This is a genomic window from Halomonas sp. ATBC28, assembly GCF_005937175.1.
Classification (GTDB): domain Bacteria; phylum Pseudomonadota; class Gammaproteobacteria; order Pseudomonadales; family Halomonadaceae; genus Vreelandella; species Vreelandella titanicae.
Genome location: NZ_VCQL01000003.1, coordinates 171,613 through 229,283, shown reverse-complemented (window position 1 = coordinate 229,283; position 57,671 = coordinate 171,613). Strand labels below are relative to the sequence as shown.

The 57,671-nt window shown below is 53.9% G+C and carries 42 protein-coding genes (1 of these 42 running past the window's edge); 16 read left to right on the top strand and 26 right to left on the bottom strand.

What is annotated here, in order from left to right; translation table 11 throughout:
• Positions 1-406: 406 nt before the first annotated feature.
• Complete coding sequence (locus tag E0L35_RS04625) at positions 407-1,168, top strand: M48 family metalloprotease (RefSeq protein ID WP_138799765.1); 762 nt, start codon at positions 407-409, stop codon at positions 1,166-1,168.
• A 97-nt stretch (positions 1,169-1,265) separates the two neighbouring features.
• Here E0L35_RS04625 and speG read toward each other — a convergent pair whose 3' ends face one another.
• Both speG and E0L35_RS04615 read right to left on the bottom strand, forming a co-directional pair.
• A complete protein-coding gene (gene speG / locus E0L35_RS04620; protein ID WP_138799764.1) occupies positions 1,266-1,817 on the bottom strand; it encodes a spermidine N1-acetyltransferase in 552 nt (183 codons plus the stop codon).
• 75 nt (positions 1,818-1,892) lie between these two features.
• Positions 1,893-3,113 carry an FAD-dependent oxidoreductase gene (locus E0L35_RS04615; protein ID WP_138799763.1) on the bottom strand — a complete coding sequence of 407 codons (1,221 nt, stop codon included), beginning with the start codon at positions 3,111-3,113 and terminating at the stop codon, positions 1,893-1,895.
• 114 nt (positions 3,114-3,227) lie between these two features.
• On the opposite strand from E0L35_RS04615, the gene ltaE reads away from it, so the two are divergent.
• Positions 3,228-4,235 carry a low-specificity L-threonine aldolase gene (gene ltaE / locus E0L35_RS04610; protein WP_138799762.1) on the top strand — a complete coding sequence of 336 codons (1,008 nt, stop codon included), beginning with the start codon at positions 3,228-3,230 and terminating at the stop codon, positions 4,233-4,235.
• Between the two features lie 29 nt (positions 4,236-4,264).
• Here the strand turns inward: ltaE and E0L35_RS04605 are convergent, their stop codons facing one another.
• The 5 genes from E0L35_RS04605 to E0L35_RS04585 form a co-directional block, all read right to left on the bottom strand.
• Positions 4,265-4,879, bottom strand: a complete 615-nt coding sequence (locus E0L35_RS04605; protein WP_138799761.1) for a LysE family transporter — start codon at positions 4,877-4,879, stop codon at positions 4,265-4,267.
• A 155-nt stretch (positions 4,880-5,034) separates the two neighbouring features.
• Positions 5,035-6,207 (bottom strand): mannonate dehydratase, encoded by a 1,173-nt coding sequence (gene uxuA, locus E0L35_RS04600; RefSeq protein WP_171051116.1) that lies wholly within the window; start codon positions 6,205-6,207, stop codon positions 5,035-5,037.
• Positions 6,208-6,249: 42 nt separating this feature from the next.
• A complete protein-coding gene (locus tag E0L35_RS04595) occupies positions 6,250-6,978 on the bottom strand; it encodes an FCD domain-containing protein (RefSeq protein ID WP_027959959.1) in 729 nt (242 codons plus the stop codon).
• Between the two features lie 18 nt (positions 6,979-6,996).
• Positions 6,997-8,826 (bottom strand): glycoside hydrolase family 2, encoded by a 1,830-nt coding sequence (locus E0L35_RS04590; protein WP_009287130.1) that lies wholly within the window; start codon positions 8,824-8,826, stop codon positions 6,997-6,999.
• Positions 8,827-8,851: 25 nt separating this feature from the next.
• Complete coding sequence (locus tag E0L35_RS04585) at positions 8,852-9,886, bottom strand: TRAP transporter substrate-binding protein (protein ID WP_212751659.1); 1,035 nt, start codon at positions 9,884-9,886, stop codon at positions 8,852-8,854.
• A 172-nt stretch (positions 9,887-10,058) separates the two neighbouring features.
• Between E0L35_RS04585 and E0L35_RS04580 the strand changes: the two genes are divergently transcribed.
• The 4 genes from E0L35_RS04580 to uxaC all read left to right on the top strand — a co-directional run bounded on the left by E0L35_RS04580 (position 10,059) and on the right by uxaC (position 15,804).
• A complete protein-coding gene (locus E0L35_RS04580) occupies positions 10,059-10,583 on the top strand; it encodes a TRAP transporter small permease (protein ID WP_009287128.1) in 525 nt (174 codons plus the stop codon).
• 1 nt (position 10,584) lies between these two features.
• The gene (locus E0L35_RS04575) at positions 10,585-11,883 is read left to right on the top strand and encodes a TRAP transporter large permease (protein WP_138799759.1); all 1,299 of its coding nucleotides are present in this window, start codon (positions 10,585-10,587) and stop codon (positions 11,881-11,883) included.
• Positions 11,884-11,944: 61 nt separating this feature from the next.
• Complete coding sequence (locus E0L35_RS04570; RefSeq protein WP_138799758.1) at positions 11,945-14,320, top strand: TIM-barrel domain-containing protein; 2,376 nt, start codon at positions 11,945-11,947, stop codon at positions 14,318-14,320.
• Positions 14,321-14,394: 74 nt separating this feature from the next.
• Entirely contained in the window at positions 14,395-15,804 is a 1,410-nt protein-coding gene (gene uxaC / locus E0L35_RS04565) for a glucuronate isomerase (protein ID WP_138799757.1), read from the top strand.
• 51 nt (positions 15,805-15,855) lie between these two features.
• Here the strand turns inward: uxaC and fhuF (E0L35_RS04560) are convergent, their stop codons facing one another.
• From fhuF (E0L35_RS04560) to E0L35_RS04505, 12 genes are all read right to left on the bottom strand, one after another.
• Positions 15,856-16,650, bottom strand: coding sequence for a siderophore-iron reductase FhuF (gene fhuF, locus E0L35_RS04560; protein ID WP_138799756.1), 795 nt, complete (start codon positions 16,648-16,650; stop codon positions 15,856-15,858).
• Positions 16,651-16,755: 105 nt separating this feature from the next.
• Positions 16,756-17,658, bottom strand: a complete 903-nt coding sequence (locus E0L35_RS04555; protein ID WP_138799755.1) for an ABC transporter substrate-binding protein — start codon at positions 17,656-17,658, stop codon at positions 16,756-16,758.
• A gap of 110 nt (positions 17,659-17,768) precedes the next feature.
• Complete coding sequence (locus E0L35_RS04550) at positions 17,769-20,249, bottom strand: TonB-dependent receptor (protein ID WP_138799754.1); 2,481 nt, start codon at positions 20,247-20,249, stop codon at positions 17,769-17,771.
• Between the two features lie 93 nt (positions 20,250-20,342).
• Positions 20,343-21,332 carry a FecR family protein gene (locus tag E0L35_RS04545; RefSeq protein ID WP_249362087.1) on the bottom strand — a complete coding sequence of 330 codons (990 nt, stop codon included), beginning with the start codon at positions 21,330-21,332 and terminating at the stop codon, positions 20,343-20,345.
• A gap of 9 nt (positions 21,333-21,341) precedes the next feature.
• The gene (locus E0L35_RS04540; RefSeq protein WP_249362086.1) at positions 21,342-21,896 is read right to left on the bottom strand and encodes a sigma-70 family RNA polymerase sigma factor; all 555 of its coding nucleotides are present in this window, start codon (positions 21,894-21,896) and stop codon (positions 21,342-21,344) included.
• A gap of 103 nt (positions 21,897-21,999) precedes the next feature.
• Positions 22,000-22,869 carry an ABC transporter substrate-binding protein gene (locus E0L35_RS04535; RefSeq protein ID WP_022521806.1) on the bottom strand — a complete coding sequence of 290 codons (870 nt, stop codon included), beginning with the start codon at positions 22,867-22,869 and terminating at the stop codon, positions 22,000-22,002.
• A gap of 181 nt (positions 22,870-23,050) precedes the next feature.
• A complete protein-coding gene (locus E0L35_RS04530; protein WP_138799751.1) occupies positions 23,051-25,483 on the bottom strand; it encodes a TonB-dependent receptor in 2,433 nt (810 codons plus the stop codon).
• A gap of 95 nt (positions 25,484-25,578) precedes the next feature.
• Positions 25,579-26,604, bottom strand: coding sequence for a FecR domain-containing protein (locus E0L35_RS04525; RefSeq protein ID WP_022521809.1), 1,026 nt, complete (start codon positions 26,602-26,604; stop codon positions 25,579-25,581).
• Positions 26,605-27,159 (bottom strand): sigma-70 family RNA polymerase sigma factor, encoded by a 555-nt coding sequence (locus E0L35_RS04520; RefSeq protein WP_022521810.1) that lies wholly within the window; start codon positions 27,157-27,159, stop codon positions 26,605-26,607.
• A 74-nt stretch (positions 27,160-27,233) separates the two neighbouring features.
• Positions 27,234-28,478 carry an MFS transporter gene (locus E0L35_RS04515; RefSeq protein WP_138799750.1) on the bottom strand — a complete coding sequence of 415 codons (1,245 nt, stop codon included), beginning with the start codon at positions 28,476-28,478 and terminating at the stop codon, positions 27,234-27,236.
• Entirely contained in the window at positions 28,475-29,506 is a 1,032-nt protein-coding gene (locus E0L35_RS04510) for a methyltransferase (RefSeq protein ID WP_138799749.1), read from the bottom strand. Before E0L35_RS04510 ends, E0L35_RS04515 begins: the two co-directional genes overlap by 4 nt.
• A complete protein-coding gene (locus E0L35_RS04505) occupies positions 29,503-31,506 on the bottom strand; it encodes a TonB-dependent receptor (RefSeq protein ID WP_138799748.1) in 2,004 nt (667 codons plus the stop codon). Before E0L35_RS04505 ends, E0L35_RS04510 begins: the two co-directional genes overlap by 4 nt.
• Before the next feature lie 121 nt (positions 31,507-31,627).
• On the opposite strand from E0L35_RS04505, the gene E0L35_RS04500 reads away from it, so the two are divergent.
• From E0L35_RS04500 to E0L35_RS04490, 3 genes are all read left to right on the top strand, one after another.
• A complete protein-coding gene (locus tag E0L35_RS04500; protein WP_171051115.1) occupies positions 31,628-32,509 on the top strand; it encodes an AraC family transcriptional regulator in 882 nt (293 codons plus the stop codon).
• Positions 32,510-32,625: 116 nt separating this feature from the next.
• Positions 32,626-32,904 carry a type II toxin-antitoxin system RelE/ParE family toxin gene (locus E0L35_RS04495; protein WP_138799746.1) on the top strand — a complete coding sequence of 93 codons (279 nt, stop codon included), beginning with the start codon at positions 32,626-32,628 and terminating at the stop codon, positions 32,902-32,904.
• Positions 32,904-33,194, top strand: a complete 291-nt coding sequence (locus tag E0L35_RS04490; protein ID WP_201764715.1) for a HigA family addiction module antitoxin — start codon at positions 32,904-32,906, stop codon at positions 33,192-33,194. The genes E0L35_RS04495 and E0L35_RS04490 overlap by 1 nt, the downstream gene beginning before the upstream one ends.
• Before the next feature lie 22 nt (positions 33,195-33,216).
• On the opposite strand, the gene E0L35_RS04485 is transcribed toward E0L35_RS04490, so the two are convergent.
• From E0L35_RS04485 to fhuB, 5 genes are all read right to left on the bottom strand, one after another.
• The gene (locus tag E0L35_RS04485) at positions 33,217-33,609 is read right to left on the bottom strand and encodes a type II toxin-antitoxin system VapC family toxin (RefSeq protein ID WP_201304187.1); all 393 of its coding nucleotides are present in this window, start codon (positions 33,607-33,609) and stop codon (positions 33,217-33,219) included.
• Entirely contained in the window at positions 33,609-33,839 is a 231-nt protein-coding gene (locus E0L35_RS04480; RefSeq protein WP_138799744.1) for a CopG family transcriptional regulator, read from the bottom strand. Before E0L35_RS04480 ends, E0L35_RS04485 begins: the two co-directional genes overlap by 1 nt.
• A 198-nt stretch (positions 33,840-34,037) precedes the next feature.
• Complete coding sequence (locus E0L35_RS04475) at positions 34,038-35,696, bottom strand: multidrug ABC transporter permease/ATP-binding protein (protein ID WP_138799743.1); 1,659 nt, start codon at positions 35,694-35,696, stop codon at positions 34,038-34,040.
• A gap of 61 nt (positions 35,697-35,757) precedes the next feature.
• The gene (fhuF, locus tag E0L35_RS04470; protein WP_138799742.1) at positions 35,758-36,546 is read right to left on the bottom strand and encodes a siderophore-iron reductase FhuF; all 789 of its coding nucleotides are present in this window, start codon (positions 36,544-36,546) and stop codon (positions 35,758-35,760) included.
• Positions 36,543-38,543, bottom strand: coding sequence for a Fe(3+)-hydroxamate ABC transporter permease FhuB (gene fhuB, locus E0L35_RS04465; protein ID WP_138799741.1), 2,001 nt, complete (start codon positions 38,541-38,543; stop codon positions 36,543-36,545). The genes fhuF (E0L35_RS04470) and fhuB overlap by 4 nt, the downstream gene beginning before the upstream one ends.
• 183 nt (positions 38,544-38,726) lie before the next feature.
• On the opposite strand from fhuB, the gene E0L35_RS04460 reads away from it, so the two are divergent.
• Positions 38,727-39,659 (top strand): siderophore-interacting protein, encoded by a 933-nt coding sequence (locus tag E0L35_RS04460; protein ID WP_138799740.1) that lies wholly within the window; start codon positions 38,727-38,729, stop codon positions 39,657-39,659.
• Between the two features lie 4 nt (positions 39,660-39,663).
• A complete protein-coding gene (locus tag E0L35_RS04455) occupies positions 39,664-40,272 on the top strand; it encodes a cytochrome b (RefSeq protein ID WP_249362085.1) in 609 nt (202 codons plus the stop codon).
• Here the strand turns inward: E0L35_RS04455 and E0L35_RS04450 are convergent.
• The gene (locus E0L35_RS04450) at positions 40,258-41,904 is read right to left on the bottom strand and encodes a cyclic peptide export ABC transporter (RefSeq protein WP_171051114.1); all 1,647 of its coding nucleotides are present in this window, start codon (positions 41,902-41,904) and stop codon (positions 40,258-40,260) included. The two genes, E0L35_RS04455 and E0L35_RS04450, sit on opposite strands and share 15 nt — an antisense overlap.
• Before the next feature lie 221 nt (positions 41,905-42,125).
• Here E0L35_RS04450 and E0L35_RS04445 point away from each other — a divergent pair, with 221 nt between their 5' ends.
• The 5 genes from E0L35_RS04445 (at position 42,126) to E0L35_RS04425 (ending at position 49,061) form a co-directional block, all read left to right on the top strand.
• Positions 42,126-43,238: a GNAT family N-acetyltransferase gene (locus E0L35_RS04445; RefSeq protein ID WP_249362084.1), complete on the top strand. Its 1,113-nt coding sequence runs from the start codon at positions 42,126-42,128 to the stop codon at positions 43,236-43,238.
• Between the two features lie 23 nt (positions 43,239-43,261).
• Positions 43,262-44,554 (top strand): lysine N(6)-hydroxylase/L-ornithine N(5)-oxygenase family protein, encoded by a 1,293-nt coding sequence (locus E0L35_RS04440; RefSeq protein WP_138799738.1) that lies wholly within the window; start codon positions 43,262-43,264, stop codon positions 44,552-44,554.
• A 174-nt stretch (positions 44,555-44,728) separates the two neighbouring features.
• A complete protein-coding gene (locus E0L35_RS04435) occupies positions 44,729-45,574 on the top strand; it encodes a formyltransferase family protein (protein WP_138799737.1) in 846 nt (281 codons plus the stop codon).
• Positions 45,575-45,813: 239 nt separating this feature from the next.
• The gene (locus E0L35_RS04430) at positions 45,814-48,015 is read left to right on the top strand and encodes a TonB-dependent siderophore receptor (RefSeq protein WP_138799736.1); all 2,202 of its coding nucleotides are present in this window, start codon (positions 45,814-45,816) and stop codon (positions 48,013-48,015) included.
• Between the two features lie 173 nt (positions 48,016-48,188).
• A complete protein-coding gene (locus E0L35_RS04425) occupies positions 48,189-49,061 on the top strand; it encodes an ABC transporter substrate-binding protein (protein WP_138799735.1) in 873 nt (290 codons plus the stop codon).
• Positions 49,062-49,135: 74 nt separating this feature from the next.
• Here the strand turns inward: E0L35_RS04425 and E0L35_RS04420 are convergent, their stop codons facing one another.
• Positions 49,136-57,671: the 3' portion of a non-ribosomal peptide synthetase gene (locus E0L35_RS04420; RefSeq protein WP_138799734.1), read on the bottom strand. Its footprint extends 3,365 nt past the window's final position; only the last 8,536 of its 11,901 coding nucleotides appear in the window; its start codon lies beyond the right edge, outside the window; the stop codon is at positions 49,136-49,138.

Sequence of the window (57,671 nt, the reverse complement as noted above, 5' to 3'; positions counted from 1 at the left end):
AAGCATCACTATCAGGTCTAAATATACGACCTCCAGGCTATAACTATGCTTTACGCAGCCATGCATTACCCTGCAACATAGTCTCTTGACACAAGACGTCTGTATAAGATAACGCTCTTCTGCTTACCCGCGCCCCTTACCAGATGAACCGCTTTAATGCTCGCTACCATTAGGCTTAATTATATTTGTCACCTCTTTAAAAAAACGAATAGTATTGCAATACCTAGTGGATTAATGATAACCACCTCGACGCTTCAGTATACATAGTCACTCCAAATCATTTACTTCACGGCTGGGTGTGGAGTTATATAAAGAAATAGTCTAATATTAATTCGGCTGATAAAGGCGCAATACTCAACGTGCAGACTCTTCTTGTTATGCACGCACATTGACGAAGGAACGGACGATGCAAACACCTTTTTTGGTTCGCAAAACATCTTATGCTTTAGGTTTAGTGGCGACACTCGCCCTTAGCGGCTGTCAATCAGGCGCTGATCTCGGAGGCTTAATGTCTGCGGGCTCCAGCTTAGCCGGCGCTGCCACGATGTCAGATCAGCAAATGCAGCAACTAGGCGATCAAACCATTGCCCAGCTTGACTCCCAGAACCACCTTGTTGCAGAAGACAGCCAGTATGCACAACGTTTAGCGAAGCTGACCCAAGGCTGGGAAACAGTCGACGGCCATACGCTTGACTATAACGTTTATCGAATAGAAGAAATGAATGCTTTTGCGGTACCCAACGGATCCATCCGACTGCATAGCGGGCTGATGGATGAGATGACCGACGATGAAGTGCGTTACGTTATCGCCCACGAGATCGGCCACGTCTCGTTAGGACACTCCAAGCGTGCATTCCAGGTTGCCTATGCTGCTTCCGCTGCACGTGAAGCAGCTGCGGCCAGCGGCAGTACGACCGCCGCCGCACTATCAAGCTCTGAGCTTGGTGACCTGGGCGAAAAACTGATCAATGCTCAGTTCTCTCAAAGCCAAGAGAGTGCAGCTGATGACTATGCCATTGAGCTAATGCAGCGCCACGACATGAATGCAGAGGCTTCAGTTGCAGCTCTACGCAAAATGGAAGCCAAATACGGCAACAACAGCAGCGTCTTCTCCAGCCACCCAGCAGCGGGTGATCGTGCAGAGCGCCTAGAAGCTTCGTTCCAGTAAAGCTCAGACACTGGTACTGGTACTCCTGCCAAGTTAGTCTTGATAATGAATGGCAGGAGTATCGGTTGCTTAGGTTTACCGATTTTTCTTACCCCCACTAAGCCCACTCGCCACCCACTTCTTGCTGTTCGGACAGTTGCGTCAGGTACGTGTCCTGCAAGATATACATTCGCTTTACATCGCGGTACTTGCCATTGATAAAGAACTCCTGCACCAAGTGGCCCTCTTCTATAAAGCCACTCTCCTCGTAAAGATGAATCGCTTTGACATTATCCACCGCCACAATGAGATATACCTTGTGCAGGTTTAGAATGGTGAACGAGTAATGCAGCGCTTGGCGAATTAACGTGCGCGCAAACCCTTTGCCCTGATGCTCCGGGGTAATAATGATTTGAAACTCGCCGCTGCGATGGATGTAGTCGATCTCGATCAGTTCCACCAGACCGATAGCATTTCCATGGCTATCTTCCGCGACAAAGCGCCGTTCGGCGTTGTCATGGATATGCTTGTTATACAGCTCCTCCAGCTCATCAAATGACTCGTAAGGCTCTTCAAACCAGTACGACATAATGCTCTGGTTATTATTTAGCTCATGAACAAAGCGCAGGTCGTTGCGCTCCAGTGCACGCAAATAAAGTGTATGGCCCATTGCCCGCTTTCCTTATGAATATCCGTTAAGAATACTCGTTTTAAACTTGCCCGCCACTCGGTTCTTGCCTTTAGGTTAGGCCATCTTGGCCAGGCGTCTAAATGAAAACAGCTCCGCCAAAGGGTGTTCTCTACCCTCTATAAGCGCGCGCAGCAGTTTGGCGCCTATCATGCTATAGCTAATGCCGTTGCCGCCGTAGGCCATGGCAAAATGAACGCGTGGGCCTAGGGCGTCATGCGGGCCGAAAAAAGGTAGACCGTCGTCGGTTTCAGCAAAGGTGCCACCCCAAGAGAATGTAGGATTAATCTCGAGTTTAGGCCATAGCGTTTCTATTTTAGCTGTTAGCCCTTCGGCCTTTTCTTCTACCCTCGCATCGCGGCGCTTGGGAATATCTTCATCGTCGTCGTCTCCCCCTACGAGAAGTCGTCCATCGCAGGTAGTGCGCATATACAGGTAGGGGCGCGATGATTCCCACATCATGGTGTGGCGCAGTTTGCCCAATGCCTCTGGCGGTAGTGGGTCGGTAATCAGCGCATAGCTACTGCGATTGACGGCCACCTTTTCTGGCAGCCAGGCTTGAGACTCATACCCTGCGGCCATCACTACGTACTGGCAACGCAGCTTGGCGCCATTGGCCAGAGTGAGCGTGACGCCTTGATCATCCGGCGTCATCGTCTCCATCTGTGTGCGGTCATATACTTCTCCCCCACGCTCGACCACCCTGGAAAACAGCTGATATGCCATGCGATAAGGATCAATAGTGGCGGCTAGCTGAGTAAGAATAGCGCCGGGTGCCTCAAAGCCGTACTCCGCCAAAATAGCCTCGCGTTCAAGCCACTCGGCTTCAAAACCGTGTTTTTGACGCAGCGCCAATTCCTCCTGAAGCGATGCGACATCCTCTTCGCTACTGGCATAGTAAAGGCTTTGCTGACGCTCAAAGTCCACATCGCCCAGCCCTGCCGCCAGGGACTCAAGCTCGCCAATGGCTTCTGCACAGGCGCGGTAAGCACGCACTGCATCGGCTTCGCCATAGCACTCGGCTAGCTCTGTCATATGGGTGTCAATTTCGTACTGCAGCAAAGCCGTACTGGCGGCTGAACTGCCCCACCCAACATCCCGGCGTTCAAGCACCACCACATGGTGGCCACTGCGGCTTAGCTCATCAGCAATCAACGCCCCCGTAATACCGCCACCAATCACAACAACCTCGCATTGGTGATCGCGAGTCAATTGAGGAAAGGTTTTCAACAGGCCATTTTTGACTGCCCAAAAGGGATAACCACTTTTCAGATCCATCTGTTTGCCTTTGCTTGAGAGACTTGCAGTATGCTGTTAACCATAGATGGTTCCCCAGAACTTGCTTGAGAAAACGCTTCCGAGTGATTGCTCCACACAACAAAGGAGATGCGCATGATTGATTTACGCAGTGATACGGTGACCCGCCCGACCTCTGCCATGAAAGACGCCATGATGGCCGCCCCGGTTGGCGATGATGTGTGGGGCGATGACCCAACGGTCAACGCGTTTCAAGCCAACCTGGCCGAACAGGCAGGTAAAGAAGCGGCACTGCTGTTTCCTAGTGGGACTCAAAGCAACCTAGTGGCACTAATGTCCCATTGCGAGCGCGGCGATGAGTACATTGTTGGGCAGTCCGCGCACGCCTATCGTTGGGAAGGCGGTGGCGCCGCGGTGCTGGGCAGTATCCAGCCCCAGCCCATTGAAAACGCCGCTGACGGTAGCCTGCCACTGGAAAAAATCAGTGCCGCGATTAAAGCCGACGATTTTCACTTTGCGCGTACTAAGCTGCTGGCATTAGAAAACACCATTGGCGGCAAAGTGCTGCCCGTAGACTACGTATTAAAAGCCACAGAGCTTGCTCGCGAGCGTGGCCTGGCAACGCATTTAGACGGGGCGCGCTTATTCAATGCCGCTGTCGCAACCGACACCTCGCTCAAGCAGCTCTGCCTGCCGTTCGATAGCGTGTCGCTGTGCTTCTCAAAAGGCCTGGGTACGCCAATAGGGTCGGCGCTGGTGGGCTCACAAGCATTGATCGACCACGCTCGGCGCTGGCGTAAAGTGGTGGGTGGTGGCATGCGCCAATCAGGTATTATCGCCGCCGCCTGCCAGTATGCGTTAGATCACCACGTGGCAGACTTAGCCGACGATCACCGCCGTGCAGAGCGCCTTGCAGCGGGCATAGCAAAGCTGCCAGGAGTCGAGATCAGCGCTCAGACAACCAATATGGTATTCGCGCATTTTCCCGACGAGCATGTAAAGCCACTCTCCGCCTGGCTAAAAGAGCACGGCATTTTGATTGAGCTGCTTTACGCCACGCGTTTCGTTACCCATCGTGATCTTGATGACGCAGATATCGACAAAGTCATCGCGGTGATGGAGGCCTATTTTAGTCGCCATTAAAAACGAGTCGTCATTAACCAATAAATGGCTTAGCTAAGCGATGTCGCCCCTAGAGCAAGATGCACGGCGATACCCGCCATCATCAAGCCAATCAGGCCATCGATAATGCGCCATGCGATGGGTTTTGAAAGCCAAGGCGAAAGCGCAGCGCCGCCCCAGGCCAGAAGGCTGAACCAAAGGATGGACGCAGTAGATGCCCCCGCCACAAACACACCGGCGCTCTCCTGCTGGGCGCCAATGGCGGGTATTAGCAGCAGCGTATCCAGATACACCTGGGGGTTAAGCACGGTGACGGCAAGAGTGGCGAAAATCACTTTGGTTAAGCTGCGCGCTTTGCCCGCTTCGGCACTTGACCCTTGCCGCCCGCTAAAGGCTCTAAACAGCGCCTGAGCCGCCAGCCAGCTTAAAAACACTACGCCCACCCAGCGCATTGCCTCCAATGCGTTGGGCATCGTTAGCAGAAAAGCACTCACCCCAAACATGCCCGCCGTGAGCAGGATAATATCCGCGCTGATGCACAACCCTGCCGACCACCAGTGGTACTCACGACGAATAGCCAGCCCAAGGATGTAGGCGTTTTGCGCCCCAATCGCCATGATAATCCCGCCGCACACCACCAGCCCGGTGATATAACTTTCCCACATTGCCCTGCCCCCATTGCCGGAATTAGCGTCGCGTTAATTAATCTGGCAATAAAGTAACTGGGAATGCTGATTGCTAAAAATCATCCTGCTAATGGGGTATTAGTTTTTCTTATACTCACCCTCTTACACACAACCTATCTATTTTGATTCCAAGGCTATGGTTTGTTGGAACGTGTGAACTGAAGCGCACGCTCAACACCACGAATTTCCGCCATGCCGCGCAAACGCCCGATTGCCGGGTAGCCAGGCTTAAAGTCGCTGCGCAAATCACTCAACATCGCATGACCATGGTCTGGACGGAAGGGAAGTTGTTCGCCCCTTTTTGCTTCAATGTCCAGAATGATATCGATTAGGCGAACCATATCGGTATCACCCTCTAAATGGGCATCTTCGTGGAAACTGGCCCCATCTGCTTCCAAGGTAGTATTTCGTAAGTGCAAAAAATGCACTCTATCCGCCTGTTCTTGCAATATTGCAGGCACATCGTTATCAGCTCGTACGCCCAGTGATCCAGAGCAGAGCGTGAAACCATTTACCGGCGAATCGACCATATTCGCAATATCTCTTAAGTCCTGGGCGGTTGAGACCACTCTCGGCAGCCCGAACAGAGAATACGGTGGATCGTCTGGATGAATCGCTAATCGAACGCCTGTATGCGCTATCTTTGGAATGACTCTTGAGAGAAACGAAGCGAGGTTTTCTCTCAAAACCTCGGCGGTAATGTCTTTGTAGGCAGCGAGCCGCTCGCTGAAGCTATCGAGACTGTAGCTTTCTTCAGCGCCTGGTAGGCCAGCAATAATAGTATTCGTTAATTCCTCAACCTGATCTGCGTTCATTTCAGATAGGCGAGCCCGGGCTGATTCCTGCGTTTTCTCGTCATAATCTGACGCTGCGCCGGGGCGCTGCAATATAAGCAAATCAAAAACGACGACGCTAAGCGCGTCATACCTTAAGCATAAGGCCCCATCAGGTAACTCATGGCGCAAGGACGTCCGGGTCCAATCAAGAACCGGCATAAAGTTGTAACAGATGGTTTTTATGCCAGCCTCGGCAAGGTTAATGGTACTTTCTGCCCAGGCATCGGCCAGTGTTTCCCAACCATGGGCGTGAGTCTTTATATCCTCATGAATTGGAATGCTTTCTGCCACTGTCCACTCAAGCCCAGCAGCTTCGATAATAGCTTTACGCTCCATGATTTCACTCAAGGGCCACACACAACCGTTCGGTAAGTGATGCAGAGCCGTCACAACACCAGTCGAGCCAGCTTGTCGTACATCCGACAAGCTGATTGGATCGTCCGGCCCAAACCAGCGCCATGTATGTTTCATCAACCTTCTCCCCCGTATTATTAGTGTTAAATAATGCTCTTATTAAATCGTGCTCTTGTTAAACAGATAACCGTCAAAATTCGGGTCTTCCACGTCGGAAAGCTCCATTAGGGTGTCTCGGACGTTATCTAAATGAACCCACATCGCCTTACGCGCCCCTTCGGCATCTTTTAGCTGCAGTGCAGAGAGAATATCCTGATGATCCTTTAGCCATTTTTCTCGGTAGTTGGTATCAAATATCCGCTCATGCAGTCTGGCCCACATCAAGCTCTGGTCTCTTTTGGCCCACAGTTCAGAAACCATATCGACCAGTACACTGTTTTGCGTGGCCTCTGCTATCAGGCGATGGAATAGTTCATCACTGGAGTAGTCGTTATTCTTTTCTTCAATGCCCTTGCGCTCCATATCAAGCGCTTCCCGCATGCGTACAATATCGTTTTTGGTGACTGACACCGCGGCAAAGCCGGCGATGCTGCTTTCCAAAAGCTGCCTTGCCTGTAACAGTTCAAACGGTCCTATATCATCCACAACAGGCTGTGCTACCGAGCGACTGTCGGAAAGCAAATAGATGCCAGACCCTTTTCTCACTTCAACCAGCTCTTCAATTTCAAGCATGAGTATGGCTTCGCGTGCGGCAGACCTGCCCACGTTCAAAGCCTCTGAAATCTGACGCTCAGTCATAATACGATCGCCGACTTTATACCCTTTCTGCTGAATCAAAATCTTTAAGTCGCGAGCCAGCTCTTGGTAACGCCGTAAACCTTTATGCATTAGATTTCATTTCCATTTTTAATCTTTTATAGAGTGGTAAAAAGAAGCTAGAACATTAAATGCTTCTTTTTTTGTAGATTTATCAGCAGCAATTAACCCTTTTCGATTAAATCCTCTCTGGAAGATATTTTGTCTTCGCTCAACTCTAAAATCGTATAAAATCCAAGGAGAAATGCCTTTGATATACGCTAATTTTTGCAGCGTATCGATCTGCCGCCGATAAACATCCGCCATATACTTTTCGCTGAACAGGCCTTCAGATGGGCCTTGAGACGAGTTATCGCCATCCGCCCCTGTTTCAGAAATGACGACGGGGCGATCAGGATCGGAATTTTTTCCGATGGCGTACAGGTCGTCGAAGTTTTCATCGTACCAACCGTAGTACTCATTAATGCCTATAACGTCTAAATGGTCGACTAACCGATCCTCAATTTTCAATTTTGCATGATTAATTAGGCACGCTGCGGCGACTAAGCGCGTGGGGTCATATAGGCGTGCAGTTTCAGCCAGGTCACGCATAAAAGAGAGACGACTATCCGTATCTGGATTCTCGTTGCCAATCGACCAAATAATGACGCTAGCTCTATTGCGATCACGCTTTATTAACTCAATGAGTTGGTTTTTAGCGTCTTTAAGCGTGTTGTGATTATCAAAGTCAATGGCCCAGTAAACGGGAATTTCTTGCCACAATAAAAAGCCCATCTCATCGGCTAGTTCAGCTGCGCGTTCATGATGGGGGTAGTGCGCGAGGCGAAGAAAATTGCACCCAAGCTCTTTCGCATGAGCGAGCCGTCTGCGAATGTCTTCGTCGGACGTCACTTTCCCTAGGATGTCGTCGTCTTCATGGACAGAAATGCCGCGTAGCCAGATAGGCTCGCCGTTTAGGAGAATATCTACCCCTTGGCGAACGATGGAGCGGAATCCGACATTGTCAGTGATACGGTCTTCACCAGCCGTCAGCACCACTTTATATAGGCGTGGGTTTTCAGGCGACCATCGCTCTGGCTCTGCTGCTATTCGGCAAGTACCTTTGCCATGTTCAATGTTAATCTTTTGAGCAATTCCTAATTCAGGTATCTCAAGGTGAGCATGGTGAATGCTGGGGCCATCAACAGCGCTATCAACAGCTCTATCAACAACTACATCAACCTCTATCGCCCTTCCATCCTGAGAAAGGCGAATGAACATATCGCGAATGAATTCTCTGGGTAAGCTAAAGAGCTCGACCTCGCGGTAAACGCCACCGTAATTAAACCAGTCTGTATTGCGCATCGGTACGCGATCCAGCGTACGGGTATTATTGACACACAGCATCAGCCAATTGGTTTCTTCGGCAAGGTCATCCGTCAACTCAACGTAGAAGGGCGTCGAGCCGCCATAGTGATTGCCTAGGAATTTTCCGTTAAGAAATACTTTACAGTCGTACTGAGCCGCACCGACCCTAAGGATGTAGCGTTGGTCTGATTCCGCGTCACTCTCTCGCTTTTTAAAAAGCTCTGGGGGCAGCTTTTTGGTGTACCAAGCACTGCCCTCAAAGAAGTACCATTTTTCCTTTAACATGGCCCAGTTTGAGGGCACCGGGATGGACTCACCCATAAATGGGTCGTAGTCCCAGGGTTCAATGCGATCAACAGGGTTGGCCGGCTGCATTTCATACCATTTTTGACGCAGACCTGTATCAAGCAAATCCACGCAAAAATTCCAACTGCCGTTAAGCGACGTTGACGTGCGACCTTTCGTGAACACCATGGTGGAGTGGTTCAGATTTTGCAGATTCAACGGCACGTCGTACTCTTCGTCATGTAACGACGTGAGGGCATTCTCAGCCAAGGATGATCGCTCTAGCATCTCTCCCACCTCCCCTGCAGCGGTTTTAGTTAGCCTCTGCCTTGATTCGACTGATTAGGTCGGCCAATTCAGCAGATTGGTTGGCCACTTCATCGTGCATAGGCATGACCGCTTCAATAAAGGGCGCTTTATCTACTTCATTAATCTCAACCCCCATCTCAGTCTCTGCGGTTTCCAATGCTGCCATTGCCGCTTTATTCCAGGAATCGGAATGGAATGCCTGAGCTTCTGATGCCGCCTGTCTCATCGCCGCTTGCTGATCCTCCGACATACGATCCCAGGCGCAGCTGGAGATGACGACCACGGATGGGATGATGGTATGTTCATCAAGCGAAAAATGGCTTGCTACCTCGCCATGACGCGCGTTCGTCAGGGCCGTTGGGTTATTTTCTGCCATCTCGACCACCCCTTGCTGCAGCGCACTGTAAAGCTCGCCCCAATCAATAGGTGTCGGATTACCTCCCAACAGCTCAACCATTCTTACCGCTGATGGGCTTGGTTGTACTCTTACATTCAGACCCTCTAGGTCTGCTGGCGATTGAATGGCCCGGTCACCATAAAAGGAGCGAGCCCCCTCGGTTAAAAAGGCAACCCCTATGAATCCTTTATCACGTGACGCGTTAAGAATATCTTGGCCAATATCTCCGTTAATGACCCGCTCAAAATGCTCTTCGCTTTCAAAAATGAAAGGTAAATTCATGGCGCTGTACATTGGCTCGAACGCTTCCAGTTCGGCCGTATTGCTGCGCGCCATATCCAATGTACAGTTTTGTACCAACTCCATGGATTCACGCTGCGAGCCAAGCTGTGCGTTGGCATAAATGCGGATATCCAGTTCACCATCGGTGAGCTCTGAAAGACGTTCACTCATGTACTGCATGCTGACATGAGTAGGATGGTCTTCAGGATTATTGTGGTTCAGCCGCAGTGTCTGGGCTTGAGCTGAGGCCGCTGACATGAACAGCGCCGCACTGATTAGAGCCGTATGTCGCAAGGCTTTTGTTGTCATCAGCTGTTTCTCCTGCTTGTTATGCTTGTTGTTGTGAAAGCCGACTGTCATTGAGGCACTCACTTTCTAAGTTACAGATGCAAGATGGCTTACCGACTATATCATGTCAACCAATAAAACAAATTGGTTGACATCTTTTAGAGTAGAAGCGACTCTCTGCACAATGACTAGGGAGTAAGAAGCTAGTCACCCATACACAAAAATAAAACCAGAGGTCTTACGTATGAAACGCACAATGGACTATGTGCTTGGCACGTCTGTGTTTTTAATACTGTTGATCATCGTCGTCAGTGTGACGTGGCAAGTATTATCCCGGTACGTACTAGGCACCCCAAGCACAGCGACAAGTGAAATCGCTCGCTTGTTGTTCATGTGGTTAGCGCTACTTGGAGGTGCTTACACCTTTGGCCAAGCTCGACATCTCGCCATTGATATATTGCCTCTTGCCTTAAACGGCCGCTCACGTCAGTTACTTAATACACTCATACTGTTAATCGTGGCTGGCTTTGCCTTCTTTGTAATGGTTTGGGGTGGTTGGCAAATGGTCTCCCGAACGCTGGCATCGGGCCAAATCACCCCCACGTTGAGACTCCCCATGGGCTATGTATATGGTCCCATTCCAGCTTCCGGGCTAATCATCATTTTTTACTGTTTTATCTTTTTAGGGCGGGTTTGGCTTAACCCTAAGTCGGAGGGCGGCTTCACTATCGATCCGCAACAAGCACCTGCTCCACAAGAGAGAGATTAATATGAATATAACCGTCCTGGTGCTTTTTGGGTCGTTCGCGCTTTTAATGGTCTTAGGCATACCCATTGCGTTCGCGATTGGCGTATCTGCGACACTCACCTTCCTGCTATTCATGAGCGTCGACCAATCCCTCAGCATTGTTGCCCAACAAATAGCGTCGGGGCTTGATAGCTTTACGTTAATAGCCATCCCCTTCTTCATTTTGGCTGGCAACATTATGAATCGAGGCGGCATCGCACTTCGCCTTATCGATTTAGCGAAAGTGCTTGCCGGAAGGCTTCCCGGCTCGCTTGCCCACGTCAATATCATTTCCAATATGCTGTTCGGCGCTTTATCCGGCTCAGCCGTTGCGTCAGCGGCGGCCGTTGGGGGCGTAATGGCTCCTATCCAGAAGCGGGAGGGTTATGATCCTGCTTTTTCGACAGCCATTAACGTCACCTCTTGTCCTACGGGCCTGTTGATTCCTCCCAGCACAACACTCATTGTTTACTCGCTGATTACTGGCGGCACGTCGATAGCCGCGCTTTTTTTGGCGGGTTATATCCCCGGTATCATCATGGGCTTATCCCTGATGGTGGTGGCAGGGATCATATCTAAAAGAAAGGGCTACCCCGTCGCGGAGAAACCCTCCCTTGCTGAAGTTAAATCAGCAGTACGCCGGGCGATATTACCTTTAGGCCTTATTGTAGTGGTGATTGGCGGTATTATTAGTGGCGTATTTACGGCGACCGAAGCCTCAGCGATCGCAGTTGCTTATTCACTGTTCCTGTCTTTATGTTGGTACAGAGAAATAGGGGTAACGGATCTTCCCAAGATCTTTATCGACTCGGTCGTCACAACGTCTATCGTATTATTTTTAATCGGCTGCTCCATTGCCATGTCCCGCGCCATGGCGTTCGGCGACATACCTTTAACGATCTCTTCTTTTATGATCGGTATATCTGATAATCCGATCATCATTCTACTGTGCATTACCGCCGTACTGCTGGTGATTGGTACTTTTATGGATATGACACCAGCACTGCTTATCTTCACCCCTATCCTTATGCCAGTGATGCAGGATATCGGTATAGACCCGGTTCACTTCGGCATCATCATGACGATCAATCTCTGCGTCGGCATTTGTACCCCGCCAGTGGGCTCAGCACTGTTTGTCGGCTGCTCCATCAGTGGCGTGAGCATTGGTCAAGTGATGAAACCCATCCTGCCATTTTATTTAGTCTTGATAGCCATTGTTCTACTGGTGACCTTCGTTCCACAAATCAGCTTATTTTTGCCCCAGCTTATTTTAGGTTATTAACGAGTTGGTTCCAGGTGATGACCACCGTTAAATCCTGAATTCAGGAATCAAAGGATAAACAATGAAAACCTTAAAAAACTGGCGCCTGGAGCACCACGACGACACGACAGTGCAACTGAGAGTGCACGATAGACATTTAATCTCCATCAACATTCTCGACAACCAATTGTTCCGAGTGCGGCTGCTAAAAGATGGTGCATGGCGCCTTAACCGCTCATGGACGGTAAACCCGGATGGCCACACCTTACCAAAGGGCCGCTCTCGTGATTCGGTGACGGGGTTCAGTTGTCCCCAGTACAAGCTTGGGTGGTCGGATGGGCAGTTGCAGATCGAGACCGATGCCTTACGGCTCATCGTCTCTCAGCCACTGCATTTTAGGTGGGAAGCCTTCGTGGGTGAGGGCTGGAAGTATTTAACTGAAGACAGACCCACCGGCGCTTATATGCTGGGCGTTAAGAACCATGCCCACGCCCACTATTTACGTCGGCACCCCGATGAGCGGGTTTATGGCTTGGGCGAAAAAGCCGGGCTGTTGGAGCGGACGGGGCGGCGTTTCGAAATGCGCAGTTTAGACGCCATGGGATATGACGCAGAGCGCACCGACCCGTTGTATAAACACCTGCCGTTCACCCTTACCCAAACCGCGTCCACCGGTAGTTTTAGTATCTTCTACGACACTTTGAACACCTGTGTATTGAACATAGGGCAGGAGCTTGATAACTACCACGCCCCTTATCGCTCCTTTACGGCCGATGATGGCGACCTGGATTACTATTTCCGCTGGTCTCCACAGCTTCTAGACCTGGTGAAGAGCCAGTTGGCCTTAACCGGGGGGATGGCATTTCCGCCACGCTGGTCGCTGGGCTATTCCGGGTCAACCATGGCCTATACCGATGCACCCGACGCTCAGGATCAGCTCATCGGCTTTTTGCGAAAGCTGGAGAACGAGGCTATCCCCTGCGACAGCTTTCATCTTTCTTCGGGTTACACCTCCATTGAAGATAAGCGTTATGTGTTTCATTGGAATAACGACAAGGTGCCCAATCCAACCACGTTGACGAAAGCCTTTAATGATTCCGGGGTGCGATTGATCGCCAACATCAAGCCCTGCTTGTTAAGGAACCACCCGCGCTACGCAGAAGGGGCAAACAATAAATTATTTATCCAAGACAGTGAATCTGACACACCGGAGCTTTCAAGCTTCTGGGACGATGAAGGCTCTCATCTCGACTTCACCAATCCCGATACGCTCAGTTGGTGGAAAGAGAACGTCACTCAACAACTGCTGAACCTCGGCATCACTTCCACTTGGAATGATAACAACGAATTTGAAGTGTGGGATCATGGCGCTCGCTGCGTTGGCTTTGGTGAAGAGGTCGAGGTGGGGCTGATACGGCCCTTGCATTCGCTGTTGATGGTTCATGCTTCATGGGAGGCGCAGTCACAACATGCGCCCCAACATCGCCCATACGTGGTGACCCGCTCAGGCTGTGCTGGCCTACAACAGTTTGCCCAGACCTGGACGGGAGACAACAAAACCAGTTGGGAGAGCCTGCGTTGGAATATCCGCATGGGGCTGGGCCTGTCGCTTTCGGGAATCTACAACATTGGGCATGACGTCGGCGGGTTTGCTGGCCCCCAGCCTGGGCCAGAGCTTTTACTCCGTTGGGTTCAGAACGGCATTTTTCACCCCCGGTTCTCCATTCACAGTTGGAATAACGATGGCTCTGTGACCGAGCCTTGGACGCACCCCAGCGTTGCCGACGGCATCCGTGCCGCTATCCAATTCCGCTACCGCTTGCTGCCTTATTTTTATACCTGTCTTTGGCAGGCAGTAAACAACCACGAACCCATGATAAGGCCCACTTTTCTCGACCATGAGCATGACGCGCAAGCCTATGCAGACACCGATGACTTCCTGCTAGGGCGAGATCTACTCGTGGCGTCTGTGGTGGAGCAAGGCGCAGATAAGCGGCGCATCTATTTGCCCGACAACCATGCAGGGTGGTGGGACTACTGGACAGGCCAACTGCATGCCCCTGGAACGTGGTTCGAGAAGCCGGTTTCATTGGCGGATATGCCGCTGTTTGTTAAGGCTGGATCAATACTACCGCTTGCTAATGAAGCCATAAAAGCAACGCCGGAGGCGCAAGTTGGCCGAACGTTGGCACTGTTTCCACAGCCTGGATCGTTTTCCTGCACCTCACTGATTTACGATGATGACGGCGAGTCCAAAGATGGCCCGCACTGCATCACCACTCTGCTGCTTACCGGCGATGAGCATAGTTTGGAACTGCAAATCAGCCAGGCTGGGGATATGCCTTTTCCATTTAAACAGCTCAATATAGTGCTACCAGCAGGTGAAAATCGCCCCTTGCACTACGGTGGTCGCGTCATAGAGCATGGCGGGCTAATCACCGTGGGAGAAGCGTCGTGAGCAGCGATAACACATTACTTTGGCGCTTTTGCACGAGCCGCTATCGCTGAAATGGTAAACCAGAAGGCTTTTCTATGAATAATTACCTACACACTGATTTCTTGCTGGATACAGAAACAGCACGCCGCCTCTACCATGATGTAGCTGCGGACTTGCCGATTATTGACTACCACAACCATCTTCCGCCCGAAGAAGTGGCTCACAATCGCAGCTGGGACAACCTGGGCGATCTATGGCTGAGCCATGACCATTACAAGTGGCGTGTCATGCGCTGGGCGGGCGTCCCTGAATCTCACATTACCGGTAGCGCAACAGATAAAGAGAAGTTTCTGGCGTTTGCCCAGATTCTGCCTAAGGCAATTGGCAACCCCATGCACCACTGGAGCCATCTCGAACTGTGGCGCTACTTTGGTGATGAAGGCAAGTTGATCAACGGCGATACCGCAGAGGAGATTTGGCAAAGCACGCAAGCAATGCTGAGCCAGCCTGAGTTCCGCGCCCAGGGTTTGCTAAAAAAGATGAAGGTCGAACTCATTGGCACCACCGATGACCCGCTCGACCGCCTTGAGCACCACCAAGCATTTGCTGCCTCGCCACACAAAGGTGAGCTTTCCATGGTGCCTACCTTTCGCCCGGATCGCGCGCTGGCAATCGAAGGCGCAGGTTTCAATAACTACCTTGAAAAACTGGAGACCCTGACCGGACAGCCCATCAGCACCTTCGAGCATCTGGTAAGCGCACTCACGGATCGCCTGGAGTACTTCATTGCCAACGGCTGCCGTGCCGCCGACCACGGTATTGGCCAGCTAGAGCAGGCCGATGAGCTAAGCGCAAGCCAACTTGATGCCATTCTGAAAAAAGGCCGCCAGGGCAAAGCCTTAGCGCCAAAGGAAGCAGAGAGCTTCCGTATGGCCGTATTGGTAGAGCTTGGCCGTGGGTACGCGCGGGCTGATTTGGTGATGCAACTTCACATAGGGCCACTGCGTAATAACAGTACGCAAATATTAACGGCGGCGGGCAGCGACTCAGGTGCTGATTCCATTCAAGATAAGCCCATTGCCGAGCCGTTAAACAAATTGCTGAATCGCATGGATAGCACCAATGAGCTGCCGCGCACCATTCTTTATGCGCTGGATCCCAGTAAAAACCCCATCATCGTCACCACGGCGGGTAACTTTCAAAGCGGTGGCATAGCAGGCAAGGTACAGGCGGGGACTGCATGGTGGTTCAATGACCAACTTGACGGCATGGAAAACCAGATGAGCCACCTGGCGCAAATGGGCCTGTTGTCTACCTTCACCGGCATGCTAACGGACAGTCGCTCCTTCTTGTCCTTTCCCCGACATGAGTATTTCAGAAGGTTGCTTTGCCGTATCGTCGGGCGTTGGGTTTCTGAGGGGCTGGCACCGAATGATCACAAGCTGCTTGATGAGATCATTGCGGATATCTGTTACCACAACGCCCGCCGCTGGTTCATTGAATGAACTCATTGCAAATCTTTTTAACACTTATGGATCCCTTGACCGAACAGTGATCTAGCTTAGTGGTGTGCTTTTTGACACAGGCAGACGCTCCTTTCGCTTGCGAAATTCAGGGGAAAGTGGACAGAGCCCGCAGTAACTGCCTCCTGGCAAAAGATAGTCAAGGCAGCAGTGCCGATGGAGCCGCACCGGCACTTCTCCCTCCTCTGTTATCCGCATCGTTTGCCGTTTAGTGCCGAACATCGGGTTGCGTTTGTTACCGGGCCAGGTGCGATGCTCCAGCAGGTACGTTTTATCGTTAGCAGCCCGTTGGGCAGTGCCGGGAGAAAATGAATCTAACTGTTGTGCGAGCGTAAGAAGTGTCTCTAAGCGCCGCGCAACATTTCCCCACAATATCTTGGTCGGCACTTGAGTGCGCGAGGAAAGGTAGGTAATGAGCGGCTCCAAATGCTCTTTTATTAGAGGAACATAGCGTCGCTGAGCGTCGAGCCCAGCAATGCTTTCGCCAAGATGAGGAATTACGAAAGCGACTGGTGCTGCATTTTCATCCAATATTACCGAAATATACTCCGGTTTAACGGGGAATCCATGCTGCAGTACTGTTGCGGCGGCGGCGATAGGCGGAATTAGTAGAGTGGCGTATTTTAGCAGCCAGACAGATGCCACTGGCCGCAAGTCGTTAAAATCGTAAAAGCGAGCGCGCTGTACCAAAATGTCGTCGATCTTCTCTGGCTCATTTAGCAGGTCGGCAAGAAGGTATGCATGGCTTTCCGCCGCCTCGCTACAGATCAGACCTTGACCGTAGTGTGCCCAATCACCTTGAAAGATGGGAGACAATAGTTTGATCATTAGATGGCGTCAGAATCCTAGGTTGATTGAAAGCTGTCTAGAGTGATCTATCACTCGTAGAGTCCGAAATACGAAGAAGTGCAATATTGCGGGAAATAAATGGCATCAAAGACCATTTTGCGCTTCCAGGGCCTCAACAAGAGCCTCGGAGAAGACTAGGGCAGAAGGGAGAGCACCGAAATGATGAAAAGTCGCAGGCAAGTAGATCTCATCCCCGCGCTGTAAGCTGCGCATATGCTGCCAAGTACCCTGTACGGAAAATTGCTCATGAACGGGGCTGTTAGCGTAGGGGCTTTCCAATATCACCAAGCGAGCATCAATATCGATCAATGCGTCAATGCTGACAGTCGTAAACCCCCAGTGGTTGCTTTCCCCTTGCCAGGCATTGGTCAGTCCCAACTGCTCCAAGGCACTTTGAAACATGCTGCTGTTACCAAAGACACGAGCATGACGGTTATCCATTAAGCGAATGATTAAAAGGGGCGGCTGGTTATCTGGGATACTATCCCGCAATGCATGGAGATGCTGTTCAGTTTCGCGTATTAAGCGTTCCGCAGACCTCTCATCATCAATGTGTTTGCCAAGCTCACATGTGAAAGAAGTCAGCTGGCGCCATGAGTCTGCCCTTTTTTCAATGTCATAGGGCGTTAGGCTCGTCAATGAAGAAATACCAGATAACCGAGCAGAAATCTGAGCTAAATTCGGCGAAACCAAAATCTGCTGTGGCGAAACTTGACTTAGAAGTTCCAAGTTAGGCTGGAAGCCTATACCAAGGTTCGTAGATCCCATCAACCTAGTGGTAGAGAAGTATTGGGCCTCAGGATCCGTCAGCGACGTAGGTACTATATCCATCGCTACCAGTGTTTCGACGATACGGATATCGAGAGCGGCAATGGCTGAACTATTAGAAGACGCTGGGCTTTTAGTAGGCAGCGTTAAAATCGCAATGACGACAATCGTCACTACGCTATTAAATAAACGCCTAAGAACGATCGTGAAACCCGGCATGATATTCTCTTATGATCGACTAAGGACGAGTATTGATAATTCCAAGAACGGGGGCTGCTGCCCCCCTTCCTCTTTTTTTGAGGCTGATGTTTTGAACATAGCAAGTTCAATCAGAACTCGAAGCGGACACCGCTATAGAATGTTCTCGGGTCACCCACGCTTATCCGAGTATTGCCCCCCGAGGCAACAATATACTCTTCATCGGTAACGTTCTTGATACCCAAGTCAAAACGTAGGCGATTGCCATTACCGACAGGGAGGTAGTACCAGAGGCCGGCATCAACAACGGTATAGTCACCAAGCTCAAAGCCATGAAGAGTCTCGCCAAGATTATTAACGTGGCCATTATCACCATAGCGGTTGCTAGCATAGGTAATGCCACTGCCGATACCTAGCCCCCGAAGAGCGCTTTCAGGGTTCTGGAATTCGTAGCTTGCCCAAAGGCTGGCAGTCGTGTCAGGTACGTTACGCGGTTGATTGCCGTTCGTTGCTTCGTTATCGCTAACTATCTCAGCATCAAGCAACCCAATAGCGCCACGCAGATTGAAGCCATCGACAGGGTTAGCGGCTATGGAGACCTCTACGCCTTTAGAAGTGATGCCACCGGTTGGCACAGGTTCTCCGTTGATGGTTTCGACGACGTTGTCTTCGCGAAGATCAAAAACCGCGCCAGTAATAAAGTAGCGGTTATCGGCAGAACTCCATTTCATTCCCGCCTCTACCTGTTGTCCCTCACGAGGATCCTGCTCAAAGACTTCTTGATTTCCTACATATATATTTTGAGGCTCGAAGGTGTCTGCATAGCTGAGATATAGATTCAACCCCGGCATGGTTTCCCAAATTAGCCCGAGACCTTTTGTGAGCTTACTGCTGCTACCTGAGTCAATATCGGTTGAAGAGCCAGTTAAATAGTTGTCGTTATGATAGTTATTCTCGGATACTTCATATCTAAGTCCAAGGTCAAGCGTTACTGTTTCTGTAAGCGAAAACTCGGTAGACGAAAATACGCCATGTGATTTTTGGCTAACGTCGTAAAGTTGGTCGCTTCTGGGTGAGTCAAGATCATTAATAAGCGAAAAAGAATTAGGCGATGAGACAGTGCCCCCGATTTGAGGATTGCCGCTTAAATTATGCCATTCATGGCTAAACTCTCGATACTCAACCCCCGTTGCCACACGTATAGGTATCACCGTATCGATTTCACCAATCAGCTGTGAGCGGGCAAATTTGTATGTGCGTACACTGTTCTGGTTGGCACCGACACGTCGGATTAGCGTATCTTCAGCAAGCTCGCTGCTAACATCCGCTCCAACAGAAATGACTTCCGCACGAAGATCCTCTCCCCTTTCTCTAGAATAAAAGAGCTTATTATCGATTTCCCAGGCTGAATCTGCCAACGGAATGACAACGTCAAGCTCAGCAAGGTGGTATTCGCTGTTGCGCTCGTTGGGAATATTTCCATCGAAGCGAGTATCAAAAGGAACATCCGCTAGTCGGCGTCGCAAATCCCCCACTGGTACCGTAATTAATCCTCTATCTATTTCTCGGCGATCTTTAGAATACTCATGATTGAAGCCTACGCTTGCACCGGAATCACCTTGCCAGAGTAGCGCAGAAGACAAAAACTGCCGGTCAACGTTGGTATCACGAAATGTCTCGCTGTCCTCAAGCGAGCCCGTGATCCGATAGGCCAAGTTTTGGCTCTCACCGACGGGGCCCGTGAGGTCGAGGGTTCCACGTCGTTGCCCATGCTCATCGAAGGTTGTCGAAATAGAATGTTCGCGTTGAAACTGTGGCTGCTTGGTTTCTATATTAACGATGCCACCTGGCGACATCCGGCCGATATCGGCCACGGGCCCTTTGATTAGCTGAATATTATCAATAGTGGCTGGATCAATACGGCTTTCATGGCTAAAAGGAACGCCATTACGATAGAAGTTATCGTTGCGGTTGAAGCCGCGAATCAATGAGTGCTCGCGGGTGCCACCATAGCCATCAGCCACAACCACATTGGGTGATAGGCGAAAGGCATCGGCCATTTCTCGAGCCTGCTGATCGAGCAAGAACTGCTCAGGAATGACGTCGATGGATCGAGGAACATCAATAATATCTTTGGGAATACGCAGCGAGGAGTCAGCGTAACGGCCTTCATAACGTGCAGGTAGGGTGCCGTAGACCGAAACGGTTTCTAAGTTCTGAGCAGCACGCTCATTCAGGATCTCCAGCCGATAGCTACCCTCAGCACTGCGCACGGCCGCAAGGCCGGTGCCTGCCAACAAGCGCTCCAAACCTTCGTCTACTCCATAGCTGCCCTGCAACCCGGCGGTCTGCTTGCCAGCGGTCAAGGTGGCATCGAAGGCAATTTCGATGCCTGCACTGACCGCGAAACGGTTTAAAGCCGTATCGAGCTGTCCTGCTTCAATGGAATAGCGTTGCTGAGCCGCGGCACTCTGCCCTGCTGCTTGCTGGGCAAGCGCCGTTGCGGGCAGGGCCACCAAGCAACTGGCGAGCAGGCCGTATTGAATGGCTCGTGGAATGGCGCGGGCCAAAGGCGTTCGAATAAAGCGTGAGTGCGCTTGCTGCGTCGTCATGAAGATCCCCGTTGAGTGATGCATTTCTTATGTCTACATCTACTATTCCGAACGAGAACGAGAATCCCTCAACATTTTCTGACATTTTTCTTCTTAGCTTTCGCCGTCGCTGCGCGGCATGACCGTGACCCAAAATGGCGTACGGTAGACCACCTTTAATGACAGTGCATCGGCAAGGCTGGCCAGAGCGCGATCGGTATCTTGCAACGAGAACACACCGCTCACTCGCCGATCGGCCACCTCTGGTGCGCAGCGCACCACGCCATGGCGATAGCGGGCCAATATCTCGACCACCTCACTAACTCGCATACTTTCGGCCACCAGTCTCCCCTGAAAGCGAGCTAAACCAGCGGGTTCCAGGAGCTCAGGTGGCGTTACCCCATCGGCGCTCATATCAGCCTGCTGGCCAGCATCCAGCGTCGTCCGTTCATCACTTCCACGCCGCTCCAGGGCCACCTGCCCTTCGTAAACGGCCACTTGGGTGCTGTCAGTATGCTGCTGCACGCTGAAGCGGGTTCCCAGCGGATAAGAAAGTCCCTCCTGGGTCATAACGCTGAACGCCCGGGCATCCGGTGTTTTTGCCGTGGTGATCAGCACTCCGCCACGCAGTAGATGGAGTCGCCTTTGGTGGGCATCGAACCTTATGTCGATGGCGGTATCGGTATCCAGCACCAGATGGGTGCCATCGCTCAGCGTGAGTTCGCGGCTCTCACCAATACCGGTGGCGTAGTCGGCGAACTGGCGCTGCCACTGGGGCGTGCGCGGAAGCCCAAACCCCAGCCCGCCTAGCAGCACGACCAAGCCGCCCCACTGCAGCAAGCTCCGCCGGGAGACCTCCTGGGTAGACGAAAACAGTTCGCTACGAGAAGCATGGCTCGGCAACGCAGCGAGCCGACCATCGATGGCCTGTAGTTGCTGCCAGGCTCGCTCATGTTCCGGCGACGCTTGTCGCCAGGCCAGGCAAGCTTCGCGCTGGGCCTCGCTGATGTCGTCGCTCCATAGTCGCGCCATCCACAGGCTGGCCTGTTCAAGCACGGCAGGATCGATGGTCTCTTGAGAGGTGTCGGCGGACGTGCGGCTCATAGCATTCACTTAAGGTTGAGATTCGCTTATCGCGCGGTGGCAGGCCAGCAGCGCCCGGGCGATATATTTCTCTACCGAAGAGACAGAGACACTCAGCGTCTCGGCGATGTCTTGATAACTCTGGCCGTCCAGGCGACACATAAGAAAAGCTCTGCGAGGTTTGTCGGGAAGCTCATGGAGCAGCGCATCGATCTCGACCAGCGCTTCGATAGTGAGTGCTCGCTCCTCCGGAGAAAGCGCGATTGTCTCTGGAAGCAGGCTAAGAGTTTCCAAATAGGCAGTTTCGATTCGACGACGGCGGTAATGGTCGACGACCAGCCCTTTGGCGATCTGTGTCAAGAAACGGCGTGACTGTTCCGGCACTGGCGTAGTGCCCCGCGCCAGTATGCGCAGGTAGGCATCGTGCGCGAGATCAGCAGCGGTATCGGAGCAGCCCAGCTTGGCGCTTAACCAGCGCCGCAGCCAGCTATGATGATTGTGATAGAGGGCGTCGAAAGGAACCTCGTTTCCGCCCTGTTGCTTTATCGATACCATCGCCCGTTGCCATTGATTGCCCGTGCCCATTGCCCCTCAAAAAAGGAGGCAAAACCAGACGCAAACAATAAGTGATAATACTTATCATTACAAACGAATTAGTGGTATCGAATTACTTAAGAAGCAGGTGATGTTAGTAGTTCTCGGGCGAGTTCAGTGCTTCGACAAGAGCCTTGGCGAAGCGAAGGGCGGAGGGGTGAACGCCGGCTATCCAAAAAGTAGATGGTAAAACGACATAATCGCCTCGCTGCACACTGGGAAGGTAACGCCACATACCACTAGTTTCGATATTGTTTTCTATACCTATTGGGAATGCACTTTCGAGGACAACCAGTCTCGCTTCTTCCACATTAAAAAGCTCCCTGATGCTTACCATAGAATACCCCCACTGATTGGTTTTTTCTGTCCATGCATTGCTTAAATCCAATTGATGAAGCACACCCTGAAACATACTGTTGCTGCCATACACGCGGGCATATTGCTCAGTGACTAGTTGGACAATAAGTAGTGGGGGCTGAAGGCCTATGTTGCTTTTCAAGGTGTCGAGATGAGATTGCGTGTCTGACACTAGCTGTTCGGCGTTTGCTCTTTGATTGACTGACGTACCAACTTCAAGGGTAAAATCCTCAAGGGTTTCCCAAAAACCGTCACTTCTGTCACTAACATAAGGGTAGGATTCGAGAATAGTGATAGGTGCAATGCCATTTAGCCTTTGGCCTAGGCGAGTCTGACTAGGCGAAAGAAGTATTCTCTCAGGTGAAAGGTGATTGAGAAGTTCCATATTTGGGAAAGTCTGTGTCCCAATATCGGTGATATTAGCATCTTTATATTCACCTCCAGTCCATGTGTGGAAAGCAGTAATATTACCCAGTGATGCAGAATCAGGTTCAAGCGAGAGAACTGTTTCTGCAATCGACCAATCAAATACTGAGATGGGTGAGGCCGCTTTAGCTGCCATTGATGAGTTGGCTATTAACGAAAAGCATATGACATAAGCGGTCAAGCGCCAGTTCCTGGTGATGAAGCTGAATGGGTTCACTTCAGGCCCCTTCTGAAACGGTGGTCTGATGCTTTTATAGAAATGCCATGTCTTTATTGGCTGTCTATAGACTTTAATTTTTGATGAAAATAGTATTCAGCCCTGTTGATACAGGGCTGAATATCAATCATATCAAGATGATTTTTTAGAAATCATACTCCACTGTCATCATGAAGTTTCGAGGTGCGCCGTAATAATTATGCTTTGTAGTCCCCCTAACGGTAGAGTAATACTCTTTGTCTGTTAGGTTATTGCCATTCAATGAAACATCCAAATTCTCATTGACGCGATAGCCGAGCATGGCAGAAACAGTGGTATACCCCCCCTGTTCAATACGTGTATCACCACTTTCAGCGTAAATACTGCTGACAGTATTTACGCCAGCGCCAATACGCCAGCCTTGATCAGGCGCGTCGCTAAATCGATAACGTGACCATAGGTTGAAATTATGCTCAGGTGTGTCAGGCGAGAGTGTGAGCCCTTCTGAACTAGCATCTCTTACGAACTCAGTTTGGGTATAGGCATAACCTGCACTGATATCCCAGCGGGGTAGCAGTTGGCCGCTGACTTCGAGCTCGAAACCTTCGCTCTTGGCCTCGCCGATGGGAATTGAAAAGCCTGGGTTATTTGGATCTGTATAGGCGCGGTTAGTGTCTTCAATACGGAAAACAGCAGCGTGCCAGTTCAAGTTACCCTCAGAGTGTGAACCCTTAATACCGGCCTCGTATTGCTCACCCTCTCTTGGCTTAATAGGGTCGCCATCAGTTCCCACAGCTGTTTGCGGCGCAAAAATACCAGTATAGCTTGTATATAAGTTGAGCTCTTCGTTGAGGCGATAGATCAATCCTGCATAGGGGATAAATTCGGTGCCATCATCCCCGGACGTTTCACCACCAAGAAAGTTATTGGTTTCCCACCAATTGATACGGCCACCAAGCGCAAGTGTAAAATCATCTAAAATATTGAATCGAAGCTGGCCGTAGGAAGCATGTTGTTCGATATTAAGTTCTGTTCTCCCTGGGGTGCCGTCAAAATCTGGTTCTGTGCGGTTATGGATTGGGTCGTAAAGATTCTGGGGAAGGTATTGAGGAGCACCGTAGACCCACTCATTGCTTACTTCACTGTTTTGATAGCTGGCACCAAAGACAGCTTCATGGCTCGCCCCAGCCAATTGAAAAGGAGAGCTAACCTGTGTCTCTATATAATCGTCTTGCTTCTCTAGACCCCACGCGATCTGACGAATTCCAAAATCACCTGTACCTTTATCAGCAGTGAGAACTCCTTCACTACTTTTTCTTAGATTTGCATCACGGTTCAGGCGATTAGCTTTAAAGGTTATTTCGCCACCGTTAGCTAGGCGATGCTCAAGTTCTATAAAATAGCGTTGCGCATCTCCTGTCTGCTTATCCCAGTCGGATCCAAGATAGGTCGAGCGGTCTACGTTGGGCAGAGTGCCATCACTGTATGCCGGTAATCCAGAATGAGGACGAAACTCTTCATCTTGTACAGTAACACCCATTGAGAGTGTCGTTTCGGGGGATAAGTCAAACTCAAGCGTGCCGTAGCCGATTTGGTTATCTGAGTAAACGTGATCAATAAAAGAGTCTCTGTCATCGTAGACACCGACGAAGCGTCCCCGCACTCGTCCCTTGTTATCAAGCGAGCCGGTAACATCGACAGCACCCCGATAAGCATTATTTGTACCGGCAGAAAGGGAAACAGAGGCTTGGCTTTCAGCTAGCGCGCGTTTACGTACCAGGTTGATGGTGCCGCTGGGTTCACCGGATCCATGGAGAATTCCCGCAGGGCCGCGCAACACTTCAATACGATCAAGCAAAGCCGTATCGAATACTCCAGCGCTTTCCCAGGCGCTGCCCACATCCTGGACTGGACTGCCATCTATGAGAAAAGAATCGATATTATAGCCACGAGCCTTGATTGTGTACTGGTTCCCCCCGTATTCATTCACAGTGACGCCCGTAACGTTACGCATGGCCTCGGCCAGTGAGGTAGTCCCTTGATCATCCAGGCGTTCCCGCGTCACGACGCTGACGGACTGCGGCGTTTCCTTAACTGACTGCGAAAACAACCCGATAGTCGCGCTTGCACTCGTATAGGAATTACTGTTCTCGGTCATGCCGTAGGGCAGACGCGCTCCTGTCACCTCAACCGTCGACAGCGCCACACCATCTGGCCGCTCTTCCAACCGATAAGTACCATCCCCCTGCTTTACGGCCCTAAGGCTGGTGCCGTTCAGCAGTCGCTCAAGCCCTTCATCAACGCGATACTGACCTTGCAAGCCGGGGCTTTGACGCCCTTCTCCGAGCTCACCAGCACCGCTGATAAAAACTCCCGCTTCAGCGGCGAAGCGGTTGATGACGCTGCTTACCGGGCCGCTGGCAATGTCATAGTGGCGTGCTTGCTGCTGGGTGGACTGGGCCATGGCGGGCTGCGATAGCAGCGGTACGGCCAATAGTCCGGCGGCGGCGAGATGAACCGCCAGCGCCAAGGCGCGGCGGTTAAGCGTCGGTTGGTGCTTGGCAGTAAGCGGTTGAAGTGCAGTGCGCTGGTGGAGCATATCGGTTCCCCTTGCAGATACGTTTTAAGTGCTTATAAAGGGGAATCGAACCAGCGCGAAAAAAGGGAACCAGAAAAACCAATATTTGCTCTTTTTTATTCCTCGCTGGAGCTTGCTTTGCCTGCCTCGATTTTGATCCACCAGGGCATTACCCGGCGCACCTTCACCGGCAGCGTGGTCTCGACCATGTTAAGGGTGCGCTCTAGATCATTGAGCGGGAAAGCGCCAAGTAGCGTGAGATCCGCCACCGCCGGGTCGACCTCTAAGCGGCCGTGGTGATGCTGGCTCAGCTCTGCGGCAAAGGTTTTTAACGACATATTTTCTGCCAGCAAAACACCGTTGGCCCAGGCGGCCCGACTGCCGTCGGCGTGGCTGAGTTCGCCAATGCCGTCAGCGGCGTAGCTGGCCTGCTGCCCGGCGTCGACTACCAGGCGTTGGCCTGCATGGTTGGCATCACCAAGGGTCTGAATAGCCACCGCGCCTTCGAACACCGCCAGCAGTTCGTCGGCCTGGCGTTGGCGCACGCTGAAGCGGGTGCCCAAGGGGGTCAGTCGGGCACTTCGGGTATCCAGGTAAAAGGGGCGTTCGGGGTCTTTGCCGGTCTTAATCAGCACTTCACCCGCCACCAGTTGCAGCCGGCGCCGCTCCTGGTCGTAGTCGACGTCCAACGCCGAGGCGCTGCTTAGCCATACCTGGGTGCCATCCTCCAATTCGATGCGGGAGATTTCGCCGGTGGCGGAGCGGTAGTCGGCGCCCCAGTAGGCCACCCACTGGGGCAATGGTGTCCACTGCCAGGAAAGCCCTACCAGCACCGCCACGATTGCCAGGCTAGAGAGCCCACTCAGCAGATGCCACCGCCCCCGCCGTCGATGCCGCGCCGAGCTGATGACCTGGTTGGCAGCGTGGCGCTCAGTTTCATCCAGGTTGGCGGTAAAACGTCGGCTTACGCCCTCCACCTGTTGCCAAGCCCAACGATGGATGTCGTTGGCATCCCGCCATGCCTGCCAGCGTTGACGCTCCGTTGCCGACAGCTCCCCCGCTTGCCACTCGGCAAACCACTCGGCGGCCTCCGCCAACGCACGACGTTTGGCTGCTTCATCAGCGCTAGCCGCAGAAACCATTTAGAGGCTCGCCTCGAAGCCTGCTTCGATCAATGCGCACTGCAGCATGGCCTGGGCCATATATTTTTTGACCATGCGTTCGGAAACTCCCAGTTCCTCAGCAATCTGCCGATAGGGTTTGCCATGCAGTTGGGAGGCCAGAAAGGCGCTAGCGACTTTCTCGGGCAACCGCGCCAGCATGCGGTCGATTTCGCACAGCGTCTCGATGACGATCTGCTGGTGTTCGACAGAGGGCAAATGCGCCTCGGCGCTGGCCGCCAGGGCTTGCTGCCAGGCGCGCTCGATATCCTGGCGGCGCCAATGATCCACGCACAGCCCTTTGGCCATACGGCTGAGATAGGCCCTGGCACCGTCGAAACTATCCAGGTGGCGGGGCGTTTTCAGCAAGCGCACAAACGCATCCTGCGCCAGATCCGCCGCCGATTCACTGCATCCCAACCGGTGGCTGAGCAATTGCTGCAACCAAGGCTGATGATGGTGATACAACTGACCAAGGGAGTCTCGACAGCCGGTATGGTAAGCCGCAGGCTCGGCTGATCGGGGTGCCGCCGCCATATAAAAAGTGCCTCACTTCTACGAAAATGATTCTTATTCTTTTTCAATTCACAGACAGTGTCAATGCACAGTGCTCAACGAACCTCTCCACTTTTTGATATGGCACCCTGCAAAATACTACCCCCCAACAACGCCATCACCGTCACCGCCGCCATGCCTAGCGCCAGCACCGTAAACATAGCCGGGTAGCCCAGCCGGTCTAGCAAAATACCGGCGAGCACAGGCACAGCCAAACGCGACAGGGTGAACAGACTGGCCTGTAGACCGTAATCCAGCGCCTGATACCCAGACCGGGCGAAGTGCATCATCAGGCCGAACATGACGCCCGATAGCGCTCCCATGGCACAGGCCAACAGTCCTGCGCCCACCAGCCACAGGCCATACCCCGCAGCCATGTAACCCACTCCCCCCAGAGTCGCCAGGGCCAGCGTTGCCAAAGCGGCTAACAGCGGTAAGGCACGGCCAAGCCCAACACTTCGTGCCAAGCGTTGCCCCGCCAGGCTAGCCAGGGCGCCCGCTATGCCACCACCAACCCCCACCCACCAGGCGACTTGCTCCGCTGGCATCCCCAGGTCGAGCAACAGCGGTTTTAGATAGACCCAACCGGCGCCAACGAAGGGAAAGAGTAGCATCAGCAGGGCTACCCAAAGACCTGCGGCTGGCTGACGGACAAAGCCCATTGCCCCCTTATGGCTCACAGGTTGAACCGCTTCCGCTGCCGAGACATACCGTTGCCTGCCAGCCTCTGCCGGTACCGATATCCAGCGTAATAGGAGTCCTCCCACGGCCAATAGCAACGCCATCAGTACGAAGGGCACGGCTCCCCCTGCACGCTCGTGCACGACCAGCAACAGGCCACCGCCCACCACCGCGGCCAGAAACAGCGCCGCCGAACGAATTCCTCCGGCGCGTAGTCGCTCTTCGGCGGGCAGGCAGCGAATCGCCAGCGCGTTCACGGGCACATCAGCCCAAGTCGCCAACCAACTGATCAGCAGCACCCAGGCATAGAAACGCGGCGGCTGCGCCAGTGGGAAGTCGTACGCTAACCCTAGCAACGCCAAGCCCAACAAAAATCCGAGCAGACCAGCCCAGGCGCGATAGCCTCCGCCAGCGAGGCGACAGCGCTCCACAGGAACCGCCATTACCAGTTTGAGCACCGCAGGCAGGCCCGCCAGTTGCAGTAGGCCAATCTGGGTACCGCTCCAGCCCTGCTCACGCAGCACCAGCGGCATTCCCAACAGCAGATAGATACTGGGCAGCGCCAGGGCGAAGTGGAGCCAGCCGAATGCCAGTTGCCGGGCGGTCAGAGAGCGCATCATTTCGCCCTCCTACGCGCCACCAGAGCCGTGGCAGGCGCCATGGGAAGCGCAATCGGCTGCGCCTCACACACCTCGAAACCCTGCGCCAGCAGTGCCTGACGCAGATCACCGGCCTGAGTCACCCGGCGCCCCTGCCACAGCAGCGGCAGGTAATAGGACAGCATGCGGCGGGCCGCCTCGGGTTCTGCGGGAATTTCAGCGTGCACGCAGATCAACTCGCCGCCGGGCTTTAGTGCGGCATGCAGTTTGGTCAGGCAGGCCGAAAGCTCGGGCACAAAATGCAGTACCGAAGAGCACCAGATCAGGTCGTACCCGGTACCGATGTCATCCTTCACCAAATCGCCGCCCCGCACTTCAAGGCGCGAGGCCAGGCCGGCTTCGGTAATATGTTGCGCCGCCACATCGGCGGCTTCGGGTAGTTCAAAGACCACGCCGTACATATGTGGGAACGCCTTCGCCAGGGCAACAGCGACCAGCCCTGGGCCACCGCCTAGATCCAGCAGCCGCCAGGCTGATTCAGTCGCCCTCCGTTGTGCCACCAGTTCACAGGCGGCAGGCGCCGTTACCGCCGCCTGCTCGCGTGCCAGATGGCCGCGCGCTGCCACGGCCCAGCGCTCACCGTTGGCCAGCGGTGCTGGCCGGTTTTTCCCGCGCAAGCCATCGGCTAGCCCGGCACCGAAATCGCGCAGTGAAGCAAGTCGAAAGCGCCAGGCATCACCACAGTCTAACGCTGAGGAAGACGCCAGATAGCGCCGCGCCACCCCGCTGCTGGTGTAGTGCCACTCAACCGCCGCATCGCGGCTTCGGTCGAGCAGTTGCATGCTCCATAACAGCGTCAACCAGTGGCGCGTGGCTTCAGGCTGCCATGCGTGCATTTGCGCCAGGGCCTCGGGGGTGCAGGGTGACGCCAGCGTTTCAAATAGATCCTCTGCTAAGGCAAGCTGTAGAGCCTCGGCCTGTACAGCAGCCAGCGATAGATCCCAATAGGGTTGCAGCGCATGGGGAAGCGCCTCCACGGGCCGGTTCATAACGACACCCCCACACGCAAGCCAACCTCACGGGGCGGGCTGTACTCCCGTATCGTGCCGTTGAGCAAGCCCACTGCATCGTACTGTCGGTCAGTGGCGTTGTTCACATAGACCCCCAGTTGCCATGGCCCCTGTTGATAGCCGCCGGCCAGATCCAGCAGGGCATGACCGGGGCGGCTAAAGCGGTTGGCCGCATCCAGGTAGGTCTTACTCATGCCACTCAGGTTGGCCTGGGCATACCAGCCCTGGGGTGAGTCGTAGCGCAGCCCCAACCGACCGCTGATATCGGGCGCAAAAGGGTTGTGGTGACCGGCGTGGTCACCGCTAAGATCGTTGAACTCGCGAAATCGGGTACGATTAAGAGCCAGGCCCGCCTGGAGCGTCCAATGTCCGCCCAGCAGGTAGTCAATATCCAGTTCTACGCCCTGGGAACGCGCCGCGGCAGCATTGGTGATCTGCACACTACCGGGCTGAATAACTTGCTGGACTTGCATGTCGTCAATGATCATCCAGTAACTGGCTAACCCATAGCGGAGCCGTTGCGAAAACGCTGTCCCCTTGATACCCAGCTCGTAGGAAGCCACTTGCTCAGGTTCGTAGCCGGGATAGTCACTCTGAGCAGAGAAGGCGTTGAAGCCACCGGCGCGAAATCCTTCGGCATAGCGGGCATACAACCAGTCGTCGTCACCCAAGCGGTACTGCAGGGCCAACTGCGAGGTAACATCCCTCCAGCGCTCACTGCGCTGCCCGGCTCCCTGGGGCGTCAACGCCACCCGGCTCTGCTCTAAGCGCAGACCTGGTGTCAGGCGCCAGCGCTTGCCCAGCGGCAACGTCCACTGCCCGAACAGCGCGAGGTTCTCAGCCTCCAGCGTCGCCTCATTGCGCTGGGTGCTCATCGGGTTACGTTGCTCGAACTGCAGTTGATGATCATCACGGTCGCCGTACAGGCCTAGCACCCAACTGCTCCGCCCTTCATCGCCCTGACGCTCCAAGCGAAGTTCCTGAGACAAGGTGGTCAAACGCTGGTCGCGCCCGACGGCAAAGCGCTGAGCTGGCGTTAAATCGGTATCCTGAGTGACGCGATCACGGATCTCGCGCCGCGCTGTGATGGATCGCAGGGTCAAATCAGGCGCTAAGGCATGGCGCGCATCCAGGGAAATATCCCGTCCGCTTGAGCGGTTACTACCGGGATGAGGGGAGTCAATGCGACGCGTATCGTGACCGTTTGACCCGACAGGCCCCCAGGGAGCCGCACCGTCGCGGTAGTGTAACTGCCCATAACGCAAGGTAACGTCCGTATCCGCTGACGGCATCCAGAATAGACGTAGCCGCCCGCTCTTGCGCTGGCGGTCATCTACCTCCCCCGCACGCGCCAGGTTATCCACGAAGCCAGCCTGCTGGCGCCACTCCCCGCTGACCCCAAAATAGAGCTGCTCGGGTACGAGTGCCTGAGCGGCATCGAGGCGTAGCGCGTTCAGATCACGGCTGCCCAGCGTAGCCTCCAGTTCGGCATAGGGGCCTTCATCCGGCTGTCGGGTATGCAGGCTGACCACGCCGGCCTCGGCATTGCGGCCATACAGCGTCGACTGGGGCCCGCGCAGCACCTCAACCCGTTCCACGCCCTGCAGGTTGTGATCAAACCCTTGGCCAGCCACGACGGGCACCCCATCCACCAGCATGAGTACTGATGAGGAGAAAGCGGTGGCACCTGAGGTCAGCCCACGCATTACCGGCAGGGCGGTACCCGACTGGCCAAAGGGCTGAAAACTCAACCCAGGCGCGTAGCGCGCCAAGTCGCCAATATTGGAAGCACCGGCATCCGCCAGCGTCTCGCCGGAGATAACCACCAGGCTCGCCGGCACCTCTTGCTCAGTCTGCGCGACCTTGTTAGCCGTTACCTTCACCACGGGAAGTGCTTCCCCTTGAGCGATGCTGCCCACGCTGCATCCCCCCAGCAGAAGCACCACCACTGCATTTCTTTTCAACCCCTTGCTCTGCATCGCCCACCCCCTTAGCGCTGTTTCTGGCTCCCCGACTAGCGCGGGAACCTTCAAGGGAGTAGGCTAGCTATAAACGATATCAATTATCATACTCATTCATATGCAAACCGATTCACTTCTTATGCGTAGCGATGCATCACCTCCCATTGGCGACTCTCTGCAAGGTTCTCAATGCTGCGTGCTGGATGATGGCCTCTCGGTAGTGTTAACCCGCTACCGTGCTAAACAAGCGCTCGTCGAAGAGAGCCGCACACCCCATACGGGTGCAGGCGTGATTGTGACCTTTGGTCTACAAGGCCGCTCTGATTACCGAGAGCGCTGGGGGCCGCGCATCGATTTCGGCCACGGTCACACCACCGTAACCACCTTTGACCACAGCCAGGGGGAACGCCATATACCGGAAGGGGAAACAGTGCTTCAGTTACGCCTTGTCGCCAGCACCGGCTGGCTAGCGCGCTACCTGGGCGAGCGATATCAATCAGCACTCCCCGCCTCTGGGGGTATTCGACCGCTGGCTTTTCAGCCTACGTCGCCGGCCAGCCATGCACATTTGCAGGCGCTCCAGGTAAGCCTCCAAACAGGCAGCGCTCGGCTCCAGCAACACATTCACGCCTTGAGCTTATTGGGGGAACAACTCGAGACGCTGCTGCCGGATCCCAGCCCTACACGGAACATCGCCAGCGCAGACGCCGAGCGCATCGTCCAGGCCCGTGAGATCCTTCTCAGCGAACTGGATCGCCCCTTGACCCTGGCCTATCTAGGCGTACGGGTGGGACTAGGAGAGCAGAAGCTTAAACAGGGATTTCGCCGCATGTTTGGCACGACGCCTCAACACTTTCTTCATCAACAGCGCATGCACCACGCCCATACGCTGCTGGAGAGCGGTCAACAGGTCGCTCAGGCGGCCTATGCCACAGGCTACCGGCACCCCAGCAACTTCAGCTTAGCCTTCACACGCTTCTTCGGTTACGCCCCTAAAGCCATTAAGCAGCGCAAAAGTTGATAACAAGTATTGCGAATGGTGGTGCAGCTGTCCGAGCGAGTCTCGGCATAATTGCACACTGTCGCGCGACACACTACAATAGATAAAAGCCAGTTAGGCATAAGCCGGTACGATGGATGATTAAAAGCATCAAACATAAGGGACTAAAGCTGTTTTTCGAGAAAGGAAGCACCAAGGGCGTCCGTGCCGATCATGTTGACCGTCTCCGTGATCGTCTGACCGTACTGGACGCAGCCACGAGTCTCGACGATATAGCGGCTGGCAACTGGGATCTTCACCCTCTAACTGGAAAACTGGACGGCCAGTATGCCATCAAGGTGTCGGGTAACTGGCGACTGTTCTTCGAGTTCCGAGACGGTAATGTTTACCTGCTGAACTATGACGATTATCACTGATGGGAGAAGAAACAATGGCGATGTATAACCCCTCACATCCGGGTCGCATTATCCGGCAACGTCTGATTGAGGATGAAGACGGCCACAAGATTGGCAGCGTGGCATCGGTCGCTGAACAACTCGGCTGCCACCGTAACACCCTGAACCGGGTAATTAACGGCAGCGCCTCCGTCACACCTGAAATGGCATTGGCTCTAGAAAAATTGCATGCCGGAAGCGCCGAATTCTGGCTATCCATGCAAACCAATTATGACCTATTTCAGCTTCGCCATAACCAGGGCGCAGCTTAGCTAAGCGATACCGCGCAACCAGCTAGTACCAATCTTCAACCGCTAGCTTTTTAATGCGTTTAAATTCCCCAGTATTGTGGGTGACTAATGTACCTTGGTTGGCGAGCGCGGTACCGGCGATCAGCGTATCGTAGGGGCCGATAGGGGTTCCCTGCTTTTCCAGGGTTGCGCGAATTTGCGCTGAGGCTTTGGCTTCGGGTGTGGAAAACTCAAGAATCTGTACAGTGTCGATCAGTTTGTCGAGCTGCATCATTCTCTTTTGGGGAGCAGCCGATTTTGCAATACCCAGCTCCAGCTCGTACAACACAATCGCAGGTATGCCAACATCGCCAGGCTTTTTTGACAAGAGGTTATCGGCGACACTGCCCATGCCTTTGAAAAAGTAGATGAGCGTATTGGTGTCAAGCACATACATCAAAGTGGTTCCCGCTGATGATCGGTGCCGGCTCCTGCCCGAATCTCCTCCAGGGACGGAAACTCATCCCAAGCCCCAGCCAGTTCGACCACCGCCTGTGGCCACTCATTGGCAACCTCATCTTTGATCAGATTAGTAATCCATTTGCTCTTGGAGACATTCATCGACTTGGCCGCCGCCGCCATTTTCTTCTCGGTATCATCATCGATATAAATCGTAACTTGGCCCATGACACACCTTTTACCAGCAAGTATATGTTGAAATATATGTCCCTGTGGTAAAAGCGTCAAGGCTGCTGGCGGTGCAAGTGCTGGCAACGGGGCCTTTCTCTAACTGGAAAACGGGACACTCCGCCATCACCAGGGCATGGCTTAGACAAGCGATATCACTCGCCATAACTAATCATTCCAAGCGACTCACATCAATGACTACCCATTCACCCTTGCCACCGCATCGCGGCTGGCGGCTTCCCGCTGTTCGCCGGTGAGTTCAACCAACTGCCCCTGGCGCATTTCCAGCAGCCGGTCGGCTTGGTCGAAGTAGTGGTCGTCGTGGCTGATCACTACCAGCGTCTTGCCCAGCGCCCTAAGCTGAGGCAACAGCTCGCGGTAAAAGACCCGGCGGAACTGCGGGTCTTGGTCGGCGGCCCACTCGTCAAGCAGCAATAGGTCGCGCTGCTCGGCCACCGCCAGCAACATCGCCAGGCGTTTGCGCTGGCCCTGGGAGAGGTTGACGTTGGTGATGCGATCGCCGTCGAAGTCGAGCTTACTGCGCATGCCCAGCGCGGCAAGCCACTCCTCCATCAGCGCCGGGTCGGGTGACTCGCCCGCAGGGCCCATTAAACGGTCAAAGAGATGCAGGTCGGTATAAATCGCCGAAAAGTGCTGGCGATAGCGTGTCCAGTCTTCTTCCTGCAGCGGCCTGCCATCGACTCGAACGCAGCCGCTTTGGGGCTGGTAGAGCCCGGTCAGCAGCCTCGCCAAGGTGGATTTGCCACTGCCGTTACCGCCGATCAGAAACACCACCTCGCCGCGCTTTAAAGTCAGATCGATAGGGCCGATAGCAAAGCCCGGCCGGGATTCCTCATCCGGGTAGCGATAGCTGACTTGCTCCAGGGCAAGCACTTGCCAGTCGTGGCGCAGCGCAGAGTGACCGAACGCCTCGCGGTGCTCGGCCAGGTCTAAACTGCTGATTTTTTCAAACGCCACTCGGGCGTTAATCAAGGTCGGAAAGGCGCCAATGGCCTGCATAAGCGGCGCACGCAGAAACAGCAGCGTGAGTGAAAAAGTAGTGGCTACCTGCACCGATGCCCAACCCAGGCCGTTGGCCAAAAAGAACGCGACGCCGATGGCACCCAGCATCATGATGTTGAACCAGTTCACCGCGCTGAGATGGTAGGTATCGCCAAGAATAAAATGGCGACGGCAATCCTGTGCGTTAGGCGTATAGACATCGCGATACAGCCATTCGGCGCGGTCACGGTTGAGCGCCAGCTCTTTGCGCCCCTCGATCACCGACTGGTAATCCGCGTAGAGACGATCCTGTATTTCACGCAGCTTGGCCATATGCCCATAGACCCGGGCCACCAAGCGTATACCAATTAAAATAGTCACGATCACCCAAAGCGCGGTGACGCCCAGCATGGCAGGAGAAAGCCACGCCAGGTAAAGGGTAGCGCCTACCGTCAGCACCCCACCCTGCACCAGTTCCGGCAAGCGTATAAACGCAACGGTCACTGAACTCACGTCGGTGGAGAGGCTCGCCAGCAGACGCGCACTGCCAATCTGCTCAGCGCGTTCAATATTGGTATCCAGAATTCGCTTGATCAACTGCCCCCGCAGCCGGTAGACGAAATGGTGGCCCAACGTGGTCAGCGCCAACTGTGATGTCAGGGTAATGACCAGTAGCAGCGCTATTAGCCCCAGAAATTCAGGCAGGATGCGCCAGGGGTCGGTGAAGGTGCCCAGCAGCCGTTGATTGATAAAGGCGATAACACTGATGCCCAAGCCAGCGCTTGTCAGGCTAAGCAGTACCACGGCCACAAACGGCCAACGATAATCACGCCATACGATTCTGAACAGTTCCATTAACTTTGGCTCCTTGCAAGAGTTGAACGCTAAAGGAAGCGCTGCAGCGTGCCGTGCTAACCTAACGGCGTTTCTTGGCCGGCTTATTTTCGGGTTTTAGCGGGCAGCCACCGCAAAGCGGCTCGCCGGGTAATCGGTATTTGATACAGCATAGCCGCCGTACACGAGCAGGTGTTTCACCGCCCAGTTCCAGGTAACGCACTGGCTGATAGAGTGGATTACGGCGCCCATCGGGCAGCGTCTTGGTGGCGAGATAATCCAGTAGCGGTTCTCCCGCACCGCTGAATTCCGGGTGCCGCGAACAGGTCTTTCCCACGAACTCCACGTAGTGACCAAGATTGCTCCAAAACACCTTGGCAGAAAGTCCGGAGACCACAGCAAGCGCCTCGATCAGTGGCGCGCAGTGGTCATCGAATAGGCTACTGAAACGTGCCTGAAGCGTTTTTGAGGCCAGAGGGACGCCACCATGCGGCAACCAGATACGAGCAGTCTGACCATGGTCGCCAAACGCCAGTCGCAGCTCATCCCCGCCGACCGGCAGGTCGTAACCCAATAGCAGGTTCGCCACCAGCGTTGGAATAGAGACACTGCTGAAATGAAATTTCGACCATATCGAAGCAGCAGCCAGAAAATCAGCATCGTCACCGTGGTACAGGCGGTAACGCGATAGCTGGGCGAAGAGCACTTCATGATCCAGCAGTTCAGTAGCCGCCAATGTCGGCTCATCAGGCTGACCAAAACAGGGGGCCTTGGCGTTATCCAGCGGCGGCTGGCGGTAAAGTGCCAACAACACCTCCGCAGGATCCGCCACAGCCCAAAGCTCACTCGGCTTGATCGCCACATGGCTCATAGCCGCCGCAGACCCCACATAAAGTAGGCACCACCAATCAGTGAAGCGACCAAGCCCGCGGGTATCTCATAGGGGAAGATAATCTGACGGCCGACCCAATCCGCCAGCACCATCAGCAGCATGCCGATCAATGCAGCCCCCAGCAGATGCTGACCCGCCCGGGAGAAGCCAACCAAGCGCGCCATATGTGGCGCCAGCAGGCCAATAAACGAAAGCGGCCCCACCACGAGGGTGGCGCAGGCGGTGAGCAGTGCTACCAGTAACAGCAACGCCAAGCGGGCACGGTTGAGGGTTACCCCAAGCGCCTTAGCCGTCGGCGCGCCTAAGGGCAAGATATCCAGCCAGCGGGTGAAGGGCAGCGTGACCAGCGCCAATACAGCGGCAATGCCACCAACCACCACCGCATTGGTGACATCCACGTAATAGGTAGAGCCCGCGAGCCAAGCGATCACCTGCTGGCCACGAGGGTCGCCGCCCGCCAGCATTACGCTGCGCACTGCATCAAACAGCGCACTGACCGCCACCCCGGTGAGCAGCAAGCGCTCGGGAAGATAACCGCTCTTGCGGTTGATACCCACCAACACCAGCAGTGTCGCGAAAGCCCCCAGGGTACCCACGCCAATCAGCATCATATTGGTGGGGGCGGGCAGCAGGAAAATCCCCAGAATCAGCGCAATGGCACAGCCACCGCTGATACCCAGTACTTCGGGGCTGGCCATGGGGTTGGCAGAAAGGCGCTGAAGAATCGTCCCGGCAATCGCCAGCATCAACCCGCTGGCGGCTGCCGCCATCACCCGGGGCATGCGCCACTGCATGACATTCCAGTTATTGGGCGCCAGCCAGTACCAGCCATCTACGCCTTGGCCAAACAGCAAGCCGAGAACCGTTGCCCCCAGTAACGCAAGGATTAAGCCAGTGGCTAAACATGAAGGCGCTGGGTGACGGCGGGCGAAAACACCCGTCCCTTTCGGCGGCTGGTCGCCCTGCAGTTTCAGGCGTGGGATCAGCCACATTAACAGCGGTGCCCCCAGGGCACCGGTAATCGCCCCGGTAGGAATAAAGGCTGCCACCATGCCACCAAACTGCTGCAGCAACAGATCCGTGGTGGCCAGCAGCACGGCCCCTAATAGCGTCGACCAGATTAGCCGTGGGCCCAACCGGCGCGCCCCGGCCATACGCACAATATTGGGCGCGGCCAGACCGATAAAGCCGATGATGCCCACCACGCTGACGATGCTGCCGGTAATAAATACGGCCAGCCCCATTCCTGCAAAGCGCAGATAGGTAAGCGAGACTCCCAGGCTCTTCGCGCTGGCGTCGTCAAGTTCCAGCACCGCCAAGGGGCGCAGCAAAAACCAAGCGGCGACACAGCTAATCGCCAGCCGTGGCCAGAGAATAGCCACGCCGTCCCAGCCATTTTGCGCCAGCGAGCCCGCGCCCCAAATTAGCAACCCGGAGAGCGCTTCGTGGTTAAACAGCAACAACGCAGTGGAGAGCGCCCCCAAATACAAATTGACCACCAGACCCGACAGCACTACCACAATAGGGGCCAAACCGCGCCGCCAGGAGAGCAGGAAAACCAGCCCCACCGCCAGCGCGCCGCCCAACAAGGCCACCCATTCGCGCCCAACCACAAGCAGCCCTGGCGCCAGCAAAGTGGCGGTCATCAGCGCCAAATTAGCGCCCGACGCCACCCCCAGAGTGGTGGGCGACGCCAATGGGTTGCGCAGCACCTGCTGCATGAGCACACCCGCCAGCCCCAAACCGCCCCCGGCGAGCAGTGCGATCGAGAGGCGCGGCCACCAGGCGTAGTAGAGCAGCAGCTCGTCAACATTCTCAAAGGAAGGCGCCACTAACGCCTGCAAGCCCAGCGCAAAACCGCCCTGGCCCTCCAGGCCAATCCAGAATAGCACCGCCATCGGCAGGCTAAGCATCAGACAGGCTTTCGCGGGCGACATGCCTCCCACTCGTTGGGCAACTTGCGCGGCACCTAGCATAGCGGACACCCTTCTGTGATCACCGAACAGCTCGCCACGCGGGGCGTAATAGGCAGCAGCGTCATTGTCTAAGCCTTAATCGTTCTGGAGGTTAATAGTTAAATTATTGACAACGATTCTAAATGATAATAATTAGCACTACAATTGACTCATTAATTGATGCACAAGTAACGGAGCCTCCTTATGGCAGCCAAACCGAGCTACCAGCTTTTCGATATCACCCTCGCCCGGCGCACCCAGGTCAGCGCCTCCCTCGTCAGGTTCACCTTTACCGGCCCAGACGTTGGCCACATGGCGACCTACGCCCCGGATCAGCGCGTCAAACTGTTCTTTCCCGAAGGCGGTGGCAGCCTCGACCCGCTGTTTGAGATCGCCAAGCTGGAAGAGCACGACTGGTACGGCGCCTATCGCGCTCTACCAGATGCCCAGCGGCCCTCTGCGCGCACCTATACCATTCGCGCTCTGCGGCCGGAGAAGGCCGAAGTAGACGTTGAATTTGTGCTCCACGGCGACAATGGCCCCGCCTCGCGCTGGGCAATGCACGCCCGCCCCGGCGACCGCCTGGCCATGACAGCCCCCGACGCCAATGCAGAAGGCCCAAAGCTGGGTTACGAGTGGAAGCCCCCCCAAGACGTGCGCCGTATTCTGATCATCGCCGATGAAACCGCCCTCCCCGCCGCCGCAGGCATTCTTGAAACTCTTGATGACCTGCCGCTCAAACCCAGGGTCGAAGCGCTGTTCGAAGTGCCACGCAGTGACGACGTTCAGCCGCTGCCCCAAGCCGCTAAGCTGCACTGGCTGGCCCGCGACGCTGAACCCGGCTGCCAACACGGTGAGCTGCTGATGAGAGCAGTGCGCGATATTGATTTGCATAAGGAAATTCAAGCGCTAGGCGGCGTGCCTACGGCAGCCACTAGCAACGACGCAAGCGACGATGAGGACGGCCCACTCTGGGAACCCGCCACCCTGAATGACAGCGCGCCCTTCTACGCTTGGATAGCTGCTGAAACCAAGGTCGCCATGAAGTTGCGCCGCTACCTGGTTAACGAGTGCGGGCTACCCAAACAGTACGTCACCAGCATGGGCTACTGGCGCCAGGGCAAGGCCAATGGTTAAAGACATGGCAAACAGCACGGCATTAAACAGTGATCACACCAGCACACCTGCTCAAACACCTATCGGCTGGCGAGACAGCCCCCGCCACTACGGGCGCATAAGTCGTACGCTGCACTGGCTGACCGCCGCGCTGGTCACACTGCAATTTACTGTGTTGCTGGCTTGGCGGGGAATGGGCGAAAACGCTATCACGCTGTTTTTGGCGAGTATTGGGCCTCATGGCTCGTTAGGGTTTCTGATTCTGATCGTGACGCTGGCGCGCCTTAGTTGGGCATGGGTCAACCGCAAGCAACGCCCTCCGCAGCCGCTCGGATGGGATGGCCGCATAGCACGCCTTGTACATATCACTTTTTATGCGCTCCTGCTGTGGCTGCCTGCTTTCGCCATTTTGCGCCAATACGGCCGTGGCGGGGCGCTGCGCTTTTATGGCATGGAGCTACTGCCCGAAGCCGAGCGCGACATCACCTGGATGATCGCCCCCGCCGATCTTCTTCACGGCCCACTCTCGTGGCTGCTGTGTGGATTAGTCATCGGCCATATCGCGATGGCGCTGATTCACAGGTTCTGGTTCAAGGACAAGGTATTAGCGCGTATGGTGTCAAGTGGCCACTGAGGGTGCCACCTCCACCTCAGCGCCAGCCGACTGCTCTGGCGCTAGCAGCTTCCCGCTCTCCAGCCGCACCAATCGATCCGCGAGGTGGAAGTAGCGGTCATCGTGGGTAATCACCAGCACTGCTTTGCCCATGCGTTTTAGCTCGGGCAACACCTCGCAGTAAAACACCTCTTTGAATAACGGATCCTGATCCGCCGCCCACTCGTCAAACACCAAAAACGGGCGATCTTCCAGGTAGGCCACTACCAGCGCCAAGCGCTTACGCTGCCCCTGGGAGAGTGCCTGGGTAGTGAACGCACCGTTCTCAACGCGCACCTTGTGCTGCAAATGCAACTTGGCCAGCAGACGGTTGCCCTCTTCGTCGAGATCTTCCCGCGGCGCTTCCAACAGGCGCTCGAACAGATGGAAGTCCGAGAACACCACCGAAAAGAGCTGCCGGTAAGCATCCCAGCCATCCGCCTCGACAGGTTCGCCATTGAGCAACACCTCGCCACCCTCCGGTGGGTAAAGCCCCACCACCACTTTGGCCAGCGTGGTTTTGCCGCTACCGTTGCCCCCCACCAGAAACACCACTTCCCCCGGCGTAAAGCTCAGATTAATCGGCCCCAGCTCAAAGAAGTCATCGCTCTGCTCGTGGTAGTACTGATGGGTGACGTCGCGCAATTCAAGACGTTGAAAATCAGGCATCTGAGGTGACGCCTGCCGCTCCTGCCCATGAGGCATCTCGCGGGTAATGTCGTCAATTCGGCTAGCGGCTACCCGCGCCATATTGATCCGCGGAATATTGATCAGCAACCCTTCCAAGGGCGTCACCATAAACACAAACACCAGGGCAAAACCGGTCATTACCTGGGTTTGATTAGGCCCATCGCCTGCCAATACAAACAGCACCAAGCCAATAAAGGCGTACATCAGGAACTGTCCCCAACTGGTCGAGATCACGAACAGCGACATGCCATAGGTACGCAGCCGCCGCACGCCTTCAACCGACTCCCCGAGTATCTGATCCATAAAGACCCGGCTCTTGCGCTGGTGCAGGCGCAGCTCTTTTGCCCCATCGGTCAACGCGCGGAAATGCCCAAACAAGCGATCCTGCTCTGACGAGGCATCCTGGAGGTAATGAATAGCGCGTAAGTGCACCAAGTGGTAGCCGACAGCACCCAGCCCAATCACCCCTAAAGCAAACAGGAACACCTGCCATGAGAGCATCGCCAGGTAGCCCAAGCACCCCACCACAATAACCGTATTAGTCAAGATCACCGGCAAGCTAACAAACAGTACCGCCACATTGTTGCTGTGCTCGGTGAGCGCCGACTGGATCCGCGCACTGCCCACACGCTCGAAGTGAGCAAAGGGGGTCTCAGCCACACACTGGGCGACAAAACTGCGTAACTCGGCCAGAGCACGCTGCCCCAACCGCTCAAACAGCGCCGTCGACACCATCCGACAGAGCATTAGCGTCACGGCAATGCCCGCAAAGGCCCAGGCAGCACTAGCGCGACTGGCGGCATCGCTGGTTAACGCCACATTGATCTGGGCAATCAGCAGCACGCTGAAAAGCCCCGAGAGAATACTGGCCAGCGCAGCAGCGGTCATCAACCCGCGGGTTCGACGAATCAGATAGGAAAGCACATTCACCTCGTTGGAAAGCGATTGGAAAGCGATTGAAAACCGACACCTATCTCTAATGACGAACCGCGCACGCAAAAAGTTAACCAATATTTGTGTAAACAAGCCTCATTCTCATTCGTCCTTAGATAAGGAAGTCAGTAACGCCGCCCTCCAATGAGGAGATTTTTTTGCTGTTTTTTTATTCGTTTCTTTGATTCGTTCTTATTGATAGGAGCTTAGCAGTGTCCAGTTCTGTCCAGACACAACCACAGGTACACATACCCTCTGAAAGCCACACGGTGGCCTCGCTGCTCTCACGCCCAGAGGGGTGCACCTATCAAGTTACCTATGAGATAACCACGCAGACACTTTATGTGGAAGGCCATCAAGAGCGTCTTGAGTGGTTGGTTGTAGACGATAACAGCACCTTGATGCTGCAGTGGCCACAGCGTTCAGCACCTCCTCTCCCCGCGTTACTGGCTGCTATCGAAGGGGCTTTCGCCTTTCACCCAGATGCTGTAGCCCTTCTTTTACAGCTCCCCACGGTTTTACACTCCACTCTGTGTGCCAACGGAATCGCGGTTAAAGATCCCCATGGCAAACTCTGGGCCTACGCGGAGCTGTTTTGGCAGTTGCCCACGCTTTGGCTCACCTCCCCTTCCACCTCCCCCTACCCGCAGCAGCCAATCTTGGAGAATGGAAAACGTCATCCACGCCGCCCGCCGCGCCCCAGCGGCACGGTCTATCAGCGCCATATTGCCTGGCTGAATGCCACCCTGAGTTTCCGAGTGCTTGACCTGGAACTTGACCTTGAACGCTTTAACCGCTGGATGAACGACCCGGTTGTCGCCCACTTCTGGGAAGAGCAGGGTGATTTGCAACAGCACCGCGAACGGCTGGAGCGCACGTTGCAAAATTCCAGCGTTGTACCACTGATTGGTTGTATCGACGGCGAGCCCTTCGGCTACTTCGAGACCTACTGGGCCAAGGAGGATCGCATTGGCGCTTATTACGATGTTGGTGAATTTGACCGTGGCTGGCACGTACTCATAGGCGAAGCCGCTTTTTGCGGGCGGCCTTATGTCGCCGCTTGGCTGCCCTCCATCTCTCACTACCTGTTCCTGGACGACTGCCGCACCCAGCGCCTGGTGATCGAGCCCCGCGTGGATAACGCCAAGATGCTGCGCAACCTTGCACAGTGCGGTTATGCCCATGTGAAGGCGTTCGATTTTCCCCATAAGCGGGCCATGCTCGGCATGCAGCTACGCGAGCACTTTTTTAACGAGCGCAGTTGGATTCCGCTGCCTCCGCACCCTGGGTCTGCGCCACGACCCGACCCACGCTTCACCCCATAAATACGTCAGCCACGAGGACTCTTATGCATATTCACGACTTGATCGGCATCGGCTTCGGCCCCTCCAATATTGCCCTGGCCATTGCGCTCGACGAACAGCGCCAGGCAGGGCAAGCGAAGGATGCCTTGTTTATTGAGCGTCAGCCCTGCTTTGCCTGGCACCCGCATATGCTGCTGGAAAATGCTCATATGCAGATCTCCTTCCTCAAAGACCTGGTCACGCCGCGCAACCCAGGAAGCCGTTTCAGCTTCCTCAATTACCTCCACAGCAAAGGTCGCTTGCAGGACTTTATCAATCTGCAGACCTTCTTCCCCAGCCGCCACGAATTCAATGACTACCTAAGCTGGACTGCCAGCCACTTTGAACACCAGTGCACCTATGGAGAGGATGTGTTTGAAGTGCTGCCCGAAACTGATAACGACGAGGTCGCCTACCTCCGCGTGCGTTCACGGGATGAGAGTGGCGCGGTGCAGGAAAGGCTCACCCGTTCATTGGTAATTAGCGTGGGTGGTGCGCCCAATGTTCCTGAATGCTTCGCCGGGCTAAAAGACGACCCACGGGTCTTCCACTCCAGCCACTATCTGAGAGAGCTGGCGAAGCAAGACGCCCCCAAACGCATCGCCGTGATCGGTGCCGGCCAGAGCGCCGCTGAGATATTCCTTGACCTGCACGGCCGCGAAGGCATCCAGGTGGATCTTATTAGCCGGGCATGGGCCTTTAAACCCTCCGACGATAGCCCCTTCGTCAACGAGATATTCAACCCTGAATACACCGATTACGTGTTCAACAACCCCACCGGCCAGCGGGAAGCACTGCTGCAGGAGTACAAAAGCACCAACTACTCAGCCCCTGACTTGGCGCTGATTCAGGAGATTTACGATGTGTTCTATCAGCAAAAAGTAACCGGCCTGGCCCGACACCGCTTCCGCCGCCGCCATGAGGTGATTGGCAGCGAAGCAGGCCCTGAAGGCGTTGAGCTACTTGTGCGAGATTTGGAGAGCGGCCATACAGAGTCCACCCGCTACGACGCAGTGGTGTTAGCCACCGGCTATGTACGCGACACCCATAAACAGCTACTGGCCCCTGTTGCAGACTACCTGCCTGATTTTGCCGTCAACCGCCACTATCAGCTCTATACCAAGCCTGAGTTCAAACCGGCTATTTTTCTGCAAGGCAGTTGCGAACCCACCCATGGTTTAAGCGACACCCTGCTGTCGATTTTGGCGGCACGGACAAGTGAGATTTGTGATGCACTAGATCAGACAACTGCCTTATATGCCCCTTCTCCCTGTAAGCAGGAGGTTACTGCATCTTAGTTTTCACATACTCACGTTCATAAAAGGTACCAGAGGCCAGTTCATTATCTGGCCTCTGGACGGCGTAGCTAAATGCTCTTGACTACCTTCTCAGCTGGAGCACAGGCACTGAATAAGTATGACGATGAGCCATAAGGCCAACACTATCTACTATTCTAAAAACATGGATAAAACATGTCTAAACTAAAACTAGCTTATATCCTGTCACTGAGAAATGCTACAGCCGATAAAGCTGGGCAATACATTGAGTATAAGGGGGAGAAACAGTACATGATGTCCCCTCTTGAGTATCTGGTGACATCTCTCAACGAGACTCCGCTAGGCGATGCCTACTCTCTGGAAACTGTGATTTATGATGACGATGAAGGCTCAATAAAAGACCAAGAGAAGCTCAAAGACTATGGTTTCTGTCGTCAACTAGGAAAGCCATGGATCTTGCCACAAGAGCTCTTTGTGAAGGGATCACACATTGACGACCTTTTCTGCTCTATACCATCCACTTACCGACGCTTACCAAGCGACTCACCCGATAGACTCCCTGCGAAGTCGACTTTTGAAAAAAGCTTGCTAGAGAAGTTAGTGGCAATCGAAGCAGACGTCGTCGTCCTTGACGGACTACTAGTCATTCTAGACGAGCTCATCCGCCCCCAGAGTCCTCTTTATCGCAAGATCGTCAATATCCATCCCGGTATTACGCGCCAAGACTCTCCCTATCAAAGACGGGGTGCCTCGGCAACACTTGATGCCCTGTACGGGGCTCAAGGAAAAAAAGTTATCAACTGGCAGACAATGGAGACCGACAGCGCTCCTGCTATCAACAAGACTGGCGCCTCACTCCATTTTGTCGACAGCGGAATTGATTCTGGCGAAGTCATCTACGACCTATTGGAAACTCATATCGAACCAGATGACTCCATCATTGAATTACGGTGGAGGAATTTCAATAAAAGCCTCTTTCCTACGCTTCACGAGGGGTTGGAAGCTCTAAAAAACGATATCACGGCTTCCTCAACATGCTGAATTAATTGAATAGCCGCAGCACTAAATCAGGCAACGACACTTCGTGCTCCCATACCTGTGAGCACGAAGTCATCGCACCATAATCTGAAGCCAATCCTCAATTTTTGGTTTGAATTCAGGGTTACCCTCTCCCGGATACTCACACGAAGTTGACATCAAGATACAGATACTAATAATACAAACAATAACAATTAAGATTTACATAAAATCAAAATGAACCCAATGCAAGGAGAACATTCGTGAACCAACCCTCTTTCCGCAAACGGTGGCTAACGGTCGCCATCGCTTTGGCTGCCTGCAGCACGTCGGCAGCTGTGCTTGCTCAAAATGCTGAGCAGAACACGCAATTAGATAGTAATGCGCCGAACACATTGCCTACAGTGCGAGTAACAGGGGACAGAGTTTCAGGTGCCCTACTGCCGACTGAGGGATATACCGCCGATACTAGTCTCAGTGCCACCAAGACTGACACTCCTCTGATGGAGACAGCCCAGTCGGTATCCGTGGTCACACGCGAGCAGATCGAAGATCAAAGCGCGCAAACGATACAGCAAGCCCTACGCTATAGCCCTGGTGTGTTCACAGGCACCCGCAATGGCATTGGAGGTCGTGTTGATTTTATCAATATGCGTGGCTTTGGGGGCGTCGGCAGTATCGACAACATCTATTTTGACGGCCTTAAAATGGCTAGCGATGTTTCCGGCTATAATTCATTACAAATTGATCCCTATTTTCTTGAGCGGGTCGATGTGTTCAAGGGGCCGACATCCGTTTTGTACGGGCAAAGCTACCCTGGTGGCTTGGTTGGGCTGACCAGTAAACGCCCTCTATTTTCATCTAGCCATGAGATCCAACTAGAAACGGGCAGCCATAATAAACGTACAGCTCGATTTGACGTCAGTGGCCCCATAGGGGAAAACCAGCAGGTCGCCTATCGCCTAGTAGGGCTAGCCAGCGGTTCGGACAGTCAGTTCGACCATGTAGAGAACGAGCGCTATACCATTGCTCCCTCTTTGACGTTCTTGCCAACCGATGCGACATCGTTAACCGTCATGGCCTACCTGCAGCACGAGCCAAATCGTGGTTACTATGGTTGGACACCAGCCGACGGTACGGTGCGAGATTATAATGGTAGACGGATCGATAATAACTTTTTTGATGGCGAGCCAGGCGTCAATGGGTTCGAGCGTTATCAACGGCTAATAGGTTACCAACTAGAACACCAGTTCAACGATCAGTGGCAAGCCCGGCAGAACTTCCGCTTTACCTCTTCGACTATCGATTATAATTCAATTTATTCCAGTAGTTACGTAGGGGATAGTAATCTGCTAAATCGACGCGCAGCGAGAGCCGATGAATCCATGCACGCCTACCATGTGGATAATCAGCTACAGGGGGATTTTACGACCGGATCTCTTGAACATACACTGCTAGCCGGTGTGGACTACCAGTACCAACGCAACTCTGGAGACTGGCAGTTCGGGGCAGCGGCCCCTCTGGATGCCTTCAATCCACAGTATGGAAACACTCAAATCACATATGGAACACCCACCAATTTCATAAATAAGGTAGAGCAGACTGGATTTTACTTGCAGGATCAGATCAGTTTCAATCGCTGGCGTTTCAACCTGTCAGGGCGTCAGGATTGGGCAGACACCAGCACCGCCTATACCAACTTAGGCATGTCTTCTGAAAGCGACAATGAGAAGTTCACTAGTCGTGCCAGCTTATTGTATGCCTTTGATAACGGTATTTCCCCTTACGTCAGTTACTCGGAATCATTTCAAGCAGCATCCGCCACAAGGACTGATGCCTCCGGAAACACATTAGATCCCAGTGAGGCCTCTCAGTACGAGACAGGTATCAAGTATCAACCACCCGGCAGCAATGACCAGTACACGGCCGCTTTATATCATCTAGAGCAGGAGAATGTTTCCGAAGCCATTCCTAACACATCATTCTATGAGTCTATCGGAAAGGTACGTTCGCGCGGCTTAGAACTCTCTGCCATCTTACGTCCCACTGAACAACTTTCATTACTCGCCAACTATACATACACGGACATGGAGTACGTCGAGACCAACGATGAAACCCAAGGAAATACTCCTTATGCCGTGCCCCGTCATATGGCCTCTGCGTGGAGCAAATATGAATTCACGAAGGGGGCGTTAAACGGTCTGGGGGTTGGCGCGGGTGTGCGCTACAATGACTCTACATGGGGCGATGAGGCCAATACGTTCCAAGTCAGCGGCTATACGCTAGTTGATGCCATGTTGGAATATGATCTGGGCGCGTTATCAAGCGACCTTGAGGGCATGGACTTGCAGGTCAATGCCAACAACCTGCTTGATAAAGAGTATACGTCCTCTTGCTCTAGCTTCAGGATTTGTCACTTTGGCGAAGAGCGCAATGTGACAGCAACCGTCAGCTATCGTTGGTAGGTGGTTTGTCCTATTGAGGAATTAAGGAAAACATATTCAGGCTAAAATGAGAAATCGAGGTGCCTTTATACTCATAGGCATCTCGTTTTTTTATTTAAACTCCCCTATTATAATGACAGATCAAAAACCAAAGTTTAATTTTTTATCTATTAGTCAAGGTATACAAAGACGACATGACATCATCAGCCTATAAAAATCTTATGTTACCAATATTGCTTATATTAATTTTATTATCTGCGGCTAACGCTGATGATCAGCAGCGTGATGTTACTTTTGATTATGCGGTGGCAGATACGCTTAGTGCCTTACACCAACCGCCCATTGCTTTAGCTGGCCTAGCACAATACAGACAATTATACAAAGAATATCTACTTCCTGATACCTTTGAACTCGGACTTAGGTTTCAACCCAATCTTGAGTATCTTGCATCACTGAAACCTGATGACATAGTGATAGCACCACCAGCCCATCTGAACTTAGAAGACAAACTTTCCCGTATTGCTCATGTAGTAAAAATCCGGCCATTTATGCAAGGTCTGGATGTTTGGCTAAGCCTTGAACAATTGACCAGGGATGTGGGGGAGCTGAATGGCGGGCAACAGCAGGCCGAAGCATTCATTGACTCTGTAGAAGCCAGAATGTCAGCGATTGCGGCACAGATTGGGAGGCCTGCAGAAACTCTACTGATTATCGAAATCCGAGACAACCAGCATGTGCGTGTCTATGGGCCAGGGAGCCTGGAAGATGCAGCTTTGACACGGCTTGGATTTGAAAATGCTTGGCAGGGGCCTACTAATAACTGGGGGTTCAGTACTCTTTCAGTTCGTGAAGCATTTGCACTAACAGGCCAAATCGTTGTTCTCCAGCCAGCTTATTCTCAAGACATATCTGGTTCAACATTACCAAAGTCAGGGCTATGGCAGCATTGGCTAGATGATACATCGGTAAGTATGGAAAGAAACTATTGGCCATGGGGAGGCTTCCCTTCCATGCTCCGCTTTGCTGAATCTCTCCAAGAAGCACTCCAAGCAGATACTCAAACTTAATCAAAGCGCGCTAAGCGTACCTAGCGCGCTACTGAAACCACCTTAAGAGTTATAAACTCAAAAAATCATATTACTCAAAATAGGTTTTTCTCCACTTCGTACGAGTGTTGCCCAGCACTAACTCTTAACCGCTTCTCCAGCTGAGAGAGCAAGGCACTATCAGTAATGATTGAGAAATGATCATTGAGAGTCTCAATTGAGGTTTTCGGGACGCTATTCAACTGATTCGCCAGCGCCTGCTGTTCTTCCCAAGCTCTTCCCGCTTCCCACCAACAGTCCACTTCACAGTTTAACGCTGGCAAGGTATCAAGCTGCTGTGAAAGCAATTTCAGATAACGCGCCACACAAAATATCCGAGCAAGTGCTTCACTACCCAGTGCAGCATAACCCTCGCGACCATGTATATCGGATGATGCTATTGATCTCTCCAACTTAATGGCAATTTCTTCCTCGCTCGGCTCTTTCGTGCCCTCTTCATTACTTTCGAATGCTTCAAGCGAAGCACCTGGCAGTATGACCGATGAGAAACTAACAAGATCTCGCTGCCAGCTATCCTCACTATGCAGACCACCGCCCGGTATATAGGGATCTATCAAAGCCAGTTGACTCACATCTTGCCCGAGCCCTTCAAGTCGAGCCGCGATCATCGCAGCCAATGCCCCGCCAAGAGACCATCCTAATAGCCGATAGGGGCCCACAGGCTGTATGCGACGTATTGTCTCCACATAATCATCAGCCATTGCTTCAAGTGAGGAATCTCGATGCTGTGGATCGGTCAACATTCGGCTTGGCAGACCGTAAACCGTGCATACTCCGTGCAAGCGCCGGGCTAACGGCTGATAATCAAAAACTGTTCCCATTACGGCATGGATGCAGAACAGCGGTGGCTGATTAGCACACTCGCCATTTAGCATGATAGCCCCTTTGGGCAGCGCCTCAGTGTTTTTCCTCACTCCCAGCAGATCAGCAATGGTCGGTTTCTGCATTAGGTCAAACAGCTTAAAGTTAAGCTGTGGTTCCTCTAAAACTTGTACTCGGCTCATCACTTGTAGGCTCAACAGAGAGTCTCCACCCAGCTCGAAGAAGTTGTCGGTCTCGCCGATCCGTTTAATGCCAAGCACTTCTTGCCATATCTCGGCGAGCTTTCGGGCTGCCCGCGTCGAGGGAGCGACATACTTGCGGCCTTCCTCAACATTAGGTTCAGGTAGTGCCTTGCGCTCCACTTTGCCGTTGGCATTTAGCGGCAGTGAATCGAGCATGACCACGACTCCTGGCACCATATAGTCAGGCAATCGTTGACCCAAACGCTCGCGTAGTATGGTGATGTCGAGTTCAATGCCGACTTGGGGAACTACGTATGCCACTAGCCTCGAACCATTTAGGCCCTCTTGGGCGACCACAACCGTCTCACGAACCTCTGGCTGAGATAACAGTTCAGCTTCAATTTCTCCTAGCTCAATACGCAGGCCGCGGATCTTCACTTGGTGATCAAGGCGGCCCAGGTACTCGAGCTGGCCATCCTCCCGCCAGCGAACTAGATCGCCGGTACGGTAAAGGCGTTCGCCTGCAGCAAATGGATCGGCAACAAAACGCTCCGCCGTTAAATCACTTCGATTGAGATATCCACGGGCCAGACTTACCCCGCCCAGGTATAACTCACCCGCTATACCCTGAGGGACGAGGGTGAGCTCATCATCTAATACATAGGTGCGGGTGCCACTGATGGGACGTCCAATGGGTATTTGACGTTGAGTGTCACCACGACACCACCAGTGAGTGACATGAATCGTGGTTTCGGTAGGGCCATAAAGATCGTGAAGGTTGGCACCATCAAGGCATTCAGCCACATCCTGCTGCAGCGTGGCTGGAACGGCCTCGCCACCACACATAATATGTTTGAGCCGCGTCTTGACCTTAACATCGGGATATGCCAGGAAGGCCTTGAGCATTGAGGGCACAAAGTTGAGCGTGGTAACGCCGTGCCGCTGGATCAGCTCAATGATGCGCTCTGGATCTCGATGATCACCTGGCTGAGCTACCACTAGGCGAACCCCGACACTCAATGGCCAGAAAATCTCCCATACTGAAACGTCAAAACCGAAAGGTGCCTTGTGTAGTACGGCATCCGTATCGTTGAGCTGATAGGTTTGCTGCATCCAGACCATGCAATTAGTTAAGGAATCATGGCGGATGGCCGCACCTTTAGGCTTCCCAGTAGAGCCCGAGGTGTAAATCACATAGGCTAGATGCTCGCCGTGCAGCTCCACCTCCGGGTTAGTTGACGCATGATGCGCCACATCCAGCCGATCCAGTTCAATAACATTCACCCCATCGGTCACCGGCAACAACTCACGCAAGTGTTGCTGGGTGATCAGCAATTCTATACCGCTATCTTCGGCTATGTAGGCCAAACGTTCGGAGGGATAATCAGGATCCAGCGGCACATAAGCACCACCCGCTTTGAGAATACCCAACAGCCCCACCACCATTTCGATGGAGCGTTCCATAGCGATGCCCACGCGGGTTTCGGAACGCACGCCCATACCGATCAAGTAATTGGCTAAACGGTTGGCACGGGTATTGAGTTCGGCGAAGCTAAGAGATGTGTTTTCGCATACTAGCGCCGTGGCCTCTGGGATTACCGCAGCTTGGCGCTCAATCAAGTGGTGAATAGGTGGAGTATCGGGTATCTGGTCTGAGCTTTCTCCCCATTCGTTTAACAGATACTTCTCGTCCTCCCCTAGCAACGTGATGTTGCTCACAGCTTGTTGCGGTGCCGTTTTTAGGCTCTCTATGATACCTGCAATGGATGTGCACAAGTAGTCGCACAGCCGCTGAGCACTGATCAAGCGGCTGGTCTGCCCAACCAGTTGGAAGCTTTCGCCAAGATCATCGACTGACATCACAATTGGGTAGTTGGTACGACCTCTATTGCCTAATGCCTCCATACCGTCCCACGCCCGGCTAGTTGCATCTTCCTTCTCTGGAGCACTGTAACGATAGTTCAGCAAGGTTGAGAACAGTGGTGATCCTCCACCTACTCCGCTGCATCGCTGTGCTAGTCCGAGACTAGCATGCTCGTGGTTCAACAATTCGGCCAACTCACTATGGGTCTGGCGTAAACAGTCGGCCACACTGTTAGTACCTAGTCTAATACGAATAGGTAAAGTGTTAATGAACATCCCAAGTGCTCTTTCGGCGCCCTCAATACCTTGCATACGGCCAAATAGTAGAGTGCCGAACACCACATCGTCCCGCCCCGTCGTTTTACTCAGCACGTGCGCCCAGGCTAGGTGAAATAGGGTAGCGGTACTGACACCATGTCGCTGTGCCTGCTGTCGAACTTGTTGGGCCAGTTCTTCTGTCAGTGGTAGGCGAATCTCCTCAATACCACTGCCATCGCCGCGTACATCCAGTAATCCGAATGGAGCAGTAGGCTCGTCCACATCACCCAGCTTCTCTCTAAAGAAAGCCTCATGCTCTACCGGACTCACCCCCAACCTTGCCTGTGCTACGAAGTTTCGGAATGGCAGCGGCTTGGGTAACTCGCCTTCTCGTCCTTGCTGGATTAGGGCAATCTCGTCCACTAGCAGATCAAGTGTGGTGTGATCCAGTACCAGGTGGTGGCTGGGCAGTTGCAGCAGCCATCGCCCTTGCTCAGCATCTTGTGCCGCAATAGCTCGCACCATCGGCGCCTGGCGTACATCAATGCGATAGTGTTCAGGATCCACATAGGCGTTTAGTCGTTCGGAAACGCTGCACGAAACACTGGTTTCTTCCAGTTCCAGCCACTCCACCTCTAGTGAGGCGTGCCGGTGCACTACTTGTACTGGTTCATGAAGCCCTTCCCAGAGCACTGCTGTGCGCAAAATATCGTGACGGGTAATCAGTTGATTGAAACCAGCAACAAACTGCTCAAGCCGTTCCTGACTATCAAAACCAAGTAAGCAAGGGAGTACATAAGTGTCACCCTCTTCCTGCAACCGATGATGGAACAGGATGCCCTCCTGCAATGGCGCCAGAGGGTAGATATCCTGGATATTGGTCGCTCCGCCTGGCACTGCATCTTCTATGCGACTGATTTCATCAGTATCCAAATCGATCAGTGTCAGCATATCCGGCTGGATCGACTGACAATGCTCTAGAATCCTATTGGGTGGTACAACCAGTTGTTTCCTATTAGGTTCTAGGGACAGTGCCTTGGCGAAGGCCGCCAATTCGGGCGACTGGAACAGCGTTCGTACTTGAGACTCAAGGCCTCGAACCCGCATACGCTCGAGCACACTCAGTGCCAACAGCGAGTGCCCCCCTAGCTCGAAGAAGTTGTCGTGACGCCCTACCTGCTCGACACCCAGCACCTCGCTCCAAATCGCCGCCAGCGCCTCTTCCATTTCACCTTGGGGCGGAACGTATTGCGAACTACTGGTGAAGTCCGGCTCGGGCAATGTCTTGCGATCCACCTTGCCGTTGGGCGTTAGTGGCAAAGCATCGAGCATCATCACCACACTTGGCACCATATAGTCCGGCAATACCTGCCCCAGACGTTCGCGTAGCTCAGCCGTATCGATCGGTTCATGTGGCTTGGCAACGGCATAAGCCACTAACCTGGCTCCTCCTGGCCCTTCCTGAGCCACCACTACCGAATCACGGATTTCTTCGAACTCCACCAACCGGGACTCGATCTCACCGAGTTCGAGGCGCTGCCCCCGGATCTTGACCTGTTGATCGGTACGTCCGATGTATTCAAGCGCCCCATCGGTGCGATAGCGGGCCAGATCGCCTGTCCGGTAAAGCCGCTCTCCAGGCACATCGGCAAACGGGTTGGGCACGAAGCGCTCCGCCGTCAGCTTCGGCTGGTTCAGGTAGCCCCTCCCAACACCGACACCGGAGACATATAGCTCGCCACTCACCCCCGTTGGTAGTGGGTTCAGCTGGTTGTCGAGAACGATTAGCTGAGTGTTATCGGCCGGCTTACCGATCGGCACCACGGCTACGTATTCGTCATCGTCGCTACGCAGTAAGTGCAGGGATACGTCATCGGCACATTCAGCAGGGCCATAGGCATTGACCAGGGGAATCGACGGATAGCGCTCAAACCATTGGCGCACTAGCTCGGAGGTGGAGGCTTCCCCCGTGGGCAGCAGCCAGCGCAGTGCTGGCAGGTCGACTGAGGCAGTATTCAACATTCCCTGGATCACTGCAGGTACGCTTTGCAGTACCGTGACGCCGTTGTCGCGCACATAAAGGATCAATGCACTGGGGTCGCGTGCAATCTCATCAGGCACGATCTCAATGCTGGCGCCACACAACAGTCCCGCCAATGTTTGCCAGACGGAGATATCGAAACTCAGCGCTGCGGTCTGGGCAATGACATCGCTGGCCGACAGATCCAGGTAGGGAGCCTTGCTCAATTGGTTGTTGAGCATGCCACGATGGCTAACGACGACACCCTTGGGTTCACCGGTCGAACCGGAGGTATAGATGATATAGGCGGCCTGATCAGGGTGAGCCGTTACAGCGGCATCCCCCTCTAGTCCTTCCGCCGTGACGAGATCCTCGAACACTATCATCCGCGGCGGGTTGGGCATGGATTCAAGCACAGTTTCGAGGCGCGGTGTTTGCTCAGCAGTGGCAACCAGAACCGATGCATGGCTTGACGTCAGCATATTGGCGATACGCTGATCAGGAAGTCGGGTATCCAGCGCTAGATACGCACCGCCAGCCTTGAACGTACCCAGAATCATGCTTGGCAACGCTAGGCCGCGCTCGGCATGCAGGGCTACGACATTATCCTTCTTCACCCCTGCTTGCCGCAGTGCTTGGGCAATGCGATTGGAGGTGTCCTCTAGCTGATCATAAGTGAGTGTGTCTCCCTGATGGCGAACGGCAACTTGGCGTGAATGCTGTCGTACCTGCTCACGGAACAGGTCGATATAACCTCGCTCAAAGGGATAAGCAACCGACTGCCCTCTACAGTGCGCCCGCTGTGTCTCCATCTCATTAACAGGCAATACGTCCAATTCATGATAGGGAGCATCAGGCCTGTCAATAATGTGCAAGAGAATTTGACGGAAGCCCGAGAGCAGCCTCTCGACCTCGGAATCGTCAAACTTACGGGCGTCGTAGGAGAGCTGCAGCATCAATTGCTCGCCAGGCACCACCACTACGGTCAAGGGGTAATTGGTGTGGGTGCGGTTGCCCTTGATAGACACATGAAGATCATGGATTTTCTCCGTTATGCTGGCATCTATCGGCGCATTTTCGAATACAAAGAGGCTATCGAATAGACTGCGTCCTTGTGACTGCTCTCCCAACGATTGAATTTCGACTAACGGTAGATGCTCGTATTGACGCATCTCCAGGTTTTTCGCCAATAGCCCATGCAGCCAATCAAGGACAGATGTTTGCGGCGAAGGGGCTGACACACGCAGAGGGATCGTGTTGATAAACAGCCCCATCGTCTCCTGTATGCCCTCCAGTTCTAGCGGGCGCCCAGCCACTGTCACGCCGAATAGGATGTCATCTACCTGGGAAAGCCGCCCTAACAGCAGTGCCCATGCCCCTTGTACGATCGTATTGACAGTCAATTGATGCTGTCGGGCAACGTTCTGTAGCTCTGCACTCTCATCGTGGGAGAGCGAGGAGAATACATCAGCCACCGTGGCAACACTGTCGTGCGAACCGTGCGGCTTAAGATAAGGAATCGGCGTTATCTCATCGAAACCTTCAAGCTCATGTTGCCAATAGTTGCGTAGCACATTGGCATCCTGCTGCTGCAACCAAGCGATAAAATCACGATACGGCCTTGGTTGCGTCAACTCGTGACTCGTCCCGAGACGATAGGCATCGTAGTAGTGGAAAAAATCGCTGAGCAACAGGGAGCGGCACCAGGCATCCATCAGAATATGGTGGAAACTCTGTACGACGTAGAACAGGTTCTCCGCCAGTTGAATAAGGCGTACCTTTAGCAATGGTGGCCATTCCAGGTCGAAGCCATCATCAAGCTCCTGACGCAATAACACCGCCAAGCGCCGATCGGCCTCATCCTCGTCAATACCGCGCCAATCGATATATTCCACAGGTGAAGGAATTTGCCGATACACCACCTGCAACTGTATCTCTTCGGTTTGCCATACGAACCCTGTACGTAGAACCTCATACCGTTCGCCGACTCGCTGCCAGGCTTTCTCGAAAGCATTGACGTCGATAGGCGAAGCAAACCGGTAGCGATCCTGCATCATGTACATACCAGCGCCTGGATTGAGCAGGGTATGCAATAGCAGCCCTTGCTGCATCGGCGCCAACGGGTAGATGTCCTCAACATTGGCGACATCCAATCGCAAGCCGTCAAGCTGCCCTTGACTCAGCCCCGCCAACGGGAAGTCCGAAGGCGTTGCGCCACGAACGCCACTAGCACAGTGCTCAATCAATGCCTCTAGTTGCGCTTGGAAGCTTACTTGCAAGGCATGTATCGCTGCCTCGCTGTGAATCTCACGACTGTAATTCCAATCAAAGCGCAGTTGGCCATCTTGAACCCAGGCCACCACCTCAATCCAGGTACGGCGCTTGCTTTGCGGCGCGCGAGCCTGCCCTGCATTCTCTTTGGCGAGCCGCCAGGCCCCATCGCCCTGTAGGGAGCGATCCAACTGGCCTAGATAATTGAAGGTGACCTGGGGGTAGGCACCACCCACCAGCGCGGGCTCTTCTTTCAAATAGCGCAGCACGCCGTAGCCGAGCCCCTTTTCAGGCACTTGGCGAAGTTGCTCCTTGATTGCTTTTAGGCTTGTACCGGGCTCCGCATTACCTGGGGTCAGGCGAACCGGGTAGAGCGAGGTGAACCAACCTACGCTGCGACTGAGATCGACGCCATCGAACAGATCTTCGCGGCCATGGCCTTCCAGTTCGATTAGTACACTGTCTCGCTCCGCCCATTGGCACAGGGCGCTCGATAGTGCAGTGAGGAGCAGGTCATCCACTTGGGTGCGATAAGCTTTATGCACCGGCCCCAGCAGTTGCGTGGTGGCCTCGGTAGGCAAGCTGCCAACTAGCGATGCGGTGTCGGCGACGGTGTTGCTGCCATGGGGATTACGTGCCGGTAGGCTAGGCTCTGGCTCTTTGACAAGGCCCTCCCAATAGGAGCATTGCTCAGCCAAAGCCTCCGATTTGGCATAGTCGGCCAGGGCACGCGCCCACTCATCTAGCGAGGTGGTTGCCGGTGGTAGGTCGACTGTCTTTCCTGCATTTAACTGCGCGTAGGCCGTTTGCAGGTCGTCGAGGATCACGCGCCACGAGACGCCGTCCACCACCAGGTGGTGAGCCACTAGCAGCAATCGTCCGCCGCGCTCGCCTCCCAGTGCCATCCAGATAGCACGGAACGGCCGCGCCAAACTCAGACTGCGTTGCGCAGCATCGGCAGCCTGGGGGATGGCCTGCGCCGGATCCGCATGATCGCTTACGTCCACGTGCTCGAAGAGATCGTCGGCTAGCTTGCCATAGGCTTGTTGCCAGCTATCGCCAACGCGCTCAAAGCGCAGCCGCAAGGCACCATAGTGATCGACCACTGCCTCAATGGCACGCCGTAGCAGCGCGGCATCTACATCACTGGCCGCT

Coding starts and splice junctions, on each gene's coding strand:
- ltaE (WP_138799762.1), top strand. CDS start 3,228: ATGATTGATTTACGCAGTGATACGGTGACCCGCCCGACCTCTGCCATG.
- E0L35_RS04455 (WP_249362085.1), top strand. CDS start 39,664: ATGGCAAACAGCACGGCATTAAACAGTGATCACACCAGCACACCTGCT.
- uxaC (WP_138799757.1), top strand. CDS start 14,395: ATGAATAATTACCTACACACTGATTTCTTGCTGGATACAGAAACAGCA.
- E0L35_RS04520 (WP_022521810.1), bottom strand. CDS start 27,159: ATGGCGGCGGCACCCCGATCAGCCGAGCCTGCGGCTTACCATACCGGC.
- E0L35_RS04485 (WP_201304187.1), bottom strand. CDS start 33,609: ATGTATGTGCTTGACACCAATACGCTCATCTACTTTTTCAAAGGCATG.
- E0L35_RS04475 (WP_138799743.1), bottom strand. CDS start 35,696: ATGGAACTGTTCAGAATCGTATGGCGTGATTATCGTTGGCCGTTTGTG.
- E0L35_RS04490 (WP_201764715.1), top strand. CDS start 32,904: ATGGGAGAAGAAACAATGGCGATGTATAACCCCTCACATCCGGGTCGC.
- E0L35_RS04595 (WP_027959959.1), bottom strand. CDS start 6,978: ATGCATAAAGGTTTACGGCGTTACCAAGAGCTGGCTCGCGACTTAAAG.
- E0L35_RS04575 (WP_138799759.1), top strand. CDS start 10,585: ATGAATATAACCGTCCTGGTGCTTTTTGGGTCGTTCGCGCTTTTAATG.
- E0L35_RS04515 (WP_138799750.1), bottom strand. CDS start 28,478: ATGATGCGCTCTCTGACCGCCCGGCAACTGGCATTCGGCTGGCTCCAC.
- E0L35_RS04440 (WP_138799738.1), top strand. CDS start 43,262: ATGCATATTCACGACTTGATCGGCATCGGCTTCGGCCCCTCCAATATT.
- E0L35_RS04585 (WP_212751659.1), bottom strand. CDS start 9,886: ATGACAGTCGGCTTTCACAACAACAAGCATAACAAGCAGGAGAAACAG.
- E0L35_RS04550 (WP_138799754.1), bottom strand. CDS start 20,249: ATGACGACGCAGCAAGCGCACTCACGCTTTATTCGAACGCCTTTGGCC.
- E0L35_RS04460 (WP_138799740.1), top strand. CDS start 38,727: ATGGCAGCCAAACCGAGCTACCAGCTTTTCGATATCACCCTCGCCCGG.
- E0L35_RS04605 (WP_138799761.1), bottom strand. CDS start 4,879: ATGTGGGAAAGTTATATCACCGGGCTGGTGGTGTGCGGCGGGATTATC.
- E0L35_RS04425 (WP_138799735.1), top strand. CDS start 48,189: ATGACATCATCAGCCTATAAAAATCTTATGTTACCAATATTGCTTATA.
- E0L35_RS04495 (WP_138799746.1), top strand. CDS start 32,626: ATGATTAAAAGCATCAAACATAAGGGACTAAAGCTGTTTTTCGAGAAA.
- E0L35_RS04435 (WP_138799737.1), top strand. CDS start 44,729: ATGTCTAAACTAAAACTAGCTTATATCCTGTCACTGAGAAATGCTACA.
- speG (WP_138799764.1), bottom strand. CDS start 1,817: ATGGGCCATACACTTTATTTGCGTGCACTGGAGCGCAACGACCTGCGC.
- E0L35_RS04525 (WP_022521809.1), bottom strand. CDS start 26,604: ATGGTTTCTGCGGCTAGCGCTGATGAAGCAGCCAAACGTCGTGCGTTG.
- E0L35_RS04530 (WP_138799751.1), bottom strand. CDS start 25,483: ATGCTCCACCAGCGCACTGCACTTCAACCGCTTACTGCCAAGCACCAA.
- E0L35_RS04590 (WP_009287130.1), bottom strand. CDS start 8,826: ATGCTAGAGCGATCATCCTTGGCTGAGAATGCCCTCACGTCGTTACAT.
- uxuA (WP_171051116.1), bottom strand. CDS start 6,207: ATGAAACATACATGGCGCTGGTTTGGGCCGGACGATCCAATCAGCTTG.
- E0L35_RS04540 (WP_249362086.1), bottom strand. CDS start 21,896: ATGGGCACGGGCAATCAATGGCAACGGGCGATGGTATCGATAAAGCAA.
- E0L35_RS04615 (WP_138799763.1), bottom strand. CDS start 3,113: ATGGATCTGAAAAGTGGTTATCCCTTTTGGGCAGTCAAAAATGGCCTG.
- E0L35_RS04505 (WP_138799748.1), bottom strand. CDS start 31,506: ATGCAGAGCAAGGGGTTGAAAAGAAATGCAGTGGTGGTGCTTCTGCTG.
- E0L35_RS04500 (WP_171051115.1), top strand. CDS start 31,628: ATGCGTAGCGATGCATCACCTCCCATTGGCGACTCTCTGCAAGGTTCT.
- fhuF (WP_138799756.1), bottom strand. CDS start 16,650: ATGATCAAACTATTGTCTCCCATCTTTCAAGGTGATTGGGCACACTAC.
- E0L35_RS04545 (WP_249362087.1), bottom strand. CDS start 21,332: ATGAGCCGCACGTCCGCCGACACCTCTCAAGAGACCATCGATCCTGCC.
- E0L35_RS04480 (WP_138799744.1), bottom strand. CDS start 33,839: ATGGGCCAAGTTACGATTTATATCGATGATGATACCGAGAAGAAAATG.
- E0L35_RS04570 (WP_138799758.1), top strand. CDS start 11,945: ATGAAAACCTTAAAAAACTGGCGCCTGGAGCACCACGACGACACGACA.
- fhuF (WP_138799742.1), bottom strand. CDS start 36,546: ATGAGCCATGTGGCGATCAAGCCGAGTGAGCTTTGGGCTGTGGCGGAT.
- E0L35_RS04580 (WP_009287128.1), top strand. CDS start 10,059: ATGAAACGCACAATGGACTATGTGCTTGGCACGTCTGTGTTTTTAATA.
- E0L35_RS04510 (WP_138799749.1), bottom strand. CDS start 29,506: ATGAACCGGCCCGTGGAGGCGCTTCCCCATGCGCTGCAACCCTATTGG.
- E0L35_RS04625 (WP_138799765.1), top strand. CDS start 407: ATGCAAACACCTTTTTTGGTTCGCAAAACATCTTATGCTTTAGGTTTA.
- fhuB (WP_138799741.1), bottom strand. CDS start 38,543: ATGCTAGGTGCCGCGCAAGTTGCCCAACGAGTGGGAGGCATGTCGCCC.
- E0L35_RS04555 (WP_138799755.1), bottom strand. CDS start 17,658: ATGCCGGGTTTCACGATCGTTCTTAGGCGTTTATTTAATAGCGTAGTG.